Raw genomic sequence first — 57,539 nt, forward strand, 5'->3', positions numbered from 1 at the left:
TTAGTCTAATAACAATATCGTCACGGGGCTTTCTAAAAGCATTAAAAAAGCAATGAATAACAACTACTTGATACTAAAAAAATGCCATGAACCAGGATAAAAAAAACCCTCTTCACTGGTAAGACCAATTTTCCAACATAGTCATTCCGGGCGCCTGACCGTATCTTTCACGCTGTCCCAACTATCATTGAAAATGATGCGTTGGCTTTCGCGGAGCATACCAAATCAATAACAAGGGGCCGTTCCTCCCATGAATGAAAATATATTAGCTCTTCTGGCATTTCTGCCGCTGTTGCTGGCAGGGATATTGCTCATAGGCTTTAAAATCCCCGCCAAGATAGCGATGCCGATCGTTTTCTTCACCGCCGCCATTATCGGCCTGACCGCATGGGACATGTCGTTCAGCCGTGTCGCGGCATCCACCGTTCAAGGGTTGATCCAGACCGCTGGCCTGCTGTGGATCATCTTTGGCGCCATCCTGCTGCTGAACACCCTCAAGCACTCCGGTGGCATCACGGCCATTCGTAACGGCTTTTCAGGCATCAGCCCGGACCGTCGTGTGCAGGCGCTGATCGTCGCGTGGCTGTTTGGCTGCTTTATCGAAGGTGCTTCAGGCTTTGGTACTCCTGCCGCCGTGGCTGCACCGCTGATGGTCGCCCTGGGCTTCCCGGCGCTGGCAGCCGTCGTGGTAGGCATGATGATTCAGTCGACCCCGGTATCGTTTGGCGCAGTGGGCACCCCGATTGTAGTGGGCGTAGGCAGCGGCCTGGACCGTGCCGGTATCACGGCGCAGCTGGAAGCCAACGGCTCCACCTGGGAAGCCTTCTTCCAACAGGTCACCAGCACCACGGCGATCACTCACGGCATCGTGGGTATCCTCATGCCGTTGATTCTAGTGCTGATCATGGTGCGCTTCTTTGGCGCCAACCGCTCCTGGAAAGAGGGGCTGTCCATTGCTCCGTTCGCCATTTTCACGGGCATCGCGTTCGTCGTACCTTACATGCTGGTAGGCGTCTTCCTGGGGCCAGAGTTCCCCTCGATGATCGGTGCCATGGTCGGTCTGGCCATTGTCGTACCCGCCACGCGTAAAGGGTTCCTGCTGCCGAAAGACACCTGGGATTTCCCGGAAGCCACCTCCTGGCCGGACGAGTGGATCGGCAATCTGCAGATCAAGCTGGATGACGTGGTAGGCAAGACGCCGATTTCGACGCTCAAAGGCTGGATCCCCTATGTACTGCTGGCGATCTTCCTGGTGGCCTCCCGTACCGTCGAGCCCCTGCGTGTGGCACTGACTTCCGTGAACCTGAACTGGACCAACATTTTCGGTGAAACCGGCGTCAGCGGCGGCCTCCAGCCGCTCTACCTGCCGGGCGGCATCATTCTAGCCGTGGTGTTCGTGACCTACTTCCTGCACAAGATGAATCCGCGTCAGATGAGCGCTGCGGTTTCAGAGTCCACCAAGACCATTTTTGGTGCGGGTTTCGTACTCATCTTCACCGTGCCGATGGTGCGCATCCTGATCAACTCGGGCGTCAATGGCGCAGACCTGGTCTCCATGCCCGTCATGATGGCCCAGGCCGTCGCCAACGGCGTGGGTGGTGTCTATCCCTTCTTTGCTCCCGCCGTGGGCGCCATGGGCGCTTTCATCGCCGGTTCCAATACGATTTCCAACCTGATGCTGGCCGAGTTCCAGTTCAGCATTGCGCAAACCCTGGGACTCTCAACCGCCGCCATGGTCGCACTTCAGGCGGTGGGTGCTGCAGCGGGTAACATGATCGCCATTCACAACGTGGTCGCTGCCTCGGCAACCGTTGGCCTGCTGGGTCGCGAAGGCACCACGATTCGTAAAACGATCATTCCGACCATCTACTACCTGATATTCGCCGGCATCATCGCGCTGGTCGCGTTCTACGTGCTGGGTATCACTGACCCGCTGATGTAACCTCAGTTGGGCTCAGACCACCTCGCCCACCCCCAGGCCACGCCTGGGGGTGGGCGTTTTCAGTTTCAGTCAGACTCAATCGATGCGCTTGAGCGAGTCAGCGTGTTGCTGGCCTCGTATCACATAGCTTTGTGCATTCAGCTTCAGCGCTTCCACCGCCTCTGCCGACAGCTCCCTGACCACTTTGGCAGGTGAGCCGACAATCAGCGAGTTTGGCGGAAAGACCGCCCCTTCCTTAATGAAGGCCCCTGCGCCTACCAGGCTGTTCTCACCAATCACGGCGCCGTTGAGCACGACCGCCTGAATGCCGATCAAGCAGCCATCCCCCACGGTACAGCCATGCAGCATCGCCTGGTGCCCGACGGTCACCCCTTTTCCCACCTTCAGCGGGTAGCCGGGGTCCGCGTGCAGTACGGCGCCATCCTGAATGTTGCTCTCTTCACCGATTTCCAGATGATCGCTGTCGCCGCGCAGTACCGCCTGATACCACACGCTGGCGCGTGCCTTCAGGGTAACCTGACCGATGACGTCCGCCGTGTCGGCAATGTATACGTCTTCATGAATAGCGGGCCGATGCTCGCCAAATTGATAGATGGCCACGTAACGCTCCTTTTGTTGATTATTCGCTCATGAAGAGTGTCACGATTACTGCCACTGTTCCAGACGCATGGCGGAGCGCTCCAGGCGATCGTGCTCCGCCTCCAGCTCTCTCAGCAGTTCACTGATGCTGGTGAGGTGCTCCAGCGCAATCTGCCGCGCCTGCTCGGCGTGGCCGCTGACCACCGAGTCATGCAGGCGTGCGTGCTGCTGATTGATCATCTCTCTGGGGCCAGGCCGGTGGTAGAGGTGCTTGACCGACGCAAAGACCGAGCTGAGCAGCAGATCGGTCAGCCCCTGCAGCGTATGCACCAGTACGGGGTTGTGGGAGGCCTGGGAGATGGCCAGATGAAACGCGTGGTCCAGTCGCGCCAACTGCTCGACTTCCAGGGTATCCGTCTGGGCAGCGTATTCGGCCATGTCACGATAGCGGCGTGTGATCAGCACGCGGTCCATGGACGTGCCACGCCGAGCCGCCAGATAGGCCGACTCGCCTTCCAGCAGCGCGCGCACTTCCAGCAGGTCGAACAGCGTCCGTGGATGGTCACGAAACAGATGCATCAGCGGGCTCTGGTGTTGGCTCGGCAACAGAGATGCCACGGTGGAACCATGGCCCTGGCGAGTGTTGATGATGCCCTTGCTGCGCAAGATCCTCAGCCCCTCACGCAGGGAGGCACGAGAAACACCCAGACGCTCACATAGCCGCCGCTCGGAAGGCAGCAGTTGCCCCGGTCGAAAGACTCCCTCGAGAATCAGCTCTTCCAGCCTGGCCGCCACGTGCTCGGGCGTGCGTTTGCCCGCGGCGATGTCGTCGTTGTTGAGTACCACTTGCCCTCCTCTCTGCTTGAGCCACAATGCCTCCTGGCGGTAAGACCAAGTAGCTGCCTGGGGTGAGTATGCCATGAACCTTGCGACTATCGACCAATTACTGGTCAGACCACTGCACCACAGGCTGGACAGGCGCCTGAAAAAAGCTCAGATTGGCGTCAAGCGGCGGCAACCTGCTGCTCTGTTCAACGATAAAAATGAAGGATGTCGCGATGAATATCCTGTTCGACGAGCGCCTCGATGGCGAGCTCGTCCACCGTGATAAAGCCGAGGTGCTCAGCGACCTGCAAAGCGCTGTGCCTACCTTGACCCTGCTGCACCGCGAAGAAGACCTGCGCCCATTCGAATGCGATGGCCTGGCGGCTTATCGGGTGCTGCCCATGCTGGTCGCCCTGCCGGAAACGCTGGCCCAAGTGGAAGGCCTACTCAAGCGCTGTCACGCCCTGGGCGTACCGGTGGTGACCCGCGGCGCTGGCACCGGGCTTTCCGGCGGAGCACTGCCCCTCGAACAAGGCGTGCTGCTGGTCATGTCGCGCTTCAATCAGATCATCAGCGTCGACCCCGATGCCCGTCTGGCCAGGGTACAGCCCGGCGTTCGCAACCTGGCGATTTCCGAGGCGGCGGCACCCTATGGCCTGTATTACGCGCCCGACCCGTCTTCCCAGATTGCCTGCTCCATTGGCGGTAACGTCGCCGAAAATGCCGGTGGCGTGCACTGCCTCAAGTATGGCCTGACCGTGCATAACGTGCTGCGCGTGGACGTACTGACCATCGAAGGCGAGCACATGACGCTGGGCTCCGAAGCGCTGGATGCACCCGGCTTTGATCTGCTCGCGCTGATGAATGGCTCCGAAGGCATGCTGGGGGTGGTCACGGAGATTACCGTCAAGCTGTTGCCCAAGCCGGAAACCGCCAAGGTTCTCATGGCCAGCTTCGACGATATCGAAAAGGCAGGCCGCGCAGTGGGTGACATCATTGCCGCAGGGATCATTCCCGGCGGCCTGGAAATGATGGACAAGCTCGCCATTCAGGCCGCAGAAGACTTCATCAAGGCGGGCTATCCAGTGGATGCCGCAGCCATTCTGCTCTGCGAGTTGGACGGCGTCGAAGCAGACGTGAACGACGACTGTGAGACCGTGCGCCGCGTACTGGAAGCGGCCGGAGCCACCCATATTCAACAGGCCCGGGACGCAGCCGAGCGCGCCAAATTCTGGGCCGGGCGCAAGAACGCCTTCCCGGCGGTAGGCCGCATGTCACCGGACTACTACTGCATGGATGGCACCATTCCCCGCCGCGAGCTGCCCCGGGTACTCAAGGGCATTGCCGCGCTTTCCGAGGAGAGTGGCCTGGCCGTGGCCAACGTGTTTCACGCGGGCGATGGCAATATGCACCCGCTGATTCTGTTCGATGCCAACAAAGAGGGTGAGCTGGCCCTGGCGGAAGACGTTGGCGGCAAGATCCTGGAGCTGTGCGTTGCCGCAGGAGGCTCGATTACCGGCGAGCACGGCGTGGGGCGCGAGAAGATCAATCAGATGTGCAGCCAGTTTCAGCCCGACGAACTGACGGTCTTTCATGCTCTGAAAGCGGCCTTCGACCCGCAACGGCTACTCAACCCGGGGAAGAACATTCCGACCCTGGCGCGCTGCGCCGAATTTGGCGCCATGCATGTACATAACAACGAGTTACCGCATCCGGAGCTGCCACGCTTCTGATGCCACAAGGACCGACCATGACCGAACTAGCGATACACGCTGACCAGGATATCGCCGCTGAACTGTGCGAACAGGTGCGCAGCGCCTACGCCGAGCGCACCCCGCTACGCATCGTGGCGGGAAACACTCGGGCTTTCTATGGCCGCCCGGTAGAAGGCGTGGAGCTCAATGTCGCGGCCCATCGCGGCATCGTCTCCTACGACCCCGTGGAGCTGGTGGTGACCGTGCGGGCCGGCACACGGCTTGACGCGCTGAACGCAGCACTTGCCGAGAAGCATCAGATGCTGCCTTTCGAGCCACCGATCTTTGGCGAAGCCAGCACCATTGGCGGTGCGGTCGCCACTGGCATGTCCGGCCCCCGTCGCCCCTGGGCCGGGGCTGCCAGGGATTTCGTGCTGGGCACGCGGGTGATCACTCAGGAAGGCAAACTGCTGCGCTTTGGCGGCGAAGTCATGAAGAACGTGGCGGGCTACGATCTCTCCCGCATGATGACCGGCGCCCAGGGCACGCTCGGCGTACTGGCCGATATCTCTTTCAAGGTGCTGCCGATTCCCACCGCCAGCCATAGCTTGCGCCTTTCCATGGGTCTGGAAGACGCCCTGGCGAAGCTCTCCGAGCTGGGCCGCCAGCCGCTGCCGATCACCGCCGCAGCCTGGCACGCGGGCGAGCTGTTCATCCGCCTGGAAGGCGGCGAAAGCTCGGTCAAGGCGACCAGGGAGCGGCTGGGCGGCGACGCCCTCTCGGCAGACTTCTGGCAGCAGCTACGCGACCTGCAGCACGCCTTTTTCAACCTGGCCGAGGGCCAAGCTCTGTGGCGCCTGTCGCTACCCCCCCATACACCGCCGTTGGCACTGGCCGTCGATGAAAGCGATATCTTCTACGACTGGGGCGGCAGCCAGCGCTGGGTGAAAACCCCACTGCCCGCGCAAACCCTGCGCGATGCCTGCCAGCAGGCAGGCGGCCACGCCACCTGCTACACCCCGCATCATCAGGGCGGTGCGGAGTCACCGTTCACGCCACTGAATTCAGTCGTGGAAAAGTATCATCGCAACCTGAAGGCCGAACTGGATGCCCACGGCATTTTCAATCCTGGTCGTCTTTATGCGGCATTTTAATCAGGAGAGCTGACATGCAGACGCACTTTACCGATGCCGACCGCCAGAAACCGCATATTCAGGAAGCCGAGCGCATTCTGCGCACCTGCGTACACTGCGGCTTTTGTAACGCCACCTGCCCCACTTACCAGCTGCTGGGCGATGAGCGAGACGGGCCACGCGGGCGTATCTACCTGATGAAAGAGCTGCTGGAGAGCCGCGATGACGATGACCAAGTCACCGAAGAGACTCGCCTGCACCTCGACCGCTGCCTGACCTGCCGCAACTGTGAAACCACCTGCCCCTCGGGCGTCGAGTATCACAAGCTGCTGGATATAGGACGTGCCGAGATCGAGCGCCGCGTGCCCCGCTCAGCCGCCGAACGCGCCCAACGCTACGCCCTGCGTAAAATGCTGGTGGACCCCAAGCGCTTCAAGGCGCTGCTGAGTCTGGGGCAAACCTTCAAACCGCTGGTGCCTGGCAAGCTGCGCAGCAAAATGCCGCCCGCTCCGGTGGATGCAGGTCAACGCCCCGACAGCCAGCGCCATACGCGCAAGGTATTGATCCTGGAAGGCTGTGTGCAGCCTGGTCTCTCGCCCAACACCAATGCGGCGACGGCTCGCTTGCTCGACCGCCTGGGCATCAGCGTCACACCGATCAGCGAAGCGGGCTGCTGCGGTGCCATCGATTTCCACCTCAATGCACAGGAAGCCGGTCGCCAGCGCATGCGCGCCAATATCGACGCTTGGTGGCCTCACATCGAGCAAGGGGCCGAAGCCATCGTGCAAACCGCCAGCGGCTGCGGCGCCTTCGTCAAAGAGTATGCCGACATGCTCAAGGACGACCCTGCCTACGCGGCAAAGGCCCAGCGCGTCAGCGCACTGGCCAGGGATATCGTCGAGATTCTGCGCGACGAGCCTTTGGAGGCCCTGCAGCTCAAGGAGCATCAGCGTCTGGCATTCCACTGCCCCTGTACGTTGCAGCATGCCCAGAAGCTCAACGGCGCGGTGGAAAGCGTGCTGGGCAAACTCGGCTTTACGCTGGCTCCAGTCAAGGATGCCCACCTGTGCTGCGGTTCGGCAGGCACCTACTCGGTGACGCAGCCGGAGCTCGCCACCCAGCTGCGCGACAACAAACTCAATGCTCTGGAAGCAGGCAACCCCGAAGTGATCGTGACCGCCAATATCGGCTGTCAGACGCATCTGGCCAGTGCCAATCGCACGCCAGTCCGCCACTGGGTAGAAGTCGTCGACGCTGCCCTGGTATAACCTCGATACTCGCGGCCCCTGGCATCACGCCTTGCCCGTCAGGCGCCGCGCCTCACCCCCCATGATAAGAAGGATACTTTGATGCAAACCAAAGCCGTTCTGGGCCAAGCCGACGTTATTCAAGTACTGGACGCCGCACAGCAAGAAGCCGACAACAACAGCTGGCCAGTGACCATTGCCGTCACCGACGATGGCGGCCACCTGCTGGCCCTGCGCCGTCTGGATGGCGCTGCCCCGTTCAGCGCCGAAGTAGCGACCCAAAAAGCGCGCAGCGCGGCATTGGGCCGTAAGGAGACGCAAGTCTTCGAGGAGATGATCAACGGGGGTCGTACGGCGTTTGTCTCGGCACCGCTGCAGGGGCTGCTGTCCGGCGGCGTACCGATCATCGTGGATGGCCAGGTCGTGGGTGCCGTCGGCATTTCTGGCGTCAAGCCGGACCAGGACGTCCAGATCGCCAAAGCCGGTGTCAGCGCTATCGCCTGACCACTGAGCACCGCATGACGCCGTGACAAACGGCGTCATGCGCGCCTGAACATAGGCATCTGGAAATAGAAACGACAAAAAAGCCCGGATCAAGGATCCGGGCTTTTGGAATGTGTTCGGTTTTATCGACGTGCTTGCATGCACATGAATAACCGATAAGTGCTTAATGGCGGACCGGACGAGACTCGAACTCGCGACCTCCGGCGTGACAGGCCGGCATTCTAACCGACTGAACTACCGGTCCACGTTAAGGCACTTCAAGGCCAGTGCAAGGGCGTTGTCAAAGCGGTTCAGTCGCTATGCACGCTGCTTGAATGGTGGGTGGTACTGGGTTCGAACCAGTGACCCCCAGCTTGTAAGGCTGGTGCTCTCCCAACTGAGCTAACCACCCGATCATTGATAGCCGTTGGCTGATCAATCGACTACTTCAAGTTATCGTGGCGGACCGGACGAGACTCGAACTCGCGACCTCCGGCGTGACAGGCCGGCATTCTAACCGACTGAACTACCGGTCCGAATTACGATAACAGGTTTGCAGCATTGAGCGATGATGGCGGACCGGACGAGACTCGAACTCGCGACCTCCGGCGTGACAGGCCGGCATTCTAACCGACTGAACTACCGGTCCACAAATGCATCACTTGCTGCTTACGTTTCCAGGGCACCATGTCAATGGTGGGTGGTACTGGGTTCGAACCAGTGACCCCCAGCTTGTAAGGCTGGTGCTCTCCCAACTGAGCTAACCACCCGCTGGTCACGTGGCGCTGCATTCTACAGAAGCCTGTTCAAATGTCAACACAAGACGTTTAAATTTTGCATTTAAACCAGTGTGCTGCACGTATCACCGACTTCCACTCCCTGAGCGCGGACGAAGGATGCCGCAATCCGGGCCGCCTCGTCAATCAAAACCTTTTGTTCGAGGCCGGATAATTTGCGTGGTGTGAAATCATGGTCCCCCTCGGCCAGCCATTCGACCCGTACACTAGCGGGCAGAGAGTAGCTTTCCACCTCCGTACGGGTGCCAAAAGGATCTCGCTCCCCCTGAATGACCAGCATTGGACAGCTCAACGACGCAAAGTGCTCTGTACGCAGCATGTCCGTTTTTTTCGGCGGATGAAACGGGTACCCCACGGCAATCACGCCCGGGCACGGCTGCTCACTGGCAAACAACGACGCCAGGCGTCCGCCCATGGACTTGCCGCCCACCCACAAAGGAAGCGGATTCAGCGGCGCGATTAGAGAATACCAACGAGTGACACAGGCCACGCTTTTCAGCACGGGCGGTGGCGGGCGGCGCTTGCCCTGCTCGTTCATTTGCTGCATGTAGGGCAGATCGATGGCCCATACCTGCACCTCATTCTGCGCCAGCGTCGCGGCAAATTGACGCATGAAGTCGGATAAGTGCCCGGCGCCAGCGCCGTGCATCAGCAGCACACGGCCCTGCCTCGGCAGGCCAGAAACGCTCACTGGCCCATAACCTTCCACGTTAAAGCGCTGAACAGCGGGGCTGGCAACCTTTTCCGATAATGCCTCTGGGGTCAGGCATTCGAACCCCAAACCAGCGTAGTGAGACAACGGCAACTCCTGTTAATTCAGCGTTACATCCATTGGCGTGTTCAGCTTATGCCTCGGCTGCGCTAGAATCTAGACCGGATCTTGACCTGCATCATCAAGCGGGTGGCCGCACCCGGGCAAAATGCGCATGCACACTGCTACGGGTTACCCCCTAACCGCATTCGATGGGAACATGAAATGAGCACAGCACTGGAACACCCGACCTACAATTACAAGGTAGTTCGGCAGTTCGCGATCATGACCGTTGTGTGGGGCATCGTAGGCATGACGATTGGCGTCATCCTCGCCGCACAGCTGGTTTGGCCGCAACTGAACCTCGGCTTACCTTGGACTAGCTTCGGGCGTCTTCGTCCGTTACACACTAACGCCGTCATCTTTGCCTTCGGTGGCTCGGCGCTGTTCGCGACGTCCTATTACGTCGTTCAGCGTACCTGTCAGACGCGACTGTTCTCTGACAAGCTCGCCGCGTTCACCTTCTGGGGTTGGCAGGCGGTGATTCTTTCCGCCGTGGTGACTCTGCCACTGGGTTACACCACCACGAAAGAGTACGCTGAGCTGGAATGGCCGATCAATATTCTGATTGCCGTTGTCTGGATCAGCTATGCCATCGTGTTCCTGATGACGGTCAAGAAGCGCTCCACGTCACATATTTATGTGGCCAACTGGTTCTTTGCTGCGTTCATCCTGACCGTTGCCGTGCTGCACATCGTCAATAACGCCGCCATTCCCGTCACCATGATGTACTCCACCTCGATCTATGCGGGCGCCGTGGACGCCATGGTGCAGTGGTGGTACGGCCACAACGCGGTGGGCTTCTTCCTGACGGCAGGCTTTTTGGGCATGATGTACTACTTCGTGCCGAAACAGGCCGAGCGTCCAATCTACTCCTACCGTCTGTCCATCGTTCACTTCTGGTCGCTGATCATGATCTACATGTGGGCAGGGCCACACCACCTTCACTATACGGCCCTGCCCAACTGGGCGCAGTCGCTGGGCATGATCATGTCGATCATCCTGCTGGCTCCCTCCTGGGGCGGCATGATCAACGGCATGATGACCCTATCGGGCGCCTGGCATAAGCTGCGCACCGACCCGACCCTGCGCTTTCTGGTCGTGGCCCTGTCGTTCTACGGCATGTCGACCTTCGAAGGCCCGATGATGGCCATCAAGACCGTCAACGCGCTGTCTCACTACACCGACTGGACCATCGGCCACGTGCACTCCGGGGCGCTGGGCTGGGTAGCGATGATCACCATTGGCTCCATGTACCACCTGATCCCGCGGGTCTTCGGTCGCACCGAAATGTACTCCACCAGCCTGATCGCCGTGCACTTCTGGCTGGCCACCATCGGTACCGTACTGTACATCGCCGCCATGTGGGTCAACGGCATCATGCAGGGCTTGATGTGGCGCGCCATCAACGCCGACGGCACGCTGATGTACACCTTCGTTGAGTCTGTCGAGGCCAGCGGGCCAGGCTACTTCGTTCGCCTGATAGGCGGCCTGTTCTGGATCGTCGGCATGCTGATCATGGCATTCAACGTGTACATGACCGTCAAGCGTCGTGAAGCCATCAGCTACTCGGCACCACAAGCCGCTTAAACCGGGGAAGTTCAGACCAATGAAACATGAGATTGTCGAAAAGAACGTTGGCCTACTCGCCGTCTTGATCCTGGTTGCGATCAGCTTTGGCGGCCTGGCCGAAGTCGTGCCACTGTTCTTTCAAAAGGATACGACGGAGCCCGTGGAAGGGCTGCGCCCGCTTAGCGCTCTGGAGCTGGAAGGTCGAGACATCTACCGCCGCGAAGGCTGCGTGGGCTGCCACTCACAGATGATTCGCCCGTTCCGCGCCGAAACCGAGCGCTACGGTCACTACAACGTGGCCGGTGAGCAGGTGTACGAGCACAACTTCTTGTGGGGGTCCAAGCGTACGGGGCCAGACCTGGCGCGCGTAGGCGGCCGCTACAGCGATGACTGGCACCGCGCCCATATGTACAACCCACGCGATGTCGTGCCCGAGTCCATCATGCCGGCTTACCCCTGGCTGTTCGAGCGCACCCTGGATGGCGAAGCAACGCCGCGCAAGATGCGCGTGCTGCGTCAGCTGGGCGTTCCCTACACCGATGAAGATATCGCCAACGCTACCGCCGAAGTACGCGGCCAGCAGGAAATCACTGCACTGGTGGCCTATCTACAACAGCTAGGAACCGTGCTCGAGGGCACTCGTTAAGTTATGGATACGGGAACTTTCCGCGGACTTATCACGTTCATTCTCATTGTCGCTTTCGTAGGCATCTTCTTCTGGGCCTACTCCAAGCGGCGTAAACCCGACTTCGATGAAGCGGCCAACCTGCCCTTTGCCGACGATGAAAACGATAAGCAACCGACCCGTGACAAGCATGCTTCGCCAGAGGGCGAAGCGGATTCCCGCCACGACAGGGGAGATAAGAATAGATGAATAACTTATGGGGTGACTCCCTATCCAGCTTCTGGAGCGCCTGGATCATCGTCATCACTCTGGGCACGATTGCGCTGAGCGTTTGGATCCTCATGACCAACCGCCGCACCGACAAGACCCCGGATGCTGATGGCAATGTAGAGACCACTGGCCACGCGGCTGACGGCATCGAAGAGTACGACAATCCCCTGCCCCAGTGGTGGTTCAAGCTCTTCATCCTGACCGTGGTCTTTGCGCTGGGCTATCTGGTGCTCTATCCAGGCCTGGGCAACTATGCGGGCGTGCTGGGCTGGACCCAGGAAGGTCAGTGGGAAGAGGAAGTGGCGCAGGCCAACGAGCGCTTCACACCGATCTTTGCTCAGTACCAGGAAGTGCCGATCCCCGAGCTGGCACAGGATGCCGAGGCCATGCAGGTAGCCGAGCGCATTTACCTGAACAACTGCGCGGTGTGTCACGGCTCCAACGCCCAGGGCGGCTACGGCTTCCCGAACCTGACCAACGACGACTGGCTGTATGGCGGCGAGCCCGAGAACATTCTCGCGACCCTGAACAATGGTCGTAACGGCCTGATGCCCTCCTGGCAGCAGCTTGGTGAAAACAACATCGAGAACCTGACCCAGTACGTGCTGTCGCTCTCCAACCTGGAGCACGACGAAGAGCGCGCCGCCAGCGGTGAAAGCACGTATCTGGCCGCCTGTGCTGCCTGTCACGCACCTAGCGGCACCGGCAACACGGCACTCGGCGCGCCCAACCTGACCAACGATATCTGGCTGTATCAGGCACCGGGTCAGAGCGTTGCCGACTCCATTCGCCAAACGCTGCGCAATGGTCGTAACGGCCACATGCCTGCTCAAGCGGCGTACATTGGTGAAGAGCGCGTCCACCTGGTGGCCGCGTACGTGTACAGCCTGCGCTTCCGCGACTGATCCCGTTATCAGGCGTTTGACGCCAGCGTGCACGAAGGGTGCGGTTTCATACCGCACCCTTTCTACATCCAGCAACCGCTCAGCCGTTCGGCGATCCGTTACACTATTGTTTATCGACACAGATTTATCGAAACAGGTTTAGCGACACGGCATAACGCTACTACGCCAGCGACCACCCTTCGGCTGCCGCCCACGTCTGCCTCACTGAGCTGCGATCACCGCCATGGAAAAAATACCTAGCCACGATATTACGCCGCCAACCGTTGGGCACCACACGCCTGGCCAGAACGAGACCCAAGAGCTGTACGCCAAGCGGCGGCATATCTACGTGCGTGAAATCAAAGGTCTGTTTCAAAAGGTTCGGCGCAGCGCCAACTGGGCGCTGATGATGGCCTTTTTTCTACTTCCCTGGTTGAACTGGGGAGAGCGACCGGCCATATGGTTCGACCTGCCCGGGCGTGAGTTTCATATCTTTGCGGCCACTTTCTACCCGCAAGAGTTCGTGCTGCTCTCGTGGCTATTGATCATCTGTGCCTTTGGGCTGTTTTTCATCACGGTGTTTGCCGGTCGTGTCTGGTGCGGCTATACCTGCCCACAGAGCGTCTGGACCTTCCTGTACATCTGGCTGGAACATCGTATCGAAGGCAGCCGCCATCAGCGCATCAAGCTGGACCAACAGGCCATGGACGCCAGCAAGGCGTGGCGCAAGACCGCCAAGCACAGCGCCTGGCTGCTGATCGCTCTGGCCACCGGCGTGACCTTCGTGGGCTATTTCACGCCCATTCGTTCACTGGTGGTCGAACTGCCCACACTGGAGGCCCACGGCTGGTCCTACTTCTGGGTCGGCTTCTTCTTGGTGTTCACTTACCTGAATGCGGGCTGGTTGCGTGAGCAGGTGTGCATCTACATGTGCCCCTACGCCCGCTTTCAGTCGGTCATGTTCGACCGTGATACGCTGATCGTTTCTTACGACGCCACCCGGGGAGAACCGCGCGGCAGCCGCAAGAAAACCCTCACCCATTCCCAGGCTCAGGCGGCAGGATACGGTGACTGTATCGACTGCGAGCTGTGCGTGCAGGTGTGCCCCACGGGGATCGATATTCGCGACGGCCTTCAGTACGAATGCATCACCTGCGCCGCCTGTATCGATGCCTGTGACAGCGTCATGGATCGCATGGGCTACCCCCGTGGGCTGGTTCGTTACACCACGGAGAACGCGCTGGAAGGCAAGAAGAGCCATGTGCTGCGCCCCCGCCTGCTGGGCTATCTGGCCGCGCTGCTGGTCATGATCGCCACGTTTGCCTGGGCGGTGAACGACCGCATGCCGCTGGGCTTCGAGGCCGAGCGGGAGCGCACCCAGCTTTACCAGATCACGCGAGACGGTCAGGTCAGCAACGTCTACAACCTGACGATTCGCAATCTGGACAATAGGGCCCACACCTATCAGCTGAGCGTGACCGGGCTCGAGACGCTCTCCCTGGACCGCACATCGATCGAAGTGCCTGCCGGTGAGACACGCACCCAGATCGTGACCGTCCTGGCCGACCCCGCTGAGCTGCGAGAGCCCAGCCAATCGATTACCTTTATCTTGCAGTCTCAGCAAGACAACACCATTCGCTCGGAGCGTGAGACACGTTTCCTGGGCGACGTTAGGAGATAAGCCCCCATGTCCGACACCCCGATTCAGCCCTGGTACAAGCAGTTCTGGCCATGGTTCCTGCTGGCACTGCTCTCCTCGTCCATCGTGGTCAGCACTACCTTTGCCGTACTGTCGGTCAAGACTGCCGACGGCATGGTGGTCCAGGAGGATTACTACGAACACGGCAAGGCCATCAACATGATTTTGGCCAAGCAGGAGCGTGCCAACGAGCTGGGGCTTTCCGCCGAGCTGCGCATCGATCCGCTCACCAGCGATATCGTGCTGGACCTGACCGGCGACGACCGCCCGGAGACCCTCTACCTGACGCTGATCTTCCCGACCCAGGATGACCGTGATCAGGAGTTCGTGCTGCAGCACGTGCGCGAAGGCCGCTACATCACCCAGGGCCCCGACAACCTGCGCTACCGCTGGTACATTCAGCTGCAGCCCCAGCAAACCGAAGCCGACTGGCGGCTGATCGGTGAGGCGCGCTTCCCCAATGAAGAGAGTGTCGCCCTTCTACCCGGAGGCCGCACGCAGAGCGAATGAGTAATGCATCTCTAGCCAGCTGTTACCACTGCGGCAGCGCGGTGCCTGATGGGGCACCATGGAAGATCATCATTGACGAAGCGCCCCAGCCGCTTTGCTGCCCCGGCTGCGAAGCGGTCGCCCACGCCATTGTGGAAGGCGGCCTGGAGAGCTACTACCGCTACCGCACCGAGCTACCGGAGCGCCCCGACGAGCGTCAGGCCAGCAAATCAGACACCTGGTCGGTGTTCGACGACCCCGCGCTGCAGGCCCAGTTCACCCACCCGGAAGGGGATGAAGGCCACCTGCGGGCAACCCTGGCCGTAGAGGGGATTACCTGCGCCGCCTGCGCCTGGCTCATCGAACACCGTCTGAACGCCCTGGAGGGCGTCACCTCCAGCGCGGTCAACCTGTCTCACCACCGCCTGCGCGTGTGCTGGGACCCGACACGTATCAAGCTCTCCCAGCTGTTTGCCGAGCTGGCCAGCATTGGCTACAGCGCCCAACCCTACGAGCCCGACCAGGCCCAGGCGCGCCTGCAGCACGAAGAGCGCATGAACGTACGCCGTCTGATCGTAGCCGCCGTGGGCATGATGCAGGTGATGATGTTCTCGATACCGATCTATGTGTCGGACCCGGGGGAGCTGAGCGCCGACTTCTATGCCCTGTTCCACTGGCTTTCGTTTGCGCTGGCAACGCCAGTGGTGCTGTTTTCGGCACAGCCCTTTTTCCGCAATGCCCTGCGCGACCTGAAAAGCGGCGTGCTGGGCATGGACGTGCCGGTCTCGCTGGCCATTGGCGGCGCTTACCTGGCCAGCAGCTACGCGGTACTGTTCGATGTCGGCGAGGTGTATTTCGACTCCGTGGCCATGTTCACCTTCTTTCTGCTGTTTGGCCGCTACGTGGAGGGCCGCGCGCGGCGCCGTAGCGGCCACAGCGGCAATGCGCTGAGCGGCGTACTGCCGGTCTCGGCCATTCGTCTGGAGGCGGATGGCAGTGAGCGTATTCTGCCTGCCAGCGAACTGGCGATTGGCGACCGCGTATTGATCAAGCCAGGCCACGGCGTCCCTGCCGATGGCGTGATCGAAGAGGGCGAATCCAGCCTCGACGAATCCATGCTGACCGGCGAGTACTTGCCGGTGACCCGGCGCATCGGCGATAGCGTGGTGGGCGGCAGCCAGAACATGGAAAACCCGCTGACCATGCGCGTCACCCACCCTGGCAATACGGCTCGGGTAGCAGGCATCGTCGACCTGACCGATCGCGCCTTTGCCAGCCGCCCCCGCCTGGCGCAAATGGCCGCCCGCATGGCCCACCTGTTCGTCCTTCGGCTACTGCTGGTGACGGCCTGTGTCACCATCACCTGGTGGATCATCGACCCGTCGAGAGTGCTCTGGATCATGATATCGGTACTGGTGGTCACCTGCCCCTGTGCACTGGCTCTGGCCACGCCCACGGCGCTGACCGCCGGCCACGGCCAGCTGCGCCAGCGGGGCGTGCTGATTACCCGCGCCGATGCCATCGAGTCGCTGTCCAACGTTACCCGCGTCATCTTCGACAAGACCGGCACGCTGACCCGCGGTGAAATGCAGCTCACCCAGACCCAACCGCTGGGGCATCACGATAGCGAGCATCTACGCGCCATTGCCGCCGCGCTGGAGGCCCACTCCGAGCATCCTATCGCCCGCGCCTTCCGCCCCTTCCGCGATGCCACGCTTCAGGCACGCCATGTGAAGAGCCATACCGGTAGCGGCCTGGAGGGCACCCTCGATGGAGCCGTCTGGCGGTTGGGCAAGCCCGACTTCGCCAGCCAGCAAAGCATCGCGGTGCCGGGCAGCGGGCAGTGGCTGCTGCTGAGCGAAGATCACCAGCCGCGCGCCTGGTTCAAGCTGCATGACGGCATTCGGGAAGACGCCGCGCAAACCGTGGCGGCCCTGCAAGCACGCGGTCTGGCGGTGGAGCTGCTCTCCGGGGATACCCGGGAAGCCGTGGAAAGCCTGGCCGATCAGCTCAATATCGAGACCTGGCACGCGGGCCAGTCCCCCGAGGACAAGCTGAACCGGCTGCGCGAGCTGCAGGCCCAGGGCGAACGGGTGGTAATGATTGGCGATGGCATCAACGATGTGCCCGTGCTGGCGGGGGCCGATGTCGCGATTGCCATGAACAGTGCCACCGACCTGGCGCGTACCCGCGCCGATGCGGTACTGATGAGCCCACGCCTGATGCGCATCCACGATGCCGTGGATATTGCCCAGGCCACCCGCCGCATCATGCGGCAAAACATGATCTGGTCGGTGTGCTACAACTTCTCGGCCTTGCCGCTGGCCGCCATGGGGCTCATTCCGCCCTGGCTGGCCGCCATCGGCATGTCGCTGAGCTCGCTGGTGGTGGTGGGCAACGCCTTGCGTCTATCGCGTTGGCGCAGTGCTCCAACCCCCAGCATCGCCCCCACCAAACCGGTGACTGCATGAGCATTCTGTACCTGTTGATTCCGCTATCGCTGATCCTGCTCGGCCTCGCGGTCTGGGCCTTCTTCTGGGCGGTGAAGCACGACCAGTTCGAAGACCTGGAAGGCCCTGCCCACCGCATCCTGTTCGATGACGACGAAAACGACCTGACCCCCGAACAGCGCGCCGAGCGAAAAAACAGGGCCAAGCCGCCTCGCGACCAAGAGCCCCCGCCATGAACCCGACCGGGCTGGACCTGCCGCCGCTGCTGGCGGCCTGGGTATTTGGCCTCATGGGCGGAGCGCACTGCATCGGCATGTGCGGTGGCATCATGAGCGCCCTCACCTTCGCCGTGCCGCCCAGCATGCGCCACCCTGCTCGCCTGGGCGGGCTGCTGATGAGCTACAACCTGGGGCGTATTCTCAGCTACATGGTGGCCGGAGCGCTAGTGGCTGCGCTGGGCACACTGGTCTCGCTCTCCCCGGCCGCCGGAGTGAGCCTGCAGGTGGTGGCGGCGGTCATGCTGATTCTGATGGCGCTGTACATCGCCAACTGGTGGAAAGGTCTGCTCCGGGTCGAGGCCGCCGGACGCTACCTGTGGCGCTATCTCGAACCCCTGGGCCGACGGTTGATGCCTGTCGTGCATCTGCCCCAGGCTTTTGCCCTGGGTGCAATCTGGGGCTGGCTACCCTGTGGGCTGGTGTACTCCATGCTGGCCTGGAGTCTGGCCACGGCCGACCCGCAGCAGGGCGCGTTGCTGATGGGTGCCTTCGGACTGGGCACCCTGCCAGCCCTGCTGGCCACCGGCCTGGCGGCTCGCCAGATGGGCCAGCTCATTCGCCACCCCGCCACGCGTACCGTGGCCGCCTTGACCATCATCGGCTTTGCCCTGTGGCAACTGTGGTCGCTGCTGCCGACGGCCCTCCACCCATAGCTTGATATAGCTCAACGCTTTGCCCGCTTCGATGCCTTAGCATGCAGGCATATGTCGGCCGGTGGCCCACCACCTGGCTACTTTGCCCTGTTACCACGGAGCGTCTCTTCATGCCCCTTGCCTCTGCTGCCACCGTACCTCCTCACCTCGCAGCGGCCGAGACCCCTGCCTGGGACGAGGCCCTGCTGCGCCGTTACGACACCAGCGGCCCACGCTATACGTCCTACCCTACGGCACTCTCCTTTGACGCAGACATCGGTGCCGACGACGTCACTGAAGCCCTGGCGCGCAGCAATGCCAGCCAACGGCCGCTCTCCCTGTACGTGCACGTGCCCTTTTGCCGCAAGATCTGCTTTTACTGCGCCTGCAACAAGATCGCCACCAAGAACACCCAGCTGGCCGAACCCTACCTATCGCGCCTCGATCGTGAAATGGTGCTGACCTCGCGCCATCTGGATACTCGGCGGCCCGTGCAGCAGCTGCACTGGGGCGGTGGCACCCCAACGTTCCTGACCCTGGCGCAAATGAGCGACCTGGTAGACAGGTTGGACGCGAGGTTTGGGCTCTCCAACGCTCCTGACCGCGATTACGCCATCGAGATCGACCCCCGTGAAGCAGATGTCTTTACCCTGCGCCACCTGCAGTCGCTGGGTTTCAATCGCCTCAGCCTGGGCGTCCAGGACCTGAACCCTAGGGTACAGGCGGCCATCAACCGCGTGCAGCCCAAGGTCATGACCGAAACCCTGATGGACGAAGCACATCGGCTGGGCTTTCGCTCCCTCAATCTGGATCTGATTTACGGGCTACCGTTTCAGACCGAGCAGAGCTTTGCCGACACGCTTGGCCAGGTCATCGACCTCAACCCGGCCCGCTTGTCGGTGTTCAATTACGCCCACATGCCCAGCCGCTTTGCCCCCCAGCGGCGCATCAGCGAGACAGACCTGCCCAGCGCCGACGAGAAGCTGGCGATCCTGCGCACCACCATCGAGATGCTCACTCAGGCAGGCTATGTGCATATCGGCATGGACCACTTTGCCCGCCCGGACGACAGCCTCGCCCAGGCCCAGCGCCAAGGCACTCTGCAGCGTAACTTCCAGGGCTACTCCAGCCACGCCCAGTGCGACCTGATTGGCTTGGGCGTTTCGGCCATTTCCCGTATCGATGATCTGTATGCCCAGAACCCCACCCAGCTGGCCGCGTATGAAGCGGCATTGGATGAAGGTCGGCTGGCAACCGTCAAAGGAGTACGTTTAAATAAGGACGACCTAATGCGGAGAGACGTCATCGAGCGCCTGATGTGCGATATGGAAATTGACCTGGCCAGCGTTGGCCAACGTTGGCACATCGACGCGCCCGCCTACTTCGCCAGCGCGCTGGAGCGCCTGCAGCCCGCCGAGCGGGATGGCCTGCTGCAGCGCGAAGGGAACCGCCTGCGGGCAACACCGACCGGGCGGCTGCTAATTCGCCACCTGGCCATGGCGTTCGATGCGCGCTTGCAAAGCCAGTCATCGCAACGCTACTCGAAGATCGTATAAACGGCACCTTGAGACATTCACCCCCTGACCCTATGATGGCTAATGAAAAGGGAGAACAACATGCCATATCCTGCCAGCCAACGGCGTTCACTGCTGCAAGGGGCGCACTGCCAGACCTGCAGCCTCAGCTCGCTGTGCCTACCGCTCGCCCTGGAGCTGGAGGATATGAGCCAGTTCGACGCCATCATCCGCCGCCGCGCACCGCTCAAGAAGGGCGAACCGCTGTTTCGCCAGGGCGATGCGTTCACCAGCGTCTATGCGGTACGTTCCGGCAGCCTGAAACAGGTGACCAGCGAAGGCAACGGCAACGATCAGTTGACCAACTTCTATCTGCCCAGCGAGCTGGTGGGGTTGGATGGTATCGATGGAGAGCAGTATCCCGGCAGCGTGATCGCCCTGGAAACCACCGCAGTGTGCGAGATTCCTTTCGACCGCCTGGACACCCTATCGCAAGAGCTGCCGGAGCTGCGCAGCCAGCTTTACCGCAGCATGAGCAAGGAGCTGCGTGATGATCGGCGCATGATGCGCCTGCTATCGCGCAAAACCGCCGACCAGCGGCTGGCCAGCTTCCTGATTACCCTCTCTGATCGCTTCCGGCGACGCGGCTACTCGCCCTACAGCTTCCGGCTCTCCATGTCTCGCGCCGACATGGGGAACTACCTGGGGCTGGCCGTCGAAACCGTCAGCCGTATCCTGAGCCGCTTTCAGCAACAGAACGTGGTGGCCGTCTCGGGCCGAGAGGTCAATATTCTCGACCTGCAGCGGCTCATCACCCTGGCCGAAGAGGAGGAGCAGGCAATCAGCTCACGTTGAACGCCTGAATCCGCCCTTCCATCAGCGCCGCCTGTTTGGCTTCCAGCCCGACGAAGTCGAACAGCGCCCGGTCGGCCAATTGGGAAGGCGCCACATTGGTGACGGCCTTGAACATGCTCTCCAGCCGCCCCGGGTGCTTCTTGTCCCATTCGGCCAGCATGTCCTTGACGATCTGACGCTGCATGTTGGGCTGCGACCCGCACAGGTTGCAGGGAATGATCGGAAACTCCATCAGCCGTGAGAATTCGGCAATGTCCGCTTCCTTGCAGTAGGCCAAGGGGCGGATCACGATGTTCTTGCCGTCGTCGGACAGCAGCTTGGGCGGCATGGCCTTCAGGGTTCCGCCAAAGAACATGTTGAGAAACAGCGTCTCGAGGATATCTTCCCGGTGGTGGCCCAGGGCAATCTTGTTGGCGCCGATCTCCTCGGCAAACCCGTAAAGTGACCCGCGACGCAGTCGCGAGCAGAGCGCGCAGGTGGTCTTGCCTTCCGGGGTTTTCTCCTTCACCACCGAATAGGTATCCCGCTCCAGAATGTGGTACTCCACACCCAGCTGATCCAGGTAACGGGGCAGCACGTGCTCGGGAAAGCCCGGCTGCTTCTGGTCGAGGTTGACCGCCACCAGGGAAAAGTTGACCGGCGCATTGCGCTGCAGATTGCGCAGGATTTCCAGCATGGTGTAGCTGTCCTTGCCGCCCGACAGGCATACCATGACCCGATCCCCCTCATCAATCATGTTGTAATCGATGATGGCGTTGCCCACTTCACGACGAAGACGCTTCTGCAACTTGTTGAATTCGCGCTTCTGTTTGGCATCCTGAAGTTCAGGCTGCTGTTCAGACGCCGCATTGGTGGCACGCGTCGCCGAGGAGGGGTCGAAAAAATCAGGTGATAACATGGTCGTTGTACTGCCGATGGGTGAAGGAGCAGCGGCTATTCTACAAGACTCGCAGGCGCGACCCAATACAAACCCATCGTCGGCCTCTGGCCAGCGCGTCGGCTCACACCGTGAAAAGGCGTTCACTCTGCAAGCGCTGATAGAGCAGCGCCGCCGCCGTGGCCTCGCTTTGTACCGAGGGCCAGGCCAGCGGCAGAGACCAGCACGACAACGCTTCGTTGATGCTCGGGCCGACCTCCGCCTGGGGATGCAAACGGCGTAGCTGACGAGCATGTAGCCTGGCCAGGTCGACCTGAGCATTGGGCAGCCCAAACCCCAGCGTGGCCTTGAACATCCGGCCAAGCGGCGCCAGCAGGGCATCCAACTGCCACCCCACCACGGGCCGGTTACCGATGAACCCCGCCAGCACTTCGATCCGAGTTCCCGAGTCAACTGACGAAGCAGGTGCATCGTCTCGCTCCTGACGATGAGGCATGTGTTCGCCTTTCATGGTCAGCGTGTCGCTCCAGGCATGGCTGGTCAACACCCGGCGCGGCGTCAATACGACAGCGGCCACGCGCAGCTCGCCCGGGCGAGCCTGGCTTTCACGACACGCCAACGCCACTGCTTCTTCGCCCATATAAGGCTGGAACAGCCAGCCATGCGGCGTGTCCGCGAACCGCCGTCGATCGCTTTCACGCTGCACCAGGGTTCTCAGTGAGCCGCTCAAGAGACCCACGTGCCTATCCAATAGCCGCATTCCACTCACGAATACTCCAGATGATAACGATGGGACAGCCGCTGCTTGAAGTCCTTGACGATGTGCAGCGCTTCGCGTAGCAGGTCACGCTCCAGCGATGAAAGCTCCTGGACCACGACTCGGTTGGTGCGTTTGCCGGTATCGGCATCGCGGGCGCCCGCGCTTTTCAGCTCCTGCAACTGCTGCTTCAGACGCAGCTCGGTAAACAGCGCCAGCGCCTCACCCAGGTCGTCGGCAAAGCGGCGGTCCAGACGGCCATCGGCGGCCAGCGCATCGAGCCGATCCAGCGTAGAGGTCGCCTTGATGCGCCGCTCCAGCGCCATGGTGCGCACCCCATGAACAATCGGAAAAATGCCGCCTTTCTTGATATCGATGCCGTGCTGGGGCTTTTTCAGCGAACCAAACAGCGTCAACGGCGTCGAGAAACGCAGCGCTGCGCGGGCGAAATAGGAGAGCAGCAGCTCATCATGGGAACAGCGCGCAAACAGCGCCTCGCGCACACGGTCCAGCAGCGCGGGGTTGCCCGCGACGCCGTGGGCATCCAGCAAAATGGCCAGCTTCATCAGGCTGTCGCCATCCCGGGCCGACACCCACCTGGCGATGTTCGACTCCCACGTCGACACCGTGCCCACCCACTCAGGGTTACACACCATGATGTTGCCAGGGCACGGCGGGTAGCCCAGCTGCACCAGCGTCTCTGACAAGGTGTTCATGCACTCGGCCACGTCCGGCCACTGGCAATCGTCAGCCAGGATCAACCCGTTGTCCTGGTCGGTCTTGAGAATCTGCTCGCCACGGCCCTCGCTGCCCATGACCATCAGGCAGCTTTGCGGGTGGTACTGCTCGGGCACGGTCAAGGTCCACGCCTTACTCATGATGCGGCCATTCAACGCGGCCAGCAGGTCCATGGCAAAACGCAGCTTGACGCCCTGGGCCATGAGCGCCTTGACCAGCTCGGGCGTGCGCTGACTGGCCGATGCCAGGGCAGGCAGGCTATCGGCTTGCTCCACTTGCAAGCTCACCACATAGCTACGGCTGGAGAAGAACCCCAATACATCCGTCAGCTCCACCACCCCTTGCACCTGATCCTCTTCCATCACCACCACCCGCGATACCTGATGGCAGGTCATGGTGATCAAGGCATCAAACAGGTACTGCCCAGGAGCAACGGTGACCAGTGACCGATTGGCCAGTGACGCCACCGGGGTCTCCAACGAGGCGTTTTCGAGCACCAGGCCATTGAGCAGGTCCGTCTTGGTGACCATGCCCGGCCCGTCGTCGGTGGCCACCAGCAGGCTGTCGGCATGGCTGTCTTTCAACTGTTGGACGGCCTGTTGAACAGAGGCCTGGGCATCCATCATCAGCGGCAAACGCATGCACTCGCTCACCCGGGCCAACATGAACCCTGCCATGGTGACTCCCCCATCGGCACGCTTTTCGGTCAACAGACGCGCCTTGTGAGACAGCGACTGTTTGAAGAATTGCTCGAACGCCGGGTAGTGCCGACACAGCTGGCTGAACAGCGCCTTGGGCATGACGTAACACAGACACTCGTCTTCGGCCTGAAAGCGGTAGCGGCTCTTGCCATTCAGGATGCTGATCGCACCAAACAGATCACCCGCCGTATAGTGGCCGATACGCGCACTGGCAGCCGGCAGCGAGGGGTCCAGCTCGGCCACCTCGCCCTTGTGAATCAGAAACACCGAGGCGCCAGGCTGGCCCATTTCCAGAATGACCTCATCACGTTCGAAATAGGCCAGGTCCATGCCCCGGCGCACGTGATCCCGACCCTCCTCGTCCAGCAGGGTGAAGGGCAGTTGAGACAGCTCTACTTCTACCATGTAGCAACCTCGATCAAGCGCCTTGTCTCGCGCCACGCAATGGCTTTTGTGATTATTATTAACCTGTCACTCTCTTTGACCTGCTTTATACCCTGCTACTTTCTGCTATAACGCTAACGTCTTAACGACTTTTGTTTAGCGACTAAAGTAGCGCCTTTTACTCTCTCTTTAACGCTCTTTGGTCACTTTTACCAAGGTAGCAAACATTGGTTTAGCCAGAGCCATAGACCATTGTCCTATCGTCATACCCCAGCTTGCAAAAAAAGGTCGCTTATTCTCTAAAAAACAGTAAGATATAAAAACAACACAGGTTCAAAAAAGCCCTTACCAAGGCGTGATACCAAAGTCTGGGATTTATTTTTTGTATTTATTGCCCAGTATTATTAGTGAGTCATACAGGGTTAAAGCACACCACCCTAGCCATGTATCCAGAGCCGCTGACAACCACTCGAGAACACCTCAACGCTGACGGCTTAACAATAATAAGGTGACGTGCCTGGTAACGCCATTCAAGGAATCCACCACCGACAGGATCTCTTGTCTACGTTGCCCTGATGGATCACACGCTATCTTGAGTTCACTTTCCAACCCTAAAAATCACAACTGGAGAGCAACACAATGGCAGACGACAAGACCAATGCTGCTGAGTACTGGAAGGCCAACGTACGCCTGATCTTCGGGTGCATGATCGTTTGGGCCTTCGTCTCTTACGGATGCGCCATCCTCTTCCGCCCACTGCTGACCAGCATTTCCGTTGGCGGTACGGACCTGGGCTTCTGGTTCGCTCAGCAAGGCTCCATTCTTACCTTTATCGGCCTGATTTTCTTCTATGCCTGGAGAATGAATCAGCTCGACAAGAAATTTGGCCTGGGGGAGTAAGCAAGCATGAGCCAATTTGCCATTAACCTTTTGTTCGTAGGCGCGTCGTTCGCGCTCTATATCGGCATTGCGATATGGGCGCGGGCCGGGTCTACCAAGGACTTTTACGTGGCGGGGGGAGGTGTTCACCCCGTGACCAACGGTATGGCCACGGCCGCCGACTGGATGTCTGCCGCGTCGTTCATCTCCATGGCCGGCCTGATTGCCTCGGGCGGCTACGCCAACTCCACCTTCCTGATGGGTTGGACGGGCGGCTTCGTTATCCTGGCGATGCTGCTGGCACCTTACCTACGCAAGTTCGGCAAGTTTACCGTGCCGGACTTCATCGGTGAGCGCTTCTACAGCCGCACCGCCCGCGTGGTAGCGGTGGTGTGTCTGATCATCGCGTCAGTGACCTACGTTATCGGCCAGATGACCGGCGCTGGTGTGGCGTTCTCTCGCTTCCTCGAAGTGCCCAGCACCTGGGGTATCTGGATCGCCGCAGCGATCGTTTTCCTGTACGCCGTGTTTGGCGGCATGAAAGGCATCACCTACACCCAGGTGGCTCAGTACATCGTACTGATCGTGGCCTACACCATTCCGGCGGTGTTCATCGCCATGCAGCTGACCGGCAACCCGATCCCGATGTTCGGCATGTTCAGCACCCACACCGAGTCGGGCGTTCCTTTGCTGCAAAAGCTGGATGACGTCGTCAACGCGCTGGGCTTCCGCGACTACACCGCAGATGTGGACAACAAGCTGAACATGGTGCTGTTCACCCTGTCGTTGATGATCGGTACGGCGGGTCTTCCCCACGTCATCATTCGCTTCTTCACGGTGCCCAAGGTGGCTGACGCGCGCTGGTCGGCTGGCTGGGCATTGGTATTCATCGCCCTGCTCTACCTCACCGCGCCTGCGGTGGCCTCCATGGCACGTCTGAACCTGATGACCACCGTCTATCCCGAGATGACCGGACAGGTAGAGGATTACGAAATGGCAGCGGCCGAGCCTCTGCTGTACGAAGACCGTCCCACCTGGTTCAGAACCTGGGAAGATACCGGCCTCATCACCTTCAATGACTTGAACAACGATGGCCGTATCCAGTTCTACAACGACAGCAACACGGAGTTTGCAGCCACCGCCGAAGCACGCGGCTGGGAAGGTAACGAGCTGAACGTCAACAATGACATTCTGGTATTGGCCAACCCGGAGATTGCCAACCTGCCCGGCTGGGTCATCGGTTTGATCGCGGCAGGGGGTATCGCCGCAGCTCTTTCCACGGCCGCAGGCTTGCTGCTGGCGATCTCCTCGGCCATCAGTCATGACTTGATCAAGAACACCATCAACCCCAACATTTCCGAGAAAAACGAGATGCTGGCGGCACGGATCTCGATGGGGGGCGCCATTCTGCTGGCCACCTATCTGGGCTTGAACCCTCCCGGGTTTGCGGCACAGACGGTCGCCCTGGCCTTCGGTATCGCGGCAGCCTCGCTGTTCCCCGTGCTGATGATGGGTATCTTCTCCACCCGCATAAACAGCGCTGGCGCGATCTGCGGCATGCTGGCGGGCCTGGTGGCTACCCTGCTGTACATCTTCACCTACCTGGGCTGGTTCTTCATCCCCGGTACCAACATGCTGCCGAACACGCCTGACAACTGGTTCCTCGGCATTTCCCCGCTCTCCTTCGGTGCTGTCGGCGCACTGATCAACTTTGCGGTCGCCTTCGCTGTCTCCAGCGTCACGGCAGCGCCGCCCAAGGAGATTCAAGAGCTTGTCGAGAGCGTGCGTTACCCGAAAGGGGCTGGTGTCGCTGTCGATCACTAAGCCATAATCGTTCCTGGCTAGCCAACGGGCTAGTCCTGGAACCCATCACGCATCGGGCTTCCCATGGGAAGCCCGAGCTGTTTTAGGAAGCATCGTTATGATCTGGCACTTGATTGCCGCTGTCTTCGCCGCCCTGGCGGCGGCGGGTATTGCCCTGATACTGCGCCACCTGTCAGGACGCCGTCTGCCCAAATGGATCGTGCCTGTCTTTGCCGGACTCGGCATGCTGAGCTACCAGATTCACGTGGAGTACTCCTGGTTCGATCACAAGCAGCAGCAGCTACCCGCCTCGGCGGTGGTCGTGGACAGCAGTACCGGCACCGAAATATGGCGCCCATGGACCTTCGTGTTTCCCATGACCACGCGCTTCAGCGTGCTCGACCACGACAGCCTGCAGCGCACCCAGCACGAAGGCGCCACGCTGGCCGAGTTCATGCTCTACCACTTCGAGCGCCACCATACGGACCTGGTGATTCCCCAGGCCTACCTCTTGAACTGCAGCAGCCGTGAGCTGGTGCCGGTGGATATCGACACCCGTTCGCCGGACATCACCGGCATCCGCACGTTGCGCACCTCCTCCACGCTGCTCGAACAAGCCTGCGCCGAGCCTGCTCATTCATCTTGAGCACTGGCGCTGCAGGGCAATTCCCCTAGAATGGAGCCTCACTGAACGCACCGCCGCATGGGGCGCAGATAACAAGACAGGGAGAGAAGCATGTTTCACGGCGGGCTGCTGGTAGCCGTATCACTACTCTATATTGCCGTGCTGTTCGGCATTGCCTGGTACGGCGACCGCCGGGCGCGCACCCATGGCGCCAGCCGCCGCCGCCCCATCATCTACAGCCTGGCGCTGGCAATTTACTGTACGTCCTGGACGTTTTACGGCGCGGTGGGCCAGGCCGCCACGGCAGGCTGGTCGTTTGCCAGCATTTTCGTCGGGCCAATTCTGACGTTCCTGCTGTTCTGGCCGGTACTGGCCAAGATGATTCGCGTTGCCAAGCACCAGAACGTCACCTCCATTGCCGACTTCATTGCGTCGCGTTACGGCAAGACGCAGTCGCTGGCCGCCTTTGCCAGCCTGGTGGCGCTGATCGGTACGCTGCCCTATATCGCCCTGCAGCTAAAAGCCGTGTCGACCAGCTTCAGCGTGTTGACCGATGCACAGGACCTCACCCACACCCCGCTGTTTGCCGATACGGCGTTTTATGTGGCCATCGTCATGGCGATCTTTGCCATCCTGTTTGGCACACGCCATACCGATGCCACCGAGCACCATGAGGGGCTGATTCACGCGGTCGCCTTCGAGTCACTGGTCAAACTGTTGGCCTTCCTGGTGCTGGGGGCCTTCGTCACCTGGGGCATGTTCGGCGGGCTGGGAGAGCTGATGGGCCATGCGGAAAGCCAGCTGGAGCTGCAGCGCCAGTTGGCCAACCAGGATTTCGGCCAGAGCTTCTGGGCACAAACGCTACTGGCCATGCTGGCCATCCTCTGCCTGCCACGTCAGTTTCACGTGGCGGTAGTCGAAAACATTCACCCGGACGACGCCAGCAAGTCGCGCTGGCTATTCCCGCTCTACCTGCTGGCCATTGCCTTCTTCGTGGTACCGCTAGCCGCCGCAGGGCTGATGCTGTTCTCGGAAAGCGGCGTCGAGCCCGACACTTACGTGCTGGCGCTCTCCATGGCTTCAGGCCAGCAGTGGCTGACCCTGCTGACCTTCATTGGCGGTTTTTCCGCAGCCACCGGCATGGTCATCGTGGCCGCGGTGGCGGTGTCCATCATGATCTCCAATGAAATCGTCATTCCGGCCCTGTTCCGGCTGCGCTGGTTCGACACCAAGGCCCGAGACTACGGACGGCTGGTGCTGCGCGCCCGCCGCCTGACCATCATCGCCGTGCTGGCCATGGCCTACGGTTTCTATCAGCTGATTGGCGAGTTCACCTCGCTGGCCTCCATCGGCATGCTCTCGTTTGCCGCAGCCGGGCAATTTGCGCCTGCCTTGATCGGCGGGCTGTACTGGAAGCGCGGTAACCGGCTGGGCGTCGTCATCGGCATGAATGCCGGCTTTGCCATCTGGACCTACAGCCTGCTGATGCCGGCCATGATCAACGCCGGCGTGCTGCCCCAGGCATGGCTGTTCGGCGGGCCACTGGGCATCTCGTGGCTCTCGCCCACGGCCCTGTTCGGCCTCAACCTGGGCGACCCGTTCACCCACGGGGTGATGCTCTCGCTGGGGATCAATCTGTTCTGCTATATCTTCGTCTCGCAGATCACCTCCCAGCGCGTGGTCGAGCGCATTCAGGCGTCGCTGTTCGTCGATAGCGTCGAGACCCGCCAGACCTCGGTGAACCGCCCCTGGACGGGTGCGACCACGGTAGGCGACTTGAAGGTACTGTGTGAACGCTTCCTCGGTGCAGGCCAGGTGGATCGCGCTTTCGAAGACTACGCCCGCCGGGCGGGCAAACCGCTGGACGATGGCACCCGCGCGTCCATCGACGTCATCCAGTTTACCGAACGCTTTTTGGCGTCGGTGCTGGGCGCCTCGTCGGCCCGTATCGTGGTGAACTCGGCGCTGCAGGGGCGCGGCATCGGCATTTCCGATGTGATCTCCATCGTCGATGAAGCCTCCCAGGTGCTTGAGTTCAACCGCGCCCTGCTGCAGGCCACCATCGAAAACATCAATCAGGGCATCAGCGTGGTCGACCAGAATCTGCGGCTGGTGGTGTGGAACCAGCGCTATCTGGAGCTGTTCCGCTTCCCCGACCACCTGATTCGGGTCGGCGCCCCCATGGACCGCATCTTCCGTTACAACGCCCATAATGGCGAGTATGGCCCCGGCGACCCGGAGGAGCATGTCCAGCTGCTGATCGACAACATTCGGGCAGGCCAGCCCCACCGCTACGTGCGTTACCGCCAGGATGGCAGCGTGCTGGAAGTGCAGGGCAACCCCATGCCCGGAGGCGGCTTCGTCTACACCTATCAGGACATTACCCAGCAAAAGCGCATCGAAGAGGCGCTGATTCGCTCTGAAAACAATATCCGTATCTATACCGATAACGTACCGGCGCTGATTGCCTACTTCGATAAGGAGAGCCGCTACCTGTTCACCAACCGCGCCTACGAGCAGGCCTTCAGCATTGATCGTAACGCGGTCATCGGGCGTCGCTATGAAGACGTCCTGCCGGTCAATCAGGCCGAAGAGCGACTGCCCTGGGTACAGCGAACGCTGGCCGGTGAGCGTGTCAGCTTCGAAGTCTCCATGCGCGTCAATGATGCCATGCGTTACATGCTGGTGACCTATACACCCCACTTTGGCGACAGCCAGTCGATTTTAGGCTTTTTTGCGCTGTATCAGGACATTACCGAACGCCGCCAGGCCGAGATTGCGCTCAAGGAGACCAATGAAACCCTGGAGGAGCGCGTCAGAGAGCGCACTCAGGCGCTTTCAGAGGCCAACGCCGCTCTGCGCCAGGAGAACCGAGTGCGCGCAGAAGCGGAGCAAGCGCTGCGCCAGGCCAAGCTGCTGGCCGAGGATGCCAACGCCTCGAAAACGCGCTTTTTGGCCGCTGCCAGCCACGATCTGCTGCAGCCGCTGAACGCTGCGCGCCTGTTTACCTCGGCGCTGATGCAAAACGTCACCGCCAGCGATACCCAGCGCACCATTGGGCATATCGACAACTCGCTGCAGGCCGCCGAAGAGCTGCTGGGTACGCTGCTGGATATCTCCAAGCTGGATGCGGGCGCGCTGACCCCACGCCGCAGCCACTTCGCGCTGGCCGACATCTTCCGCCCGCTGCGGGCCGAGTTCGAAGTCATGGCCGACGACCGCGGCCTGGACCTGGACGTCGTCCCCACCCAGAAGTGGGTCGACTCTGACCCGCAAATGCTGCGCCGTATCGTGCAGAACTTCCTCTCCAACGCCATTCGCTACACTCAGGAAGGGCGCGTGCTGCTGGGCTGCCGCCGCCAGGGCGAACGGCTGCTGATCGAGGTATGGGATAGCGGCCCCGGCGTTCCCGAGTCCAAGCTCACCGAGATTTTCCAGGAGTTTCGTCGTCTCGATCAGGTGTCGCGTCACAAGGAGAGCGAAAAAGGGCTGGGGCTGGGACTGTCCATCGCCGACCGCATGAGTCGCGTGCTGGACCACCCCATCAAGGTACGCTCCTGGGAAGGCGTCGGGACGGTCTTTTCGGTGAGCGTGCCCATCGTGGCGGCCAAGGAGATGGCGCCGATAGAGCAAGAGGCTGGCCATCGCCGCAGTGGCAACAAGCTGGCGGGCACCCGCATCGTCTGTATCGACAATGAAACCCTGATTCTGGAGGGCATGACCGCCATGCTGAACGGCTGGGGCTGTGAGGTCTTCACCGCCACCAGCATCGGAGGGGCCAAGTCGATTCTGCGCAACATGGATGGCGACCCGGATGCCATTCTGGCGGATTACCATCTGGATAACGAAGTCACCGGCCTGATGGCTCTGGAAGCCCTCAGCGAGCGCTTCGAAGGGGCCGTGCCGGGCATCGTGATCACCGCTGACCGCACCGAAACCGTGGCCGAGGAGATCAAGCGGGCGGGGTACCACATGCTCCTGAAACCCGTGAAACCCGCCGCCCTGCGTGCTCTGCTGACACGCACCCTGCAGGCCAGTCGGGCCAAACTCTGACCCTGCCCCTGACAAAGCCATAGCTAACAAAACGCCGCGCCTGGAGAATTCCAGGCGCGGCGTTTTGGTTGCCTACCGTCGCGATCAGGACTCGACTTTGGGCGGCTCCACTTCCAGCTTTTGCGCGGCGATGACCGCCTGGGTGCGCGAGTGAACGCCCAGCTTGCGCAGAATTGCCGTGACGTGCGCCTTGATCGTGGCTTCCGAGACATTCAGCTCATAGGCAATCTGCTTGTTGAGCAGACCTTCGGTGAGCATGTTCAATACCCGGAACTGCTGGGGAGTCAGCGACGCAATCGCTTCGGCAAAACGCGACTCCTCTTCGCTGGTCTCTTCCAATACGTTGGCCAGCGCTTCAGGCAACCAGACTTCCCCCTGCAGAATTTCGCCCACGGCTTCGGCAATCAGCTGCAGTGAGGAGGATTTGGGGATGAACCCGGACGCCCCGTAGTCGATGGCGCGCCGCACCACGTAAGGCTCATCGCTGCCGGACACCACGGCAACGGGAATATCGGGCATCTGCCCGCGCAGCTGAATCAACCCCGAAAAGCCGTGGGCTCCCGGCATGTGCAGATCCAGCAGGATCAAATCCGCATCGGGATGTCGGTTGACGACCTCTGTGGTGGCTTCCATGGTGTCGGCTTCGACGATCTCGGCCTGGGGGGCCAACTGGCGCAACGCTTGGGTAAGCGCTGCGCGAAACAGCGGATGGTCGTCAGCGACGATAAACTTATGGGCTACTGCCATGGATTTTCCTCCGGTTCCTCGAGCAGCGGGGTTGCCTGCCGCCGCGACGCTAGGCTCATACGGTTGAGGCATGGTACCCCATGGGCTTCATCATGCCCAAGCATCACATGCACAATTTGTCATTGGAACGTCATTCAAACAGAAACAGCGGTGCCGGCTCATGGCCGGCACCGCAACAGACTAACGCAGTTTGCCCTGATTTAATAAATCCAGGCGTGACGCTGGTCATTGAAAGCAGCCCCCACAAGACGATTCATGGGGGTGCTTCCCTTACTGGTTGGCACGATGTTCGATCAGATCATCGACCACCGACGGGTCTGCCAGCGTACTGGTATCGCCCAGCCCATCACACTCGTTGGCCGCGATCTTGCGCAGGATGCGTCGCATGATCTTGCCCGAACGGGTCTTGGGCAGCCCCGGCGCCCACTGGATGACGTCCGGCGACGCAATGGGGCCGATATCCTTACGCACCCACTGGGTCAGCTCTTTCTTCAGTTCGTCGGTGGGATCCATGCCATCGTTCAAGGTCACGTAGATATAGATACCCTGACCCTTGATGTCGTGGGGGAAGCCCACCACGGCGGCCTCGGCCACGGCGGAATGAGCGACCAGCGACGACTCGATTTCGGCGGTGCCCATGCGGTGGCCAGAGACGTTGAGCACGTCGTCCACACGGCCGGTGATCCAGTAGTAGCCGTCCTCGTCGCGGCGGCAGCCGTCACCGGTGAAGTACATGCCGTCGTAGGTGGAGAAGTAGGTCTGCACGAAGCGCTCGTGATCCCCCCAGATGGAGCGCGCCTGCCCCGGCCAGGAGTCGAGAATCACCAGGTTACCTTCATTGGCCCCCTCCAGCGTCTGGCCCTCGCTGTCCACCAGCGCTGGCTTGACCCCGAAGAACGGTGTCGTGGCCGAGCCCGGCTTGAGGTCAGTGGCCCCCGGCAGCGGCGCAATCATGATGCCGCCCGTCTCGGTTTGCCACCAGGTATCCACGATGGGGCACTTCTCGTTGCCGATGACCCGGTAGAACCACTCCCAGGCTTCCGGGTTGATTGGCTCACCCACCGAGCCCAGCAGGCGCAGCGAGTCACGTTTGCTGGAATCCATCACGCGGTCACCATGGGCCATCAGTGCACGAATGGCGGTCGGCGCGGTATAGAGGATGTTGACCTGGTGCTTGTCGACGATGTCGCCCATCCGGCCATGGGTCGGATAGCTGGGCACGCCTTCGAACATCAGCGTCGTGGCGCCGTTGGCCAGCGGCCCGTACACGATATAGCTATGCCCGGTGACCCAGCCCACGTCGGCGGTACACCAGTAGATCTCACCTTCCTGGTAGTCGAAAATATATTGATGGGTCATGGCGGCATAGGTCAGGTAGCCGCCAGTGGTATGCTTCAGTCCTTTCGGTGCGCCGGTAGAGCCTGAGGTATACAGAATGAACAGCGGATCTTCTGCGTTCATGGGTTCGGCCGGGCACTCGGTCGACTGCTGATCGACCAGCTCGTCGAACCACAGGTCACGGCCTGCCTGCCAGTCGATATCGCCCCCGGTGCGTTTGACGACCAGCACGTTCTTGCACACGTCGGTGCCATCACGGGTCAGCGCCGAGTCGACGTTCTCTTTCAGCGGCACATGCTTGCCACCGCGCACTGATTCATCGGCGGTGATCACCAGCTTGGAGTCCGCACCAATGACGCGCTGAGCCACGGCATCCGGGGAGAAGCCACCAAAGACCACCGAGTGCACTGCGCCGATCCGCGCACAGGCCAGCATGGCCATGGCGGCTTCGGGAATCATTGGCATATACAGCGTGACCGTATCGCCTTTCTGGATGCCCAGCGATTTCAGGCCATTGGCCAGCTGGTTGGTACGCTCGTACAGCTCACGGTAGGTGATGTGTTTGGACTCGCTGGGATCATCGCCTTCCCAGATGATCGCCGTCTGGTCGCCACGCGTGGCCAAATGGCGGTCCAGGCAGTTGGCGCTGACGTTCAGCTCGCCATCTTCGAACCAGCGAATATCGACGTTGTCGCGGGCGAACGAGGTGTTCTTGATCTTGCTGGGGGGCTTGATCCAGTCGAGACGCTTGGCTTGCTCGGCCCAGAAGCCTTCAGGGTCCTCCATGGACTGCTGATACATTGCCGCATACTTGTCTTTGTCGGCCCATGCCTTGGCTGCGATGCTATCGCGCACTGGATAGACGTTCTGATGCTCGCTCATGAAATTGCCTCTGTCCGTGAAAATGCACTCTCGTGGAAGTTGTGTCGGTCTTGTTATTGGTGGCACCGACCCGGCTAATCTTTACCTAGCATAAACCTCCCGATGACGGCTTCCCCTTAGACATTGGTATTAACATTTTTATTTTAAAAAACATATACTTAAAACATGTTTCCAGGATTCATCAAGCACTGTAGACCAAGGTCTGATGACAATGTCGGCAGCGATACCGCTGCCCTTTTACCACTAAGGCATGACGTCTGGCCGTAAAGGCGTGGGTCTGGCAGGCGCACTGGTAGCGGTAGGGCCGCGACTGCGCTTGCCCGATATCGAAACGGTGGGTAACCCGGGGTTCCAGCCCAAACAGGTCACGCATGACAGTCTGCCACTCCCGGCCATGGGGTTTCAAACGGGTGCCGTTGGCCAAGTGAAAGACCAGCCAGTGGGCCATTTCATGGGGAATCACCTCGTCGAAGAAGGCCATGCGGTTGGCCGCCATCAGCACGGGATTGAAGCGCAGCCCTTGTCTGCCCCAGTGGGCCTGCCCAGCCCCTGCGCCCTTCAGGTCGAACCAGACCCCGGGGGTCGGTAGCGTCGGATACACTTCCCGACAGCGGGCCAGCGCTTCCGCGACCCGTTCACGGGCGGCGGAAGCCAGCGCGGGTGGTGACAACGCTTCCAGCTCATCAGCAGGCCAGGAAGGCAGTGGTGTGGTGTTCATTAGTGATAAACTAACCGTCAAGATGTTGTTCGATTCAAGATACCCGATGAGGCTTTTCATGGCAGAGCGCAACAACGAGCCCCCCGCAACCGCTTCCGACAGCGTGCCACCCCAGCCGCTGCTGGAAGATGAGCAGCTGGACAGGCTGGACGACTTTCTCGATTCGGACCGCGTGGGCGAAGATGCCCTGGACCTGATCTCGGCCCATGGCTTCCTCGTGGCCCTGGCCGTGGCGCCCAGCGAACAGCCCCGCGATGCGTGGCTTGCCGAGCTCTTTCAGGGCGAGCCCAACTACCAGAACGACGCCGAACGCGACGAGGTCACGCACCTCCTCTGCCTGCTGCGTGATAACGCCATGGCGGTGCTGGAGCAAGGCGGTCTACCAGAGCTGCCCTTCGAGCTGACCCTGGATGGTCTGCCCGCCGAAGAGACCCCCATCGGAGACTGGTGCGCAGGCTTCATGGAAGGCGTGTTCAGCGACGAAAGCGCCTGGTTCCAGGAGGACGAAGAGGCTGCGGCCACCCTGCTGCTGCCCTTCATGCTGCTCTCGGGTCTGTTTGATGACGAACCCGACATGGCCGAGATGGCCAGCGACCAGGCCAATCAGGAAGCGCTGGTGGCCCAGCTACCCGAACTGGTGCTCGACCTCTACCTGCACTACCGCGTGCCCCCCGAGACGCCCAAACCCAAGCCCCGCAAGAAAACCCCGGCCAAGGGCAAAAAACGCAAGTAGCCGCTACTTGAGCCGCGTCACCAGGCCATCCAGCGCGCCATACACCCACTCCCGGGCGCGCTGCCACCAGGGCCGCGCGGCCCAGGCCTGGGCATCCACCTCGTCACTGGCAGCAAAATTGCGCTCGAACAGCTCGCGCACGTCGTTGGCGAAGGCAGCATCTTCCACCTCCTGATTGGCCTCCAGGTTCCAGTGCAGGTTCCAGTGGTCAAAGTTGCAGGAGCCCAGGCTCACCCAGTCGTCTGCCAAAGCAAACTTGGCATGAATAAAGGTGGGCTGGAACTCGAAGATACGCACACCCGCCTTCAGCAGGCTGTGATAAAAGCGCTGGCCTGCGTAACGTACGCCGGGGTGGTCATGTTTGGGACCGGGTAGCAGCAGGCGAACGTCCACCCCGCGTCTGGCCGCGCGCACCAGCCGCCGACGCAGCGAAAAGGTCGGCACGAAATAGGGCGTACATAGCCACAGCCGTTGGCGAGATTGGTGGACCCGCGCGTAGAGTGAGTGCCGAATGGCCTGATAGCGATAGCCACGGCCCGAGATGACCCTGCCCCTGACGCCCTCTTCGTGCGGCTTGGCTACCCGCACCTCCGGCAGTGCCAGACGCGGCCCTTGCGGGGACGCATAGCGGGTCAGCCGTGAGCGCCACAAGTGACGAAACAGCGCCTCCCAATCGGCCACCACGGGCCCCTGGACCCGGGCGGCGATTTCGTACCAGGCCTCCAGGAATTCATCCACCGCGCCAAACCCGCCCGTGAAGGCTACCTCGCCATCCACCACCACGATCTTGCGGTGGTCACGGCTCAGGTTGCGTGCCAGTGAGTGGAAGCCAATCGGATTGAACAGCTGCAAGGCCACACCGGCCTCCTGTAGCCGTTCACGATCCTCGCGCTTCAGCCCCATGGCGCCATAGCCATCCAGCAGCACATACACCTGCACGCCACGCTCGGCCGCGGCCACCAGTACATCGATCATCTGGTCGGCCAACGCCCCCGACTCCATCAGGTAAAGCTCTACGAAAACATAGTGCTGGGCCTGATGGACGGCGTCGAACATGGCTGGCAGAAAGCGCGACGCTTCCGGCAGAAGCGCCACACGGTTACCTTCTCGCCACGCGTACTGCATAAAGACTCCTTCTCTTGCGCCCTGCCTGCAGGCCGCCTTAGCGGCTCAAGGAGCGGTGAACATACAGGTCATAGCGGCTGGTTTTGCCTTCGATTGTATGCTGTGGCGCAGGACCTGCAATAGGCGGTGCCTTGCGCGGGCGCTTGACCACCACCCGGTGAGTGGCCACCGCCAGCGCCGCTTCCAGCAAGCGCGGGGCGTCATCGTCCGTTCCGGCCAGTTCACGAAACAAGCGCATTTCCTTCTTCACCAGCGCCGATTTCTCGCGATGGGGAAACATGGGGTCCAGATGCACGACCTGCGGGGTGAACTCGGCGCTGGCCACCAGCGCCGCCAGCGCCTCACAGGCATCCCCATGACGCAGCTGCATGCGCGCGGTGATGGGCGCCGTCTCGGCGTCCCTGGCCGCCCGGGCCAGGCCATCCTCCAGCAGCGCGGCAATGGCCTGCACGCGCTCGACCATCAGCACCTCGGCACCCAGGCTGGCCAACACGAACGCGTCACGCCCGAGCCCTGCCGTGGCATCCACGATGCTTGGCGTCACGCCTTTGGAAAGCCCGCACGCCTTGGCCACCAGCTGGCCGCGCCCACCGCCGAACTGACGCCGATGGGCCGCCTTGCCGGACACGAAATCGACGCTCAAGGGCTTGCCGTACTGGCGCTCGTCACCGACCAGCGCCAATCGGCCATCGCGCTCTTCCAGCGTCAGCCCCGCGGGCAGCGCTATCGGTGGGCGCGCCGAGCTCATGCCGGCTTTTTCCAGGCCACGTCGTTACGCAGGTAGACGGGCTGCGCTTCATGGGCGGCGACACCCAACCCTGCGTCCAGGTCCCGCGCGGCCAGCCAGGCCATCTCTTCGGCGCGCGGCTCCAGGTCGTCGCTGAGGTGCTGGGTCATGCCCACATGCACTGCCACATCGAAAGCGTCCCAAAGCGCAAAGCCCGAGCCGACCCCGACCCAGTCGGTTTCATCGGATGGCAGCCTAAAAGCGCCTGGGGCCAGTACTCGCTCATCGCTTTGCGGGCTGACCACGTCATTCAGGCAGTGCCAGCTGGCCACGTAAATTTCACCCATTCGGGCATCCAGCGCGGTCACCACATGGCGAAAGTGATAGCGGCGATGCACCTGCAGGGCCAGGGACTCCAACGTCGAGATACCCAGCAGCGGGCGCTCCAGGCCGAAGGCCAACCCCTGGGCCGCTCCGGCGGCAATGCGCAGGCCGGTAAAGGAGCCCGGCCCACGGCCAAACGCGACGGCGTCCAGCTGCCCGGGCACAATGGCGGCGGTAGCCAGCAGCTCGTCGACCATCGGCATCAAGCGTTTGGTATGGGCGCGCGGCGTCATTTCGTAACGCGCCAGGCACTCGGACTGATCACTCTCCTGACGCAGCAGCGCGGCAGAGCAGGCACTGGAGGAGGCATCCAATGCCAGAAGATATCGCGACGACATAACCGTGTGGCACTCCGAAAAAATAGGCCGCCAGTATACCGTCTGGCGGCCTTGACGACGATGGCCCGCAGGGAACCTGCGGGCCATCGTCAGTCGAGCAGTCTTTGCCAGGCTCAGCTCAGCGCTTCTTTCACCTGGCGGGTGATATCGGCCACGCTGCCCACCCCTTCCACGCGGTGGTATTGAGGTGCAGCGGCCGGGTCCTCTTTGGCCCACTGCTGGTAGTACTCCACCAACGGAGCCGTTTGCTCGTGGTACACCGACAGACGGTTGCGCACGGTAGACTCCTGATCGTCTTCCCGCTGGATCAGGGCTTCCCCGGTGACATCGTCCTTGCCCGGCTCTTTGGGCGGATTGTGGTCAATGTGGTAGACACGGCCCGAGGCGGGGTGAACGCGGCGTCCGGCCAGACGGCTGACGATCTCTTCGTCCGGCACGGCGATTTCCAGCACGTGATCGAGCTTCACGCCGCCTTCTTTCATGGCATCGGCCTGGGGAATGGTGCGGGGGAACCCATCAAACAGGAAGCCGTTGGCGCAGTCCGGCTGGCTGATGCGCTCCTTGACCAGGTCGATGATGATTTCGTCGGACACCAGCCCACCACTGTTCATGATCTCCTTGACCTTGAGTCCCAGCTCAGTGCCGTCCTTGATGGCGGTGCGCAGCATATCCCCGGTGGAAATTTGGGGAATCTTGAACTGCTCACAAATAAACTGAGCTTGAGTCCCCTTCCCCGCGCCGGGGGCACCCAACAGGATTAAACGCATGGCACTGCTCCTTGAATGTTCGTACTTGATTGGTGGTGATCGAATAAATCAATGAATCGACAATAACCGTGCCGTTCAGGCGACACAACTCCCCAAAAGCCTGAAAGGCCGATTATTTTGCGTTTTTTCAAGCGAAAACAGCAAAGTGGCGATGGCTAGTACTTTGGTCACGCTGGTTTACTGCTGACGCCATAGAAACACAAGCGGCGCCCATGGGGGCGCCGCTTGTGGCTTGCTCGTGGTCTGATTACAGCAACAGACGACGGATATCGGTGAGCACGTCTGCCAGGAAGGCAGTGAAGCGTGCCGCATCGGCACCGTTGATCGCCCGGTGGTCATAGGAGAGCGACAGCGGCATCATCAAGCGCGGCTGGAAGGCACTGCCATCCCACACCGGCTTCATTTGCGCTTTCGACACGCCCAGGATCGCCACTTCAGGCGCATTGACGATAGGCGTGAAGGCCGTGCCACCGATCGAGCCCAGGCTCGAAATGGTGAAGCAGCCACCGGTCATCTCGTCGCGCTTGAGCTTCTTGGTCTGCGCTTTCTTGCCCAGCTCTGCCATTTCCTTGGCAATCTCGATCAAGGATTTCTTGTCGGCATCGCGCAGTACGGGCACCATCAGGCCATCCGGCGTATCCACCGCGATACCGATATGCACGTACTTCTTCCAGACCAGCGTATCGCCGTCGCCTTTCAGGCTGACGTTGAACTGCGGGTACTTGCGCAGTGCAAAGGCACACGCCTTGACCAAAAACGGCAGCGGCGTGAGCTTCGCCCCCTGGGCTTCGGCCTCGGCCTTCATCGCCTTGCGGAAGTCTTCCAGCTCGGTGATATCGGCTTCGTCGAACTGGGTGACGTGAGGCACGTTGAGCCAGCTGCGATGCAGATTGGTCGCCCCCATCTTGAGCAGGCGGCCCATCGGCTTCTCTTCCACTTCACCGAACTGGCTGAAGTCGACTTCCGGCACGGCAGGAATACCCGCGCCACCTGACGCTGCTGGTGCGGCGGCCTGGGCGCTGCCCTGGTTGGCTATCACCTGCTTGACGTAGGCCTGCACGTCTTCCTTGAGCACGCGCTCTTTCGGGCCGCTGGGCTTCACCAGCCCCAGGTCGACACCCAGCTCGCGGGCCAGCATACGTACCGCCGGGCCAGCATGTACCAGCTTGCCGTCACGGGGCTTGTGCGCTGCCATTTGCGCTTCTGGGCTCGGCGAGCCGCCACTGACCGCAGGCTTGGCGCTGGCCGCGCTGGCACTGCTTTGCGATGCCTTTTCAGGCGCCGCTTTCTTCGGCGCGGCCTGCCTGGCGCCCGCCACTTCCATGTAGCCAATCACGTCGCCTTCGGAGACGGTATCGCCCTCCTTGACGGTCAGCTCGACAAGCTTGCCCTTGTAAGGGCTGGGCACGTCCATGGAAGCCTTGTCGGACTCCAGGGTGATCAGCGGGTCTTCGACGTCGACTTCGTCGCCTACCGACACGCCAATCTCGATGATGGGCACGTCTGCAGAGCCGGAAAGATCCGGCACGCGGATCTCCTTGCGCTCTGGCTCACCGCTGCCACTCTCTTCTTCAGCCACTTCCTCTTCGGCGGGTTCGCTGGCAGGGGCAGGCTGTTCGGCCTTGGCAGGCTCTTCGTCGGCAGCGTCATCGCCACCGGCGATTTCCATCTTGCCGATGACATCGCCTTCCGACACGGTATCGCCTTCCTTGACGGTCAAGGAGACGATTTTTCCGCTATGCGGGCTGGGCACGTCCATGGAAGCCTTGTCGGACTCCAGCGTGATCAGCGTGTCTTCGGCGTTGACGTCGTCGCCTTCGCCAACGGCCACTTCGATGATCTCGACGTTGTCAGAACCACCCAGGTCAGGCACCTTGATATCAACGGTCTGCTTGCCACCACTGGCTTTTTTCGCTGCCGGTGCAGGGGCCTCTTCCTGCTTGGGCGCAGGCGCTTCCTCGGCGGCACTGTCAGCCTTGGCTTCCGGTTCGGCATCGCCGCTACCTTCCACTTCCAGCTCGACGATGTCGTCGCCTTCGGAGACCTTGTCGCCCTCTTTCACCAACACTTTGACCACCTTGCCGCCTTTCGGGGCCGGTACATCCATGCTGGCTTTGTCGGATTCCAGAGTGATCAGGGTGTCTTCCGCTTCAATGACGTCGCCTTCTGACACCGCAATCTCGATGATTTCGACATCGGTATCGCCACCGATATCGGGAACTTTGATGATTTCGCTACTCAAGGTCGCGCTCCTTCCAAATCGGATCGAGCCGGCGGGCAGTGGCCCGCCGGGCAGCGGTTTAGCTGGTCAGCGGGTTCGGCTTGTTGGCATCGATGCCGTACTTCTTCAGCGCTTCGCCAACGTGCTTGCGATCAATCTCACCGCGATCGGCCAGCGCGCGCAGCGCCGCAACGGTCACGAAGTAGCGATCCACTTCGAAGAAGTAGCGCAGCTTCTCGCGGGTATCGGAACGGCCAAAGCCATCGGTGCCCAACACGGTGTAGTCGTTGGGTACCCAGGCGCGTACCTGGTCCGCATACAGCTTCATGTAGTCGGTAGAGGCAATCACCGGGCCATCACGACCTTCCAGGCACTGGGTCACGTGAGGCTTGCTGGCCTCGGCGTCCGGGTTCAGGAAGGCTTCGCGCTCCAGCAGCAGCGCTTCGCGGCGCAGCTCGTTGAAGCTGGTGACGCTCCAGATATCGGCCCCGATGTCCCAGTCGTTGGCCAGCAGCTCGGCAGCGGCTTCGACTTCACGCAGGATGGTGCCCGACCCCAGCAGCTGAACGCGGCCCTTGTCGCCCTGAGTCTCCTTGAGCAGATACATGCCCTTGACGATATCGTCGGCGGGGACGTTCTCGAGCTCGGGGTGCTCGTAGTTCTCGTTCATGACGGTGAGGTAGTAGAAGCAGTTCTCTTTGTCCGTGAACATGCGCTTCAGACCATCCTGCACGATGACCGAAACTTCGTGAGCATAGGTCGGGTCGTAGCTGCGGCAGTTGGGGATGGTAGACGCCTGGATCAGGCTGTGGCCATCCTGGTGCTGCAGACCTTCGCCGTTCAGCGTGGTGCGCCCGGCGGTACCGCCGACCATGAAGCCGCGTGCCTGCAGGTCGCCTGCGGCCCAGGCCAGATCACCGATACGCTGGAAGCCGAACATCGAGTAGTAGATGTAGAACGGCAGCAGCGTGACGTTGTTGTTGCTGTAGGAAGTAGCGGCCGCAATCCACGCGGACATGGCGCCAGCTTCGGAAATACCCTCTTCGAGAACCTGACCTTTCTGGTCCTCGCGGTAGTACATGATCTGGCCTTTATCGACCGGCTCGTACTTCTGACCTTCCGAGGTGTAAATACCCAGCTGACGGAACATGCCTTCCATACCGAAGGTACGCGCTTCGTCGGGGATGATCGGTACGACCTGCTTGCCCAGCTGCTTGTCCTTCACCAGGCCGTTCAGGATACGCACGAAGGCCATGGTGGTAGAGATTTCGCGGCCTTTGGAACCGCCCATCTGGGAAGCAAACGTCTTGTCTTCCAGGCTGGGGATTTCCAGCGCTTCGAAATCGCTGCGGCGGCTCGGCAGGTAGCCGTTGAGACGCTCGCGCTGCAGGTGCATGTACTTGAGCTCGGGAGAGTCTTCTTCCGGCTTGTAGTACGGGACTTCCTTGAGCTGTTCGTCGGTCAGCGGAATGCCGAAGCGGTCGCGGAATTTCTTCAGCGCTTCGTATTCCATGCTCTTGACCTGGTGCGCTTCGTTGGCCGCTTCGCCATCGCCGCTCCCCATACCGTAACCCTTGACGGTATGCGCCAGGATCACCGTGGGCTTGCCGTTGGTGGTGTTGACGGCTTCGTGATAGGCCGCATAGACCTTGAACGGGTCGTGACCGCCACGGTTGAGCTTCCAGATATCCTCGTCGGAGAGATCCTTGACCATCGCTTCGGTTTCCGGGTACTTGCCGAAGAAATGCTCGCGGGTATAGGAGCCACCGTTGGCCTTGTAGTTCTGGTACTCGCCGTCGACCGCTTCGTCCATGCGCTTCTGAAGGATGCCTTTCTTGTCCTTCTCGAACAGCGGATCCCAGTGACGACCCCACACCACCTTGATGACGTTCCAGCCGGCACCGCGGAAGACGCCTTCGAACTCGTCCATGACGCGGGAGTTGCCGCGTACCGGGCCGTCCAGACGCTGCAGGTTGCAGTTGATGACGAAGATCAGGTTGTCCAGATTTTCGCGGCCAGCCAGCGAGATGGCACCCAGCGATTCCGGCTCGTCGCACTCGCCGTCGCCCATGAAGCACCAGATCTTGCGGTCTTTCATGTCTTTCAGTTCACGGTGATGCAGGTACTTCATCACGTGAGCCTGATAGATGGCCTGAATCGGGCCAAGACCCATGGATACCGTGGGGAACTGCCAGTAATCAGGCATCAGCCAGGGGTGGGGGTAAGACGACAGGCCGTCACCATCCACTTCACGGCGGAACTTGTCCATCTGCTCTTCGGTCAGACGGCCTTCCAGGTAGGAACGCGCGTAGATACCCGGTGCCACGTGGCCCTGGATATAGATCAGGTCGCCTTCGAAATCACCCTTGGGGGCGCGGAAGAAGTGGTTGAAGCCCACATCGTACAGCGTGGCCGACGACATGAAACTTGCAATGTGACCACCCAGCCCAGGATTGGCACGGTTGTTACGAATGACCTGAGCAATGGCGTTGTAACGGATCAAGGAGCGAATACGACGCTCCATGAACAGATCGCCAGGCATCGGGGCTTCGCGATGAACCGGTATCGTGTTGCGGTGGGGGGTTGTCACCGAGAAGGGCACCTTCATCCCGTCCCGGCGCAGGCGATCCGCCAAGCGGGTCATCAGGTAGCGGGCGCGATCTTCGCCCTCACGATCCAGCACCGATTCCAGGGATTCCAGCCACTCCGTGGTTTCGACCGGATCGAGATCTTCTCTTGTCTCCAGACTCATAGAGGTCTCTCCGAATGACGATAAATGACAATGAGCCCCGCCAACCCTTCGGGCCTGGGGCGGCTGCGGTGTGTGGCCACCACAGGCCTGTGAATAGCCGACGCGATGCATCGAGCAGGGGATTTTCACCCTACATTCAATGAGCTACGCTTTCATGAATGTAGTTAAGCTACAGTTTTTTGGTAAAAATTAGCCTTTTGTATATGCGAAGATACCGCAAAGTCGTCACGCTGCCAATTGCGGCACGCCGCAAAAAGCCATCGAAAACAAACTATTGCACTGCAACATAAGCGCTTTATAGGACCTTGGTCGCTACGACTTAGGATACCTTCCTGTAACCAAACTACCGTTTCATTTGTTGCTAAAAGAACCACTTATTTGCCCCGTTTAACCGTCTATTGGGTGGGCGCCATCAAGCGCTGGCGGAAACAGGCGCTGGCGGAAATAGGCCCAGTCGAAGGCGGGCCCCGGGTCGGTCTTGCGCAAGGGGGCCACATGAGCATGACTGGTGATCCGCTCAGCGGTCAGCGCCGGGTAACGCGCCATCAGCCAGTGCGTGGCCTCGGCAAGCGCCACATACTGCGCCTCGCTGAACGGCGTCTGGTCATCGCCCTCCAGCTCGATTCCTACGGAGAAGTCGTTCAAGCGTGTCCGCCACGCCTGTTCAGCCGGGTCCCACCAGCGCGATTGCCCGGCGTGCCAGGCGCGCTGGTCGACGTCGACGAACTGAACGCACTCGCCATCGCGGCGAATCAGCAGGTGCGCCGACACCCGCAGGTGCGCAATCGTAGCGAAGAAGGGGTGCTCGTCGGGCACCAGCCGATTGGTGAACAGCGCCTCGATGGCGTGACCCGAGAATTGCCCGGGGGGCAGGCTGATCGCGTGAAGCAACAGCAGCGACACTTCCTGCTCGGGCCGCGCATCCTGGTTGGGTGACACGACCTGTCGAGCCTTGGCCCATTGGCCCTGGGATGCGAGCTGGTTCATTCGGCTTACTTGCTCCTCTACGTTCGCGTTGTGTTTCACTATAATGTCTTTCACCCAAGATCACGCTTCGAGAACCCACTGCTATGCATTATCAAACCGCGCTTGATGAAGAGATTCGCACCTGCGTACCCCGCTGGCTGGCGGAAGACCTGGGCACCGGGGACATCACCGCACAGCTAATCCCTGAAAACCAGTGGGCCACCGCCAGGGTGATTACCCGCGAACCGGCGGTCCTCTGCGGCGTTGCCTGGGTCGAGGAAATTTTCCGCTGTCTGGACGAGCGGGTCACGCTGCGCTGGCAGGCCAGCGATGGCGAGTTGCTGGAGGCCCAGCACTGCTTTCTGGAGCTCGAAGGCCCCGCCCGCAGCCTGCTGACCGGCGAGCGCGCCGCGCTGAACATTCTGCAAACGCTGTCTGCCACGGCCACCGCCACCCGCCGCTACGTGGACCTGATCGAAGGTACCAGTGTGCGCCTGCTGGACACCCGCAAAACGCTGCCGGGGCTACGCTTGGCACAAAAATACGCGGTCACCTGCGGCGGTGGCCATAATCACCGCCTGGGCCTATGGGATGCCTTCTTGATCAAGGAGAATCATATCGCGGCCTGTGGTGGCATTCAGGCCGCCGTGGCGCAGGCCCGCAAGCTGGCCAGCGACGTACCGGTGGAAGTGGAAGTCGAAACCTTCGAAGAGCTGGACCAGGCGCTGGCGGCGGGCGCTGATATCGTCATGCTGGACAATTTCGACATCGAAGACCTGCACGTAGCGGTAGAGATCAATGGGGGTCGCGCCACCCTGGAAGCCTCCGGCAACGTCGATGACTCGACGCTGAAAGCCATTGCGGACACCGGCGTGGACTGCATTTCCAGCGGCGCCCTCACCAAGGATGTGGCCTCCGTCGATCTGTCGATGCGCATCACTCAAACCTTCAACGTTTGATCGTCAGGTTTCCACCGCGCTGAGCTGCTTGACCAGCCGGTAGCGCTGGAGCATCTCACCACTGCGCTCGACCCACTGCTCGCCGAGGTTATCGTAGCCACGGCGCTGCAGTCGTTCGAGCAGCATCCGGCTGGCCTCGATTTCCACCTGCGCCACGCCATGCTCCAGCAGAATGCGCTCGGCATGGATCAACAGCGTGGTGCCGATGCCACGCCCCGCCAGCGACGGCCAGATGTAAAGCGTTTCAATGCGCCCACCGCTCACGTCCAGCTCGAGAAAGCCAACGCAGCGGCCATCGCAGGCGGCCACCAGCGTCGTGTAGAGCGCCTGACGCGCCGCCCAGGCGGTGCCTTCACGGGGCAGCGCATGGGCCCAGGCGCGCCGCTCGGCCAGCCCATAATGGTTGGCCGCGCCTTGCATGACGGCATGATAGAACACTTCGGCCTGGTCGGCGGCGTCCTTGGCCAGCGCCGCGCGATACGTGACGCGGGCCGTTGGCGTGGATGCCGGTGAAGAAGGGTCGATGTTGGACATACGTTGCCTCAATGGGGTGACCGCTGGCCGTCAAGCGCAGCGCTGTGTCGGTTCCGTTGGCTAGTCTATACTCATCGCCCTGGCGGGCAACCCGTGCCAGCCGAGCTTGAATTCATCGAGCGTGCGTCGCCATGCCATCATGCACAAGCGCGCTGACACGCAAAAGGGAGTGCCATGCACGATTCTCGGGGCCACGGGCCGTTTTCGATCACGCCCATTGGCCATATCATCAGCGACTACCCGGACAAGTTTGGCGTGCCTCGCCAGCCTGGCTTGGCCCCGGCAGCCCATGCGCGCCTGGTACTGGCCCACCCTTTCGACGACCCACTGACCGTACGCGGGTTGGAAGACTTCAGCCACCTGTGGCTATCGTTCATCTTTCACCAAAGCCCCGAACGCTGGTCGCCCCTGGTACGCCCGCCCAGGCTGGGGGGGAATCGCAAAGTGGGCGTCTTCGCCAGCCGCAGCACCCATCGCCCTAACCGGCTGGGGCTGTCGCTGGTCGCGCTCTCCGGTATCGAGACCGGGCCCGGCGTGACGCTTCACCTGGCGGGCTGCGATCTGGTCAGCGGCACCCCCGTGGTGGACATCAAGCCATACCTGCCCTGGGCAGAGGCCATTCCCAGCGCCCAGGCGGGGTTTGCCCCTCAACCGCCGGAGACGGTGGCCGTGGTGTTCTCGCCAGAGGCTCACGGCGTGCTATCTCTACGCCAGGATGGCGCGTCGCTGCGGGCGCTGATCGAGCAGGTGCTGGGCCAGGACCCCCGCCCTGCTTATCAGCGGGGCGGACAGGCCGAACGTCTTTACGGGGTGCGCCTGCGCAATGTCGATGTGCGCTTTCGGGCGCTGACCGCCGCCGAAAACGACGCCACCACCCTGGAGGTGGTGGCGATAGAGCCCGAAGACCGCAAGTGACCATGGCGCCAGTGAGCGGCCCGATGGCCAGCCTGACGGATCAGGCGGGGAAGGTGATACCCAGGCGACGGCCGACTTCTTCATAGGCCTCGATGACCCCGCCCAACCCCTGACGGAAGCGGTCCTTATCGAGCTTCTCACGGGTATTGGCATCCCACAGGCGGCAGCCGTCCGGGGAGAACTCGTCACCCAGCACGACCTCACCCTTGAAGAGGCCGAACTCCAGCTTGTAGTCCACCAGCAGCATGTCGCCTTCGGCGAACAGCTGCTTGAGGATGTGGTTCACCTTGAAGGTGAGCGCCTTCATCTTGCTCAGCTGTTCCGGCGTGGCCCAGCCAAAGGTTTCGGCCAGCGACTCGTTGATCATCGGGTCGCCCTTCTCGTCGTTCTTCAGGAACAGCTCGAAGGTAGGCGGATTGAGCGCAATGCCCTCTTCCACGCCCAGACGCTTCACCAGCCCACCCGCAGCAATGTTACGCACGACACACTCGACGGGAATCATCTCCATCTTCTTGACCAGACTTTCGGTGTCGGAAATCTGCTGCTCGAAGTGGGTGGGGATGCCGCCCTCTTCCAGGCGCTGCATGATGTAGGCATTGAAGATGTTGTTCACCATGCCTTTACGGGCGAGCGCCTCTTTCTTCTTGCCATCGAAGGCACTGGTATCGTCACGAAAATGCAGTACCAGCAAGTCAGGGTCGTCGGTGGTGTATACGGATTTTGCCTTACCGGCATAGAGTTCCTGGCGCTTTTCCATGGGGGCTCCGTCTAAAATCAAGGTCTAAGAGTTAACGTAAGTAGCCGGAGACACGCTCGAGCAACTCGCGCTGGTCATCTGCACTGAATCCACGCTCGCTGGCATTGACGGCACGCAGCACGGTCTGGTTGCCCTCCGGCTGGAGCACGAGGCGAATATTCTGGGACATGCGGCGCACGTCCTGGCTGAACACGATCTGCAGCGGGTTACGTCCACGCTCGGTCTGGGTCATGTATTCGACCAGGAACTCGTAGTCGTCAGCCGAGGCTTCCAGCAGATCACGCTGGCCTTCCTGGGTGAAATCCAGCGCCAGGTAGTGGTTCATTTCGGCCCAGACGCGCTCGATGGGCTGCGGAATCAGGACCTCCCACTCATCGCCCTGCTGACGCATTTGCAGCGTTTGCTCGCTGGCAAGGCGTTGCGCAGTCCAGGAGGAAGCGCTGGCCGTTGCGCTACGCGCACCGAGGTACTGCTCCAGCGCCGCCACACAGCTCTCGACGCTCTGTCCACCCTGCTCGCAGCGCACTTCGCTGCTGCCGGCACGCAGGGCGCTCTGCAAGCGTAACGTGGCTTGAGGCGTCACGATGACGCCCTGGGTCGCGCTGCTCTCCTGAACGCCCAGTTGGCGACTGCGCACGAACCCCTCCAACTGAGGCCATACCGCGCCGGGGTCTGCGGCTACCACCAGCCAGACCTGGTCACCCGCCTGACGCCGCTCGACGTACTCCGGCTCCAGCCCGCTGCCTAGCGCCAGAGAAGGTGGCGGACCGATACGCGCGACTTCATCGACACGCGACCCTTGCAGGCCCGCTTGAGGAACCGGCATGGCATCCCGATAACGCTGAGTATTGCGCGTTTCCGGCAAAACGAGAGGCGGCGCTGGCGCGGCTTCGGTGTAGTCCAGGTTACGGTCGTGGTAGTACCCGTCACGCGCGCAGCCCGCCAGCGTGACGGTTGCAGCCAGCGCCAGCGGAATCCATTTCAGCGCACGTTTTTCTAGCACAGAGCTCATCAAGCCACCTTAACAGTCATCAGGTCATTTACCCGGCAAGGTACATCGTCACCGGGTAGCAAATGCGTTCGCAGCGCCTGGGCTTACTCCTTGATCAAACCCGCCAGTTGCAGCGCTTCGTTTACCGTACCGTGGTACTTTTCGGACAGCCAGGTCAGCGGCAGGCGGATGCCCTGCTCCATGTAACCCATGCGATTCAGCGCCCACTTGACGGGGATCGGGTTGGACTCGATACCCAGGTTGGTATGCAGCGGCATCAGGCGCGTATTGATCTGATGCGCCTTGTCGGCATCCCCAGCCACCGCGGCGGCGCACAGCTCGTGCATCGCCCTGGGCGCCACATTGGCGGTGACCGAAATATCACCATGGCCACCCATCAGCATGAAATCACAGGCCGTGGCATCGTCACCGGAGTAGAGCATGAAGTCGCTGCCCTTCAGGCGAGAGATTAGATCTTCGGCGCGCTCAAGGTTCCCGGTGGCATCCTTCAGGCCGATGATGTTGTCCACCTCGGCCAGGCGAATCACGGTTTCGTTGTAGAGATCCGAGCAGGTACGTCCCGGCACGTTATAGAGGATGACCGGCAGTTTGCTGCCCTTGGCCACCGCCTTGAAGTGCTGGTACAGGCCTTCCTGAGTAGGCTTGTTGTAGTAAGGGCACACGGAGAGACAGTAATCGGCGCCTACTTCGCTGGCATAGCGCGCCAGCTCGACCGCTTCCGAGGTAGCATTCGCGCCGGTACCGGCAATGACCGGGATACGCCCATTGACCTCTTCCACGACGCTGCGGATCACATCGAAGTGCTCGGCAAACGACATGGTGGTGGGCTCACCGGTAGTGCCTGCGGCCACGATGGCATCGGTACCGTTCTCGAGATGGAAGTTCACCAGGCGACGAAGCGCCTCCCAGTCGATGTCGCCATTGACCTTCATCGGGGTCGCCAGGGCGACAATGCTGCCTGTGATCATCCGTATTTTCCTCACCTGCAAAAAAGTGGAACTCGCCCGGCCAGGCGGGGTGGCATGGCCCATGATCGAGCAAAAGACGCGGCGCGGATACCTCGAAGGAACACGATGACCCCGCCTGTAAACAGCAAATGGTACTCAGGCGATTCGAGCCTGTACAGCGTAAAGCACGCAGAGTTTACCACTGAGCCGGGCCAAACCAGAACGATTCGCTTTGACAGCACGGCGGCGCATGCGTGTAATCTTGGCGAACCCCTATCTGTGAGGAGCTTGTATGTCACTCGAACTCGGTCAACCCGTTCCCGACTTTTCGGCCAGCGCCACTGGCGACACCACCATCACGCTGTCCGAACTGCGCGGCCAGCAGGTGGTGATTTTCTTCTACCCCAAGGCCAGCACCCCGGGCTGTACCACCGAAGGCGGCGACTTTCGTGACCGCAAGGCGGCCTTCGATGCCGCCAACACCGTGGTCATCGGCATTTCTCGAGACGGCCTGCGTGCCCAGGAGAACTTCAAAGCCAAGCAGGACTTCAATTTTGCGCTGATTTCGGACAAGGACGAAGCGGTCTGTCAGCTGTTTGACGTCATCAAGCTGAAGAAGATGTACGGCAAGGAGCACCTGGGGGTCGAGCGCAGCACGTTTTTGATCGACCGGGATGGCAAGCTCGCCAAAGCGTGGCGTGGCGTCAAGGTCCCCGGTCACGCGGAGGAGGTATTGGCAGCCGCTCAGGCACTGAATGGCGAATAACGCGTTCTGACAACTCGGGCTGACGGCATCGAGCCCCTCGACGCCGTCAGCCTGTTGGGGCTAGTCGGCCTTCAGCTCTATCTGGTCACGCAACTCCTGGTGCCCTTCCAACCCTCTGGGCCATGCGGTCACCAGGGCTTTCAACAGGGTGGCCAAGGGAATGGCAAAGAATACCCCCCAGAACCCCCAGATACCGCCGAAAAACAGCACCGCTAGAATGACCGACACCGGATGAATGTTGTTGGTCTCGGAAAACAGCACCGGCGCCAGCACGTTACCGTCCAGGGCCTGAATGATGCCGTAGGCCAGCAGCACATAGGCAAACTGCTCGCTGACGCCAAAGTGAAAGACCGCCACCGCCGCCACGGGAATGGTGGCCACCGCAGCACCGATGTAAGGCACCAGCACGGAGAAGCCCACCAGCACGGCCAATAGCGCCGTATAGGGCAGCCCAAACAGGGCAAAGGTCAGATACGAGACCGTACCGACAATCACGATCTCGATGGCCTTGCCGCGAATATAGTTGGCAATCTGCTGATCCATCTCCTGCCAGATACGCGTCAACAGCGAACGCTTTTGCGGCAGCAGCGAGAGCGCAAACCCTACCAGCGCCTCGCGATCCTTGAGCATGAAAAACACCAGAATGGGCACCAGCACCAGGTAGATGATCAACGACATCACGTTACCCAGCGACGACAGCGACAGCGTCAAGGCACGCTGCCCTACCTGACTGATCTCGCGCCCGGCCACCCCGATCCAGCTCTGCATCTGGTCAGGCGTGATCAGGTTGGGGAAGCGCGCCTGCAGCTCGTCCAGCCATATCTGCGCCGTGGCAAACATGCGCGGTGTCTCCTGCACCAGCCCCACCAGCTGGTTCCATATCAACGGCATCAGAATGAACGCCATGGACAGCAGCACGCTGACAAAAGCCACGAACACGATGATGACCGCCAACAGGTGGGGCACGCCTCGCCGGGTCAGCCCGCTGACCAGCCCCTGCAGCAAAAACGCCAGCACCAATGAGGTGAAGAAAGGCGCCAGCATGCGGCCAAACAGCACGATGGCTGCCAGCCCCGCGATCAGCACCACCAGCAGGACCAGTGCCTCTTCATCGGAGAAATAGCGTTCGATCCAGCTTCTGAGAATGGCGCGCATGGTCATGAGCGAGCCGCCCCGGCTTTACGCAGCCAGAACACGTAGATCTCGCCCTGCTGAACTCTGGCTTCCAGCCGATGATCACTCAGCTCGGCGAAGGAAGCGACATCGCGCCAGGAGCCCGCATCGGTGGCACGTATCTCCAGCAACTGGCCTGCCGATAACCCGGCTAGCGCCTGCTTGGCCTTCAACAGCGGCAACGGGCAGTGCAGCCCGGTAGCGTCCAGTACCGCATCGGGCTCTACCCCCTCGGCCAGCGCGGATGCTATTTGCTCAGACATACCCTCTCCCTTGTGAAAGCGCTTTTACCCATAACAAAACGACCCATGACACAGCTATTCATACAGCGATTCATAACGACCACCGTTCACCGCTACATAACCACGGTATTGTTGCATACACTGTTCGGACGATGACCAGCCTGTCTCGATTTAACGGCACTTCCTTGCCTGAATCAATGTCACAGCCTGTGTTTGCAACATCCATCACCGCAATGATCGTGCGAATCGAGAACCATCACGAGGGATGCCATGGCGCACCTTAAGACTGTTACGCCACGCCTGGCCTGCGCACTGGCCCTGCTGTTGGGCACTGTGGGCCTCAGCGCGCCTGCTCAGAGCAGTGACAGCTATCAGCTGCCCACCCTGGGGGGCGCCTCCACTTCGGTGAGCAACGAGGAGTATCGCCTGGGCCGTGCCTGGCTGCGCCAGTTCAGGGCCCATGCCCCTCAGTGGCAGGACCCCATCGTCAACGACTACCTGGAGAGCCTGGTGGCCAGGCTGGCGCCCCATAGCCAGCTGGGCAATCTGCAGACGACCACGGTAATGGTCGATAACCGCTCGCTCAACGCTTTTGCCGTGCCCGGTGGCGTGGTGGGCATCAACTCGGGGCTGTTTGCCTTTGCCGAGGATGAAGGCGCGTTCATTTCGGTCATCGCCCACGAGCTGGGGCACCTCTCCCAGCGCCACTTTGCGCGCGGCAGCGCTCGGGCGGAGCAGACGCAACTGCCCGCCATGGCCGCCATGCTGGCGGGCATGCTGATTGCCGCCAGCGGCGGTGGCGATGCCGGTATCGCCACCGCCATGGGCTCCCAGGCGGCGCTGATTCAGGACCAGCTCAGCTACTCGCGGCGCTTCGAGCAGGAAGCCGACCGTGTGGGCCTGCAAGCCATGGCCGCCGCCGGTTACGACCCTGAAGCCATGGTGCGCATGTTCGGCGCCATGCAGCGCATGGCACGCCTGCAGGGCGGCACGCCCCCGGAATTTCTGTTGACCCACCCGGTCTCCGACAGCCGCTTGAGCGATGCCCAGGCTCGGGCGGCACAGCTCAGCGTCGCCAATCGATACACCAGCGACACTTTGTACGACATGATGCGTGCCCGAGCACTGCTCAGCATCCATCGCAACAGCCCCCAGCAAGCGGCGGCCCGCCTCGAACAGGAGAGCGCCGAGGAGCCCGCCCTACGCTATGTTTCGGCCCTGATCGATGCGCAGAATGGCCAGACCGATCAGGCGCTCCAGACTCTGGATCGGCTGGCCAGCGAGCTGCCGGACTACGCCATGCTGCCCGCCTCGGCCGCCCAGGTAGCCCTGCAGGCCCAGCGCTATGACGATGCCATCCAACGCAGCCAGCGGCTGCTGCGGCTGATGCCCAACTACCTGCCCGCTCAGCTCACCCTGGCAGAAGCGCAGCTGCAGCGCGACCCTCAGGCAGCCTACACACTGCTGCGAGAAGTCACGGCACGCCACCCGGACAACCCTCAGGGGTTCAACCTGCTGGCGGAAGCGGCTGGCCGCAGTGGCCACAATGGCTGGGGGCACCTGGCCCGGGCCGAACATTTGCAGCTCACCGGCCGAATGGATAGCGGCATTCGCCAGCTAGGCATCGCCCGAGACGCTGCCCAGCAGGAGAACGACCAGCAGGCACTGGCGCGCATCGAGCAGCGCCGCGAAGCGTTCATCGAGTACCGGGAAGCGCTGGAAAAATTTTAGCCACGCCGCCCAGCCACCGCTCAGCCAAATACGCCAAGGCCCGGCGCCAAAGGGCGCCGGGCCTTGTGCATTCACGCCAGGCAGAACCTAGGCGTTGAAGTTCAGCATCCGCTCCAGCGGCTTGAGCGCCTGCTGACGCAAGGCCGCATCGACGAAAATTTCGCCGCTGCCTTCGCGCAGCGCGCCCGCCAGGTTATCCAGCGCGTTCATCGCCATCCACGGGCAGTGGGCACAGCTACGGCAGGTGGCTCCATTGCCTGCGGTCGGCGCTTCGAACAGCGTCTTGCCCGGCACGGCCTGCTGCATCTTGAAGAAGATGCCGCGGTCGGTGGCCACGATCAGCTTGTCGTTGGGCAGCGTTTGCGCTGCCTTGATCAATTGCGAGGTCGAACCAGCCACATCGGCGAGCTTGACGACCGCTTCCGGCGACTCCGGGTGCACCAGCACGGCTGCCTCGGGGTACAGGCGTTTCAGGTCCTCGATCCCCCTGGCCTTGAACTCCTCATGGACGATGCAGGCGCCATCCCACATCAGCATGTCGGCGCCGGTTTTTTCTGGATGTAGCCCCCCAGATGCTTGTCGGGCGCCCAGAGAATTTTTTCCCCCTTGGCCTGCAGATGTTCGATCACCTCGACGGCGATCGAGGAGGTCACGACCCAGTCGGCACGCGCCTTGACGGCCGCCGAAGTGTTGGCGTAGACCACCACCGTGCGATCCGGGTGGGCGTCACAGAACGCGCTGAATTCGTCGATGGGGCAGCCGATATCCAGTGAGCAGGTGGCCTCCAGGGTGGGCATCAGCACCCGCTTTTCCGGGGAGAGGATCTTGGCCGTCTCCCCCATGAAGCGTACCCCAGCCACCACCAGGGTAGTAGCGTCGTGGCGAGCGCCAAACCGGGCCATTTCGAGGGAGTCTGCCACGCAGCCACCGGTCTCTTCGGCCAGCTGTTGAATGGCGTCATCGGTATAGTAGTGCGCCACCAGAACGGCGTTGTGGGCCTCGAGCAGCTGTTTGATCTCAGCCACGCGGGCTTCGTCTTCCGCGGGGATGCGCGTTGGGCAGTACGGGCTGGGAAGCGGTGTCTCCAGCGCCACTTGAGAAGTCAGAATAGTCATCGTGTCTACCACTGTGACGAACAGGGAATCCCCCCGTTAAACACCAGTTGCGACGTATGCGCTCCGCATGCGCCGCCCTCGGGGCAACTGGCCACTGCGTCTGTCGCACTCGCCGGTTGCCGATCTGGCCTGCTACTGCGGGCCAGCGCTGCCGAGCATGATCGACAGCCAAATCCACACATCGTTACGGGTCCATTGTGGTGGACAAGTATTGTCTGCTGCAAGCAGAACCGCACGCTGCAGTGCGGCATGGCTTGCCGATGCACCCTGCCCATCGCCAGGGCAGAACGCGCATAGCAGAACGCCCCTGGCAGCAAGCTACCAGGGGCGTTGAATTTGGTGGGTCGTGTAGGATTCGAACCTACGACCAATTGATTAAAAGTCAACTGCTCTACCAACTGAGCTAACGACCCAAATCCTGCTGCTTTTTTGAGGGCTTTTGCCACTCTATACGGCGTTACCCTGGTTTGACACGTGGTAACCTTGCCGCTGTTCGAATGGTGGGTCGTGTAGGATTCGAACCTACGACCAATTGATTAAAAGTCAACTGCTCTACCAACTGAGCTAACGACCCGTCCGAACGGATGCATATAGTACGGATCACACCCGACAATAGCAAGCCTTTTTTGTCTTTCGTCTAAAAAACCGCGCGGTGCTCGGTGTCCCCACACCGCACGGCGAGCATCGCTTAACGACGCTTGGGCTTGCGCATGGCCTGAACCGGGCGACGCTTGTGCTTGTCGCGACTCCAGCGGTTTTTCTCGTCCGGCGTCAGCTCGGGCACCTTGCGGGTTTCCAGGTGGGCCAGGGTCGCCAGATCGTCGACTTCGTCCTGGGAAAGCTCGACCCACTCGCCTGCCTTGGCACGCTTGTCGAGGAAGATATTACCGTAGCGCACGCGCTTCAGGCGGCTGACGGTGAGCCCCTGGGACTCCCACAAGCGGCGTACTTCGCGGTTGCGGCCTTCCAGAATCACCACGTGGAACCAGGTGTTGATGCCTTCGCCACCAAACTCCTGCACGTCGGTGAAACGGGCGGGGCCGTCTTCCAGCATGACGCCATCCACCATGGCGACGATATGCTCTCGCTTGACGTCGCCCATGACCCGCACCGCGTACTCACGCTCCACCTGGGTGGAGGGGTGCATCAAGCGGTTGGCCAGTTCACCGTCGGTGGTGAACAGCAGCAGGCCGCTGGTATTGATATCCAGCCGCCCGATGGCAATCCAGCGCTCGCCTTTCAGGCGCGGCAGACGCTCGAAGACCGTGCGACGGCCTTCCGGGTCCTTGCGGGTACACAGCTCGCCTTCCGGCTTGTTGTACATGATGACCCGGCGCGGCACTTCTTCTTCCGGGCGCAGCGTGACCGGGCGGTCATCGAAGCTGACCTTGTCGCGGGCTTCCACGCGGTCACCCAGCTTGGCCACCTGGCTGTTCACCTTCACCCGGCCATCGGCAATCGCGGTTTCCATTTCACGGCGGGAGCCAAGGCCCGCACGGGCCAGCACTTTCTGCAGTTTTTCGCTGGTGGGCGGCGTGGTGTTGTTACTCTGACTCATGGTCGTCTGACCTCACATCGTTGGTCTGCGTGCCCGCGTCCTCATCTCGACGCTGGGCACGTGCCGCAAGCCGTGCCTCCAGATCGGCAAAGCTCAGCGGCTGGGTTAACGCCGTCTCGGCGTGGGGGTCGGCACTCGCTGCCGACGTGTTCTGATCTTGCTGGGGTGGCGCATCCTGCACGGTTTCAACGGCTTCGTCCAGTGCGACATGCGTCGCAGCGGGCGGTTCCTCAGCCAATGCTGCTTCGTCGGCGGCCACCAGCGTGTGCATGGGCGGCAAGGCATCCAGCGTCTTGAGCCCGAAGTCGTCCAGAAAGCTGCGCGTCGTGGCATACACGGCGGGACGCCCCGGCACGTCGCGGTGCCCGACGATGCGTACCCAGCCCCGCTCCATCAGCGTGCGAATGATCGAGCTGCTGACGCTGACGCCCCGCACTTCCTCGATATCGCCCCGGGTCACCGGCTGGCGATAGGCAATCAGCGCCAGGGTTTCCAGCAGGGCACGGGAGTAGCGCTGGGGGCGCTCATCCCACAGC

General features: G+C 61.3%; 49 protein-coding genes, 7 tRNA genes and 1 pseudogene (1 of these 57 cut by a window edge). 25 read left to right on the top strand and 32 right to left on the bottom strand.

Annotation, left to right across the window (positions count from 1 at the left end; genetic code table 11):
- Positions 1–250: 250 nt before the first annotated feature.
- Positions 251–1,942 carry an L-lactate permease gene (locus B7L71_RS04535; protein WP_081136272.1) on the top strand — a complete coding sequence of 564 codons (1,692 nt, stop codon included), beginning with the start codon at positions 251–253 and terminating at the stop codon, positions 1,940–1,942.
- 75 nt (positions 1,943–2,017) lie between these two features.
- Here B7L71_RS04535 and B7L71_RS04540 read toward each other — a convergent pair whose 3' ends face one another.
- Together B7L71_RS04540 and glcC are read right to left on the bottom strand one after the other, a co-directional pair.
- Entirely contained in the window at positions 2,018–2,542 is a 525-nt protein-coding gene (locus tag B7L71_RS04540; RefSeq protein ID WP_016916196.1) for a gamma carbonic anhydrase family protein, read from the bottom strand.
- A gap of 45 nt (positions 2,543–2,587) precedes the next feature.
- Complete coding sequence (gene glcC / locus B7L71_RS04545; RefSeq protein WP_081136273.1) at positions 2,588–3,367, bottom strand: transcriptional regulator GlcC; 780 nt, start codon at positions 3,365–3,367, stop codon at positions 2,588–2,590.
- A gap of 212 nt (positions 3,368–3,579) precedes the next feature.
- On the opposite strand from glcC, the gene glcD reads away from it, so the two are divergent.
- The 4 genes from glcD to B7L71_RS04565 all read left to right on the top strand — a co-directional run bounded on the left by glcD (position 3,580) and on the right by B7L71_RS04565 (position 7,924).
- Entirely contained in the window at positions 3,580–5,079 is a 1,500-nt protein-coding gene (gene glcD / locus B7L71_RS04550) for a glycolate oxidase subunit GlcD (RefSeq protein ID WP_081136275.1), read from the top strand.
- Positions 5,080–5,096: 17 nt separating this feature from the next.
- Positions 5,097–6,194 carry a glycolate oxidase subunit GlcE gene (gene glcE, locus B7L71_RS04555; RefSeq protein WP_081136276.1) on the top strand — a complete coding sequence of 366 codons (1,098 nt, stop codon included), beginning with the start codon at positions 5,097–5,099 and terminating at the stop codon, positions 6,192–6,194.
- A gap of 14 nt (positions 6,195–6,208) precedes the next feature.
- Positions 6,209–7,441 carry a glycolate oxidase subunit GlcF gene (gene glcF / locus B7L71_RS04560; protein ID WP_081136278.1) on the top strand — a complete coding sequence of 411 codons (1,233 nt, stop codon included), beginning with the start codon at positions 6,209–6,211 and terminating at the stop codon, positions 7,439–7,441.
- An 81-nt stretch (positions 7,442–7,522) separates the two neighbouring features.
- Complete coding sequence (locus B7L71_RS04565; protein WP_081136279.1) at positions 7,523–7,924, top strand: heme-binding protein; 402 nt, start codon at positions 7,523–7,525, stop codon at positions 7,922–7,924.
- A gap of 167 nt (positions 7,925–8,091) precedes the next feature.
- Here B7L71_RS04565 and B7L71_RS04570 read toward each other — a convergent pair.
- The 6 genes from B7L71_RS04570 to B7L71_RS04595 all read right to left on the bottom strand — a co-directional run bounded on the left by B7L71_RS04570 (position 8,092) and on the right by B7L71_RS04595 (position 9,358).
- Positions 8,092–8,168 (bottom strand) — tRNA-Asp (locus tag B7L71_RS04570).
- A gap of 71 nt (positions 8,169–8,239) precedes the next feature.
- Positions 8,240–8,315: transfer RNA gene (locus B7L71_RS04575), tRNA-Val, on the bottom strand.
- Positions 8,316–8,362: 47 nt separating this feature from the next.
- A tRNA-Asp gene (locus B7L71_RS04580) sits at positions 8,363–8,439 on the bottom strand.
- A 36-nt stretch (positions 8,440–8,475) separates the two neighbouring features.
- Positions 8,476–8,552 (bottom strand) — tRNA-Asp (locus tag B7L71_RS04585).
- A gap of 45 nt (positions 8,553–8,597) precedes the next feature.
- Positions 8,598–8,673 (bottom strand) — tRNA-Val (locus B7L71_RS04590).
- 70 nt (positions 8,674–8,743) lie between these two features.
- On the bottom strand, positions 8,744–9,358 hold the full coding sequence (locus B7L71_RS04595; RefSeq protein WP_332868028.1) for an alpha/beta fold hydrolase: 615 nt from the start codon (positions 9,356–9,358) through the stop codon (positions 8,744–8,746).
- 318 nt (positions 9,359–9,676) lie between these two features.
- Here B7L71_RS04595 and ccoN point away from each other — a divergent pair, with 318 nt between their 5' ends.
- The 11 genes from ccoN to fnr all read left to right on the top strand — a co-directional run bounded on the left by ccoN (position 9,677) and on the right by fnr (position 20,779).
- A complete protein-coding gene (gene ccoN / locus B7L71_RS04600; RefSeq protein ID WP_081136282.1) occupies positions 9,677–11,101 on the top strand; it encodes a cytochrome-c oxidase, cbb3-type subunit I in 1,425 nt (474 codons plus the stop codon).
- Positions 11,102–11,120: 19 nt separating this feature from the next.
- Complete coding sequence (ccoO, locus tag B7L71_RS04605; protein WP_016916188.1) at positions 11,121–11,729, top strand: cytochrome-c oxidase, cbb3-type subunit II; 609 nt, start codon at positions 11,121–11,123, stop codon at positions 11,727–11,729.
- A 3-nt stretch (positions 11,730–11,732) separates the two neighbouring features.
- Complete coding sequence (locus B7L71_RS04610; RefSeq protein ID WP_039181513.1) at positions 11,733–11,957, top strand: CcoQ/FixQ family Cbb3-type cytochrome c oxidase assembly chaperone; 225 nt, start codon at positions 11,733–11,735, stop codon at positions 11,955–11,957.
- The gene (ccoP, locus tag B7L71_RS04615; protein WP_081136284.1) at positions 11,954–12,883 is read left to right on the top strand and encodes a cytochrome-c oxidase, cbb3-type subunit III; all 930 of its coding nucleotides are present in this window, start codon (positions 11,954–11,956) and stop codon (positions 12,881–12,883) included. Before B7L71_RS04610 ends, ccoP begins: the two co-directional genes overlap by 4 nt.
- Before the next feature lie 223 nt (positions 12,884–13,106).
- A complete protein-coding gene (gene ccoG / locus B7L71_RS04620; protein ID WP_081136286.1) occupies positions 13,107–14,543 on the top strand; it encodes a cytochrome c oxidase accessory protein CcoG in 1,437 nt (478 codons plus the stop codon).
- Positions 14,544–14,549: 6 nt separating this feature from the next.
- The gene (locus tag B7L71_RS04625; RefSeq protein WP_081136287.1) at positions 14,550–15,071 is read left to right on the top strand and encodes a FixH family protein; all 522 of its coding nucleotides are present in this window, start codon (positions 14,550–14,552) and stop codon (positions 15,069–15,071) included.
- A complete protein-coding gene (locus B7L71_RS04630) occupies positions 15,068–17,521 on the top strand; it encodes a heavy metal translocating P-type ATPase (RefSeq protein ID WP_081136289.1) in 2,454 nt (817 codons plus the stop codon). The genes B7L71_RS04625 and B7L71_RS04630 overlap by 4 nt, the downstream gene beginning before the upstream one ends.
- Complete coding sequence (ccoS, locus tag B7L71_RS04635) at positions 17,518–17,736, top strand: cbb3-type cytochrome oxidase assembly protein CcoS (protein ID WP_039181529.1); 219 nt, start codon at positions 17,518–17,520, stop codon at positions 17,734–17,736. The genes B7L71_RS04630 and ccoS overlap by 4 nt, the downstream gene beginning before the upstream one ends.
- Entirely contained in the window at positions 17,733–18,431 is a 699-nt protein-coding gene (locus B7L71_RS04640) for a sulfite exporter TauE/SafE family protein (RefSeq protein ID WP_081136290.1), read from the top strand. The genes ccoS and B7L71_RS04640 overlap by 4 nt, the downstream gene beginning before the upstream one ends.
- 110 nt (positions 18,432–18,541) lie before the next feature.
- Positions 18,542–19,966, top strand: coding sequence for an oxygen-independent coproporphyrinogen III oxidase (gene hemN, locus B7L71_RS04645; protein WP_081136292.1), 1,425 nt, complete (start codon positions 18,542–18,544; stop codon positions 19,964–19,966).
- 60 nt (positions 19,967–20,026) lie between these two features.
- Positions 20,027–20,779, top strand: a complete 753-nt coding sequence (gene fnr, locus B7L71_RS04650; RefSeq protein ID WP_081136293.1) for a fumarate/nitrate reduction transcriptional regulator Fnr — start codon at positions 20,027–20,029, stop codon at positions 20,777–20,779.
- Here the strand turns inward: fnr and ttcA are convergent.
- The 3 genes from ttcA to B7L71_RS04665 all read right to left on the bottom strand — a co-directional run bounded on the left by ttcA (position 20,766) and on the right by B7L71_RS04665 (position 24,257).
- Positions 20,766–21,677: a tRNA 2-thiocytidine(32) synthetase TtcA gene (gene ttcA / locus B7L71_RS04655; RefSeq protein WP_081136295.1), complete on the bottom strand. Its 912-nt coding sequence runs from the start codon at positions 21,675–21,677 to the stop codon at positions 20,766–20,768. The two genes, fnr and ttcA, sit on opposite strands and share 14 nt — an antisense overlap.
- 103 nt (positions 21,678–21,780) lie before the next feature.
- The gene (locus B7L71_RS04660; RefSeq protein WP_371317396.1) at positions 21,781–22,395 is read right to left on the bottom strand and encodes a DNA polymerase III subunit epsilon; all 615 of its coding nucleotides are present in this window, start codon (positions 22,393–22,395) and stop codon (positions 21,781–21,783) included.
- A 26-nt stretch (positions 22,396–22,421) separates the two neighbouring features.
- Positions 22,422–24,257: a DUF294 nucleotidyltransferase-like domain-containing protein gene (locus B7L71_RS04665; protein WP_081136298.1), complete on the bottom strand. Its 1,836-nt coding sequence runs from the start codon at positions 24,255–24,257 to the stop codon at positions 22,422–22,424.
- Positions 24,258–24,875: 618 nt separating this feature from the next.
- On the opposite strand from B7L71_RS04665, the gene B7L71_RS04670 reads away from it, so the two are divergent.
- From B7L71_RS04670 to B7L71_RS04685, 4 genes are all read left to right on the top strand, one after another.
- Positions 24,876–25,136: a DUF4212 domain-containing protein gene (locus tag B7L71_RS04670; RefSeq protein WP_081136299.1), complete on the top strand. Its 261-nt coding sequence runs from the start codon at positions 24,876–24,878 to the stop codon at positions 25,134–25,136.
- A 6-nt stretch (positions 25,137–25,142) separates the two neighbouring features.
- Positions 25,143–26,939, top strand: a complete 1,797-nt coding sequence (locus B7L71_RS04675; RefSeq protein ID WP_081136301.1) for a sodium:solute symporter family protein — start codon at positions 25,143–25,145, stop codon at positions 26,937–26,939.
- Positions 26,940–27,036: 97 nt separating this feature from the next.
- On the top strand, positions 27,037–27,564 hold the full coding sequence (locus B7L71_RS04680) for a hypothetical protein (protein ID WP_081136302.1): 528 nt from the start codon (positions 27,037–27,039) through the stop codon (positions 27,562–27,564).
- Positions 27,565–27,654: 90 nt separating this feature from the next.
- Positions 27,655–31,596 (top strand): NahK/ErcS family hybrid sensor histidine kinase/response regulator, encoded by a 3,942-nt coding sequence (locus tag B7L71_RS04685; RefSeq protein WP_081136304.1) that lies wholly within the window; start codon positions 27,655–27,657, stop codon positions 31,594–31,596.
- Between the two features lie 84 nt (positions 31,597–31,680).
- Here B7L71_RS04685 and B7L71_RS04690 read toward each other — a convergent pair whose 3' ends face one another.
- The 3 genes from B7L71_RS04690 to B7L71_RS04700 all read right to left on the bottom strand — a co-directional run bounded on the left by B7L71_RS04690 (position 31,681) and on the right by B7L71_RS04700 (position 35,281).
- The gene (locus B7L71_RS04690; protein WP_016916171.1) at positions 31,681–32,343 is read right to left on the bottom strand and encodes a LuxR C-terminal-related transcriptional regulator; all 663 of its coding nucleotides are present in this window, start codon (positions 32,341–32,343) and stop codon (positions 31,681–31,683) included.
- A gap of 270 nt (positions 32,344–32,613) precedes the next feature.
- Entirely contained in the window at positions 32,614–34,563 is a 1,950-nt protein-coding gene (gene acs, locus B7L71_RS04695; protein ID WP_081136306.1) for an acetate--CoA ligase, read from the bottom strand.
- A 181-nt stretch (positions 34,564–34,744) separates the two neighbouring features.
- Positions 34,745–35,281: a SprT family zinc-dependent metalloprotease gene (locus B7L71_RS04700; RefSeq protein ID WP_081136307.1), complete on the bottom strand. Its 537-nt coding sequence runs from the start codon at positions 35,279–35,281 to the stop codon at positions 34,745–34,747.
- Between the two features lie 58 nt (positions 35,282–35,339).
- On the opposite strand from B7L71_RS04700, the gene B7L71_RS04705 reads away from it, so the two are divergent.
- Positions 35,340–36,014: a YecA/YgfB family protein gene (locus tag B7L71_RS04705; protein WP_081136309.1), complete on the top strand. Its 675-nt coding sequence runs from the start codon at positions 35,340–35,342 to the stop codon at positions 36,012–36,014.
- A 3-nt stretch (positions 36,015–36,017) separates the two neighbouring features.
- Here the strand turns inward: B7L71_RS04705 and B7L71_RS04710 are convergent, their stop codons facing one another.
- The 7 genes from B7L71_RS04710 to ampD all read right to left on the bottom strand — a co-directional run bounded on the left by B7L71_RS04710 (position 36,018) and on the right by ampD (position 45,315).
- Complete coding sequence (locus B7L71_RS04710; protein ID WP_081136310.1) at positions 36,018–37,139, bottom strand: phospholipase D-like domain-containing protein; 1,122 nt, start codon at positions 37,137–37,139, stop codon at positions 36,018–36,020.
- Positions 37,140–37,176: 37 nt separating this feature from the next.
- Positions 37,177–37,887, bottom strand: coding sequence for a class I SAM-dependent methyltransferase (locus B7L71_RS04715; RefSeq protein WP_081136312.1), 711 nt, complete (start codon positions 37,885–37,887; stop codon positions 37,177–37,179).
- Positions 37,884–38,588: a tRNA (adenosine(37)-N6)-threonylcarbamoyltransferase complex dimerization subunit type 1 TsaB gene (tsaB, locus tag B7L71_RS04720; protein ID WP_081136313.1), complete on the bottom strand. Its 705-nt coding sequence runs from the start codon at positions 38,586–38,588 to the stop codon at positions 37,884–37,886. Before tsaB ends, B7L71_RS04715 begins: the two co-directional genes overlap by 4 nt.
- A 113-nt stretch (positions 38,589–38,701) precedes the next feature.
- Entirely contained in the window at positions 38,702–39,355 is a 654-nt protein-coding gene (gene adk / locus B7L71_RS04725; RefSeq protein ID WP_081136315.1) for an adenylate kinase, read from the bottom strand.
- 247 nt (positions 39,356–39,602) lie between these two features.
- Positions 39,603–41,597, bottom strand: coding sequence for a pyruvate dehydrogenase complex dihydrolipoyllysine-residue acetyltransferase (gene aceF, locus B7L71_RS04730; RefSeq protein WP_081136316.1), 1,995 nt, complete (start codon positions 41,595–41,597; stop codon positions 39,603–39,605).
- Positions 41,598–41,655: 58 nt separating this feature from the next.
- Positions 41,656–44,328: a pyruvate dehydrogenase (acetyl-transferring), homodimeric type gene (gene aceE / locus B7L71_RS04735; protein WP_081136318.1), complete on the bottom strand. Its 2,673-nt coding sequence runs from the start codon at positions 44,326–44,328 to the stop codon at positions 41,656–41,658.
- A gap of 387 nt (positions 44,329–44,715) precedes the next feature.
- Positions 44,716–45,315 carry a 1,6-anhydro-N-acetylmuramyl-L-alanine amidase AmpD gene (gene ampD / locus B7L71_RS04740; RefSeq protein WP_081136320.1) on the bottom strand — a complete coding sequence of 200 codons (600 nt, stop codon included), beginning with the start codon at positions 45,313–45,315 and terminating at the stop codon, positions 44,716–44,718.
- 83 nt (positions 45,316–45,398) lie between these two features.
- Between ampD and nadC the strand changes: the two genes are divergently transcribed.
- Positions 45,399–46,253: a carboxylating nicotinate-nucleotide diphosphorylase gene (nadC, locus tag B7L71_RS04745; protein ID WP_081136322.1), complete on the top strand. Its 855-nt coding sequence runs from the start codon at positions 45,399–45,401 to the stop codon at positions 46,251–46,253.
- 3 nt (positions 46,254–46,256) lie between these two features.
- On the opposite strand, the gene B7L71_RS04750 is transcribed toward nadC, so the two are convergent.
- Entirely contained in the window at positions 46,257–46,787 is a 531-nt protein-coding gene (locus B7L71_RS04750) for a GNAT family N-acetyltransferase (RefSeq protein ID WP_081136324.1), read from the bottom strand.
- Between the two features lie 174 nt (positions 46,788–46,961).
- On the opposite strand from B7L71_RS04750, the gene tsaA reads away from it, so the two are divergent.
- Positions 46,962–47,702, top strand: a complete 741-nt coding sequence (tsaA, locus tag B7L71_RS04755; protein WP_016916158.1) for a tRNA (N6-threonylcarbamoyladenosine(37)-N6)-methyltransferase TrmO — start codon at positions 46,962–46,964, stop codon at positions 47,700–47,702.
- Between the two features lie 40 nt (positions 47,703–47,742).
- Here the strand turns inward: tsaA and purC are convergent, their stop codons facing one another.
- The 3 genes from purC to dapA form a co-directional block, all read right to left on the bottom strand.
- Positions 47,743–48,459 carry a phosphoribosylaminoimidazolesuccinocarboxamide synthase gene (purC, locus tag B7L71_RS04760; protein ID WP_016916157.1) on the bottom strand — a complete coding sequence of 239 codons (717 nt, stop codon included), beginning with the start codon at positions 48,457–48,459 and terminating at the stop codon, positions 47,743–47,745.
- Positions 48,460–48,490: 31 nt separating this feature from the next.
- Positions 48,491–49,471, bottom strand: coding sequence for an outer membrane protein assembly factor BamC (locus tag B7L71_RS04765; RefSeq protein WP_081136326.1), 981 nt, complete (start codon positions 49,469–49,471; stop codon positions 48,491–48,493).
- 83 nt (positions 49,472–49,554) lie between these two features.
- Positions 49,555–50,439, bottom strand: coding sequence for a 4-hydroxy-tetrahydrodipicolinate synthase (dapA, locus tag B7L71_RS04770; protein ID WP_016916155.1), 885 nt, complete (start codon positions 50,437–50,439; stop codon positions 49,555–49,557).
- Between the two features lie 271 nt (positions 50,440–50,710).
- Between dapA and B7L71_RS04775 the strand changes: the two genes are divergently transcribed.
- Positions 50,711–51,184, top strand: a complete 474-nt coding sequence (locus tag B7L71_RS04775; protein WP_016916154.1) for a peroxiredoxin — start codon at positions 50,711–50,713, stop codon at positions 51,182–51,184.
- 60 nt (positions 51,185–51,244) lie between these two features.
- Here the strand turns inward: B7L71_RS04775 and B7L71_RS04780 are convergent, their stop codons facing one another.
- Together B7L71_RS04780 and B7L71_RS04785 are read right to left on the bottom strand one after the other, a co-directional pair.
- Complete coding sequence (locus B7L71_RS04780) at positions 51,245–52,345, bottom strand: AI-2E family transporter (protein ID WP_081136328.1); 1,101 nt, start codon at positions 52,343–52,345, stop codon at positions 51,245–51,247.
- Positions 52,342–52,620 (bottom strand): sulfurtransferase TusA family protein, encoded by a 279-nt coding sequence (locus B7L71_RS04785; protein ID WP_016916152.1) that lies wholly within the window; start codon positions 52,618–52,620, stop codon positions 52,342–52,344. The genes B7L71_RS04780 and B7L71_RS04785 overlap by 4 nt, the downstream gene beginning before the upstream one ends.
- 249 nt (positions 52,621–52,869) lie before the next feature.
- Between B7L71_RS04785 and B7L71_RS04790 the strand changes: the two genes are divergently transcribed.
- A complete protein-coding gene (locus B7L71_RS04790) occupies positions 52,870–54,330 on the top strand; it encodes a M48 family metalloprotease (protein WP_081136330.1) in 1,461 nt (486 codons plus the stop codon).
- Positions 54,331–54,417: 87 nt separating this feature from the next.
- Here the strand turns inward: B7L71_RS04790 and nadA are convergent.
- The 5 genes and pseudogenes from nadA to scpB form a co-directional block, all read right to left on the bottom strand.
- Positions 54,418–55,445: pseudogene (gene nadA, locus B7L71_RS04795) on the bottom strand (quinolinate synthase NadA).
- Between the two features lie 337 nt (positions 55,446–55,782).
- A tRNA-Lys gene (locus tag B7L71_RS04800) sits at positions 55,783–55,858 on the bottom strand.
- A gap of 85 nt (positions 55,859–55,943) precedes the next feature.
- A tRNA-Lys gene (locus B7L71_RS04805) sits at positions 55,944–56,019 on the bottom strand.
- A 114-nt stretch (positions 56,020–56,133) separates the two neighbouring features.
- Complete coding sequence (rluB, locus tag B7L71_RS04810; protein WP_016916149.1) at positions 56,134–57,003, bottom strand: 23S rRNA pseudouridine(2605) synthase RluB; 870 nt, start codon at positions 57,001–57,003, stop codon at positions 56,134–56,136.
- On the bottom strand, positions 56,990–57,539 hold the 3' portion of the coding sequence (gene scpB, locus B7L71_RS04815; protein WP_081136332.1) for an SMC-Scp complex subunit ScpB. Its footprint extends 239 nt past the window's final position; only the last 550 of its 789 coding nucleotides appear in the window; its start codon lies off the right edge, out of view; the stop codon is at positions 56,990–56,992. Before scpB ends, rluB begins: the two co-directional genes overlap by 14 nt.

This window comes from Halomonas sp. BC2 (assembly GCF_002078115.1).
Lineage (GTDB): Bacteria > Pseudomonadota > Gammaproteobacteria > Pseudomonadales > Halomonadaceae > Vreelandella > Vreelandella stevensii.

Coding starts and splice junctions, on each gene's coding strand:
- hemN (WP_081136292.1), top strand. CDS start 18,542: ATGCCCCTTGCCTCTGCTGCCACCGTACCTCCTCACCTCGCAGCGGCC.
- ccoN (WP_081136282.1), top strand. CDS start 9,677: ATGAGCACAGCACTGGAACACCCGACCTACAATTACAAGGTAGTTCGG.
- B7L71_RS04690 (WP_016916171.1), bottom strand. CDS start 32,343: ATGGCAGTAGCCCATAAGTTTATCGTCGCTGACGACCATCCGCTGTTT.
- rluB (WP_016916149.1), bottom strand. CDS start 57,003: ATGAGTCAGAGTAACAACACCACGCCGCCCACCAGCGAAAAACTGCAG.
- B7L71_RS04715 (WP_081136312.1), bottom strand. CDS start 37,887: ATGAGCTCGGCGCGCCCACCGATAGCGCTGCCCGCGGGGCTGACGCTG.
- nadC (WP_081136322.1), top strand. CDS start 45,399: ATGCATTATCAAACCGCGCTTGATGAAGAGATTCGCACCTGCGTACCC.
- glcF (WP_081136278.1), top strand. CDS start 6,209: ATGCAGACGCACTTTACCGATGCCGACCGCCAGAAACCGCATATTCAG.
- B7L71_RS04750 (WP_081136324.1), bottom strand. CDS start 46,787: ATGTCCAACATCGACCCTTCTTCACCGGCATCCACGCCAACGGCCCGC.
- ccoO (WP_016916188.1), top strand. CDS start 11,121: ATGAAACATGAGATTGTCGAAAAGAACGTTGGCCTACTCGCCGTCTTG.
- B7L71_RS04670 (WP_081136299.1), top strand. CDS start 24,876: ATGGCAGACGACAAGACCAATGCTGCTGAGTACTGGAAGGCCAACGTA.
- B7L71_RS04775 (WP_016916154.1), top strand. CDS start 50,711: ATGTCACTCGAACTCGGTCAACCCGTTCCCGACTTTTCGGCCAGCGCC.
- B7L71_RS04630 (WP_081136289.1), top strand. CDS start 15,068: ATGAGTAATGCATCTCTAGCCAGCTGTTACCACTGCGGCAGCGCGGTG.
- aceE (WP_081136318.1), bottom strand. CDS start 44,328: ATGAGTCTGGAGACAAGAGAAGATCTCGATCCGGTCGAAACCACGGAG.
- B7L71_RS04665 (WP_081136298.1), bottom strand. CDS start 24,257: ATGGTAGAAGTAGAGCTGTCTCAACTGCCCTTCACCCTGCTGGACGAG.
- ttcA (WP_081136295.1), bottom strand. CDS start 21,677: ATGTTATCACCTGATTTTTTCGACCCCTCCTCGGCGACGCGTGCCACC.
- adk (WP_081136315.1), bottom strand. CDS start 39,355: ATGCGTTTAATCCTGTTGGGTGCCCCCGGCGCGGGGAAGGGGACTCAA.
- B7L71_RS04680 (WP_081136302.1), top strand. CDS start 27,037: ATGATCTGGCACTTGATTGCCGCTGTCTTCGCCGCCCTGGCGGCGGCG.
- B7L71_RS04535 (WP_081136272.1), top strand. CDS start 251: ATGAATGAAAATATATTAGCTCTTCTGGCATTTCTGCCGCTGTTGCTG.
- B7L71_RS04565 (WP_081136279.1), top strand. CDS start 7,523: ATGCAAACCAAAGCCGTTCTGGGCCAAGCCGACGTTATTCAAGTACTG.
- fnr (WP_081136293.1), top strand. CDS start 20,027: ATGCCATATCCTGCCAGCCAACGGCGTTCACTGCTGCAAGGGGCGCAC.
- tsaA (WP_016916158.1), top strand. CDS start 46,962: ATGCACGATTCTCGGGGCCACGGGCCGTTTTCGATCACGCCCATTGGC.
- ccoP (WP_081136284.1), top strand. CDS start 11,954: ATGAATAACTTATGGGGTGACTCCCTATCCAGCTTCTGGAGCGCCTGG.
- B7L71_RS04675 (WP_081136301.1), top strand. CDS start 25,143: ATGAGCCAATTTGCCATTAACCTTTTGTTCGTAGGCGCGTCGTTCGCG.
- B7L71_RS04625 (WP_081136287.1), top strand. CDS start 14,550: ATGTCCGACACCCCGATTCAGCCCTGGTACAAGCAGTTCTGGCCATGG.
- acs (WP_081136306.1), bottom strand. CDS start 34,563: ATGAGCGAGCATCAGAACGTCTATCCAGTGCGCGATAGCATCGCAGCC.
- tsaB (WP_081136313.1), bottom strand. CDS start 38,588: ATGTCGTCGCGATATCTTCTGGCATTGGATGCCTCCTCCAGTGCCTGC.
- B7L71_RS04765 (WP_081136326.1), bottom strand. CDS start 49,471: ATGAGCTCTGTGCTAGAAAAACGTGCGCTGAAATGGATTCCGCTGGCG.
- dapA (WP_016916155.1), bottom strand. CDS start 50,439: ATGATCACAGGCAGCATTGTCGCCCTGGCGACCCCGATGAAGGTCAAT.
- B7L71_RS04705 (WP_081136309.1), top strand. CDS start 35,340: ATGGCAGAGCGCAACAACGAGCCCCCCGCAACCGCTTCCGACAGCGTG.
- purC (WP_016916157.1), bottom strand. CDS start 48,459: ATGGAAAAGCGCCAGGAACTCTATGCCGGTAAGGCAAAATCCGTATAC.
- B7L71_RS04685 (WP_081136304.1), top strand. CDS start 27,655: ATGTTTCACGGCGGGCTGCTGGTAGCCGTATCACTACTCTATATTGCC.
- ccoG (WP_081136286.1), top strand. CDS start 13,107: ATGGAAAAAATACCTAGCCACGATATTACGCCGCCAACCGTTGGGCAC.
- B7L71_RS04610 (WP_039181513.1), top strand. CDS start 11,733: ATGGATACGGGAACTTTCCGCGGACTTATCACGTTCATTCTCATTGTC.
- ccoS (WP_039181529.1), top strand. CDS start 17,518: ATGAGCATTCTGTACCTGTTGATTCCGCTATCGCTGATCCTGCTCGGC.
- B7L71_RS04700 (WP_081136307.1), bottom strand. CDS start 35,281: ATGAACACCACACCACTGCCTTCCTGGCCTGCTGATGAGCTGGAAGCG.
- B7L71_RS04780 (WP_081136328.1), bottom strand. CDS start 52,345: ATGACCATGCGCGCCATTCTCAGAAGCTGGATCGAACGCTATTTCTCC.
- B7L71_RS04640 (WP_081136290.1), top strand. CDS start 17,733: ATGAACCCGACCGGGCTGGACCTGCCGCCGCTGCTGGCGGCCTGGGTA.
- ampD (WP_081136320.1), bottom strand. CDS start 45,315: ATGAACCAGCTCGCATCCCAGGGCCAATGGGCCAAGGCTCGACAGGTC.
- glcD (WP_081136275.1), top strand. CDS start 3,580: ATGAATATCCTGTTCGACGAGCGCCTCGATGGCGAGCTCGTCCACCGT.
- B7L71_RS04710 (WP_081136310.1), bottom strand. CDS start 37,139: ATGCAGTACGCGTGGCGAGAAGGTAACCGTGTGGCGCTTCTGCCGGAA.
- B7L71_RS04790 (WP_081136330.1), top strand. CDS start 52,870: ATGGCGCACCTTAAGACTGTTACGCCACGCCTGGCCTGCGCACTGGCC.
- glcE (WP_081136276.1), top strand. CDS start 5,097: ATGACCGAACTAGCGATACACGCTGACCAGGATATCGCCGCTGAACTG.
- B7L71_RS04785 (WP_016916152.1), bottom strand. CDS start 52,620: ATGTCTGAGCAAATAGCATCCGCGCTGGCCGAGGGGGTAGAGCCCGAT.